Annotated in this window: 53 protein-coding genes, 2 tRNA genes and 1 pseudogene (1 of these 56 cut by a window edge); 33 read left to right on the top strand and 23 right to left on the bottom strand. The window is 53.2% G+C overall.

Annotated elements, in window-relative coordinates; genetic code table 11:
• Positions 1 to 397 precede the first annotated feature (397 nt).
• Positions 398 to 1,174 (top strand): enoyl-CoA hydratase, encoded by a 777-nt coding sequence (locus HY913_01605; protein ID MBI4961951.1) that lies wholly within the window; start codon positions 398 to 400, stop codon positions 1,172 to 1,174.
• Positions 1,175 to 1,214: 40 nt separating this feature from the next.
• On the opposite strand, the gene HY913_01610 is transcribed toward HY913_01605, so the two are convergent.
• Positions 1,215 to 1,529 (bottom strand): carboxymuconolactone decarboxylase family protein, encoded by a 315-nt coding sequence (locus tag HY913_01610; protein MBI4961952.1) that lies wholly within the window; start codon positions 1,527 to 1,529, stop codon positions 1,215 to 1,217.
• 553 nt (positions 1,530 to 2,082) lie between these two features.
• Here HY913_01610 and trpS point away from each other — a divergent pair.
• From trpS to HY913_01625, 3 genes are all read left to right on the top strand, one after another.
• Positions 2,083 to 3,048: a tryptophan--tRNA ligase gene (gene trpS, locus HY913_01615; GenBank protein MBI4961953.1), complete on the top strand. Its 966-nt coding sequence runs from the start codon at positions 2,083 to 2,085 to the stop codon at positions 3,046 to 3,048.
• Between the two features lie 95 nt (positions 3,049 to 3,143).
• Positions 3,144 to 3,719 (top strand): endonuclease III, encoded by a 576-nt coding sequence (locus HY913_01620; protein ID MBI4961954.1) that lies wholly within the window; start codon positions 3,144 to 3,146, stop codon positions 3,717 to 3,719.
• A 119-nt stretch (positions 3,720 to 3,838) separates the two neighbouring features.
• Positions 3,839 to 4,174 carry a cytochrome c gene (locus HY913_01625; GenBank protein MBI4961955.1) on the top strand — a complete coding sequence of 112 codons (336 nt, stop codon included), beginning with the start codon at positions 3,839 to 3,841 and terminating at the stop codon, positions 4,172 to 4,174.
• A 44-nt stretch (positions 4,175 to 4,218) separates the two neighbouring features.
• Here HY913_01625 and HY913_01630 read toward each other — a convergent pair whose 3' ends face one another.
• Positions 4,219 to 4,824, bottom strand: a complete 606-nt coding sequence (locus HY913_01630) for a DUF2062 domain-containing protein (protein MBI4961956.1) — start codon at positions 4,822 to 4,824, stop codon at positions 4,219 to 4,221.
• Positions 4,825 to 5,035: 211 nt separating this feature from the next.
• Between HY913_01630 and HY913_01635 the strand changes: the two genes are divergently transcribed.
• The gene (locus HY913_01635; protein ID MBI4961957.1) at positions 5,036 to 5,755 is read left to right on the top strand and encodes a thymidylate synthase; all 720 of its coding nucleotides are present in this window, start codon (positions 5,036 to 5,038) and stop codon (positions 5,753 to 5,755) included.
• Between the two features lie 408 nt (positions 5,756 to 6,163).
• On the opposite strand, the gene HY913_01640 is transcribed toward HY913_01635, so the two are convergent.
• The 7 genes from HY913_01640 to HY913_01670 form a co-directional block, all read right to left on the bottom strand.
• A tRNA-Leu gene (locus HY913_01640) sits at positions 6,164 to 6,250 on the bottom strand.
• A 371-nt stretch (positions 6,251 to 6,621) separates the two neighbouring features.
• Positions 6,622 to 7,620, bottom strand: coding sequence for a P1 family peptidase (locus tag HY913_01645; protein MBI4961958.1), 999 nt, complete (start codon positions 7,618 to 7,620; stop codon positions 6,622 to 6,624).
• A 957-nt stretch (positions 7,621 to 8,577) separates the two neighbouring features.
• The gene (locus HY913_01650) at positions 8,578 to 8,853 is read right to left on the bottom strand and encodes a type II toxin-antitoxin system Phd/YefM family antitoxin (GenBank protein MBI4961959.1); all 276 of its coding nucleotides are present in this window, start codon (positions 8,851 to 8,853) and stop codon (positions 8,578 to 8,580) included.
• Positions 8,854 to 9,322: 469 nt separating this feature from the next.
• Positions 9,323 to 10,597 (bottom strand): acyl-CoA/acyl-ACP dehydrogenase, encoded by a 1,275-nt coding sequence (locus HY913_01655; GenBank protein ID MBI4961960.1) that lies wholly within the window; start codon positions 10,595 to 10,597, stop codon positions 9,323 to 9,325.
• 266 nt (positions 10,598 to 10,863) lie between these two features.
• Positions 10,864 to 11,358 (bottom strand): 4Fe-4S binding protein, encoded by a 495-nt coding sequence (locus HY913_01660; GenBank protein MBI4961961.1) that lies wholly within the window; start codon positions 11,356 to 11,358, stop codon positions 10,864 to 10,866.
• Positions 11,359 to 11,369: 11 nt separating this feature from the next.
• On the bottom strand, positions 11,370 to 13,517 hold the full coding sequence (locus HY913_01665; GenBank protein ID MBI4961962.1) for a molybdopterin-dependent oxidoreductase: 2,148 nt from the start codon (positions 13,515 to 13,517) through the stop codon (positions 11,370 to 11,372).
• A 2-nt stretch (positions 13,518 to 13,519) separates the two neighbouring features.
• Positions 13,520 to 14,356 carry an IclR family transcriptional regulator gene (locus HY913_01670; protein MBI4961963.1) on the bottom strand — a complete coding sequence of 279 codons (837 nt, stop codon included), beginning with the start codon at positions 14,354 to 14,356 and terminating at the stop codon, positions 13,520 to 13,522.
• Positions 14,357 to 14,900: 544 nt separating this feature from the next.
• Between HY913_01670 and HY913_01675 the strand changes: the two genes are divergently transcribed.
• From HY913_01675 to HY913_01700, 6 genes are all read left to right on the top strand, one after another.
• On the top strand, positions 14,901 to 15,944 hold the full coding sequence (locus HY913_01675; protein ID MBI4961964.1) for a hypothetical protein: 1,044 nt from the start codon (positions 14,901 to 14,903) through the stop codon (positions 15,942 to 15,944).
• A gap of 392 nt (positions 15,945 to 16,336) precedes the next feature.
• Positions 16,337 to 17,203, top strand: coding sequence for a hypothetical protein (locus HY913_01680; GenBank protein ID MBI4961965.1), 867 nt, complete (start codon positions 16,337 to 16,339; stop codon positions 17,201 to 17,203).
• 587 nt (positions 17,204 to 17,790) lie between these two features.
• A complete protein-coding gene (locus HY913_01685; GenBank protein MBI4961966.1) occupies positions 17,791 to 18,117 on the top strand; it encodes a hypothetical protein in 327 nt (108 codons plus the stop codon).
• A complete protein-coding gene (locus tag HY913_01690; GenBank protein ID MBI4961967.1) occupies positions 18,117 to 18,707 on the top strand; it encodes a hypothetical protein in 591 nt (196 codons plus the stop codon). The genes HY913_01685 and HY913_01690 overlap by 1 nt, the downstream gene beginning before the upstream one ends.
• Positions 18,708 to 18,990: 283 nt before the next feature.
• Positions 18,991 to 19,701, top strand: a complete 711-nt coding sequence (locus HY913_01695; protein ID MBI4961968.1) for a TlyA family RNA methyltransferase — start codon at positions 18,991 to 18,993, stop codon at positions 19,699 to 19,701.
• 126 nt (positions 19,702 to 19,827) lie between these two features.
• Positions 19,828 to 21,684, top strand: coding sequence for an amino acid permease (locus tag HY913_01700; protein MBI4961969.1), 1,857 nt, complete (start codon positions 19,828 to 19,830; stop codon positions 21,682 to 21,684).
• Between the two features lie 116 nt (positions 21,685 to 21,800).
• Here HY913_01700 and HY913_01705 read toward each other — a convergent pair whose 3' ends face one another.
• Positions 21,801 to 22,049, bottom strand: coding sequence for a hypothetical protein (locus HY913_01705; protein MBI4961970.1), 249 nt, complete (start codon positions 22,047 to 22,049; stop codon positions 21,801 to 21,803).
• A 428-nt stretch (positions 22,050 to 22,477) separates the two neighbouring features.
• Here HY913_01705 and HY913_01710 point away from each other — a divergent pair, with 428 nt between their 5' ends.
• The 3 genes from HY913_01710 (at position 22,478) to HY913_01720 (ending at position 25,779) form a co-directional block, all read left to right on the top strand.
• Positions 22,478 to 23,323, top strand: a complete 846-nt coding sequence (locus HY913_01710) for an RNA polymerase sigma factor (protein MBI4961971.1) — start codon at positions 22,478 to 22,480, stop codon at positions 23,321 to 23,323.
• Between the two features lie 87 nt (positions 23,324 to 23,410).
• Positions 23,411 to 23,842: a TIGR04076 family protein gene (locus HY913_01715; GenBank protein MBI4961972.1), complete on the top strand. Its 432-nt coding sequence runs from the start codon at positions 23,411 to 23,413 to the stop codon at positions 23,840 to 23,842.
• Positions 23,843 to 24,339: 497 nt separating this feature from the next.
• A complete protein-coding gene (locus tag HY913_01720) occupies positions 24,340 to 25,779 on the top strand; it encodes a metallophosphoesterase (protein MBI4961973.1) in 1,440 nt (479 codons plus the stop codon).
• Positions 25,780 to 25,800: 21 nt separating this feature from the next.
• Here the strand turns inward: HY913_01720 and HY913_01725 are convergent, their stop codons facing one another.
• The gene (locus HY913_01725) at positions 25,801 to 27,666 is read right to left on the bottom strand and encodes a sigma 54-interacting transcriptional regulator (GenBank protein ID MBI4961974.1); all 1,866 of its coding nucleotides are present in this window, start codon (positions 27,664 to 27,666) and stop codon (positions 25,801 to 25,803) included.
• A gap of 277 nt (positions 27,667 to 27,943) precedes the next feature.
• Between HY913_01725 and HY913_01730 the strand changes: the two genes are divergently transcribed.
• Positions 27,944 to 28,204 carry a hypothetical protein gene (locus tag HY913_01730; protein MBI4961975.1) on the top strand — a complete coding sequence of 87 codons (261 nt, stop codon included), beginning with the start codon at positions 27,944 to 27,946 and terminating at the stop codon, positions 28,202 to 28,204.
• A 343-nt stretch (positions 28,205 to 28,547) separates the two neighbouring features.
• Here HY913_01730 and HY913_01735 read toward each other — a convergent pair.
• A tRNA-Cys gene (locus HY913_01735) sits at positions 28,548 to 28,622 on the bottom strand.
• Positions 28,623 to 29,067: 445 nt separating this feature from the next.
• On the opposite strand from HY913_01735, the gene HY913_01740 reads away from it, so the two are divergent.
• From HY913_01740 to HY913_01765, 6 genes are all read left to right on the top strand, one after another.
• On the top strand, positions 29,068 to 30,096 hold the full coding sequence (locus HY913_01740) for a DctP family TRAP transporter solute-binding subunit (GenBank protein ID MBI4961976.1): 1,029 nt from the start codon (positions 29,068 to 29,070) through the stop codon (positions 30,094 to 30,096).
• 74 nt (positions 30,097 to 30,170) lie between these two features.
• A complete protein-coding gene (locus HY913_01745) occupies positions 30,171 to 30,680 on the top strand; it encodes a TRAP transporter small permease (protein MBI4961977.1) in 510 nt (169 codons plus the stop codon).
• Positions 30,677 to 31,954, top strand: a complete 1,278-nt coding sequence (locus HY913_01750; protein ID MBI4961978.1) for a TRAP transporter large permease subunit — start codon at positions 30,677 to 30,679, stop codon at positions 31,952 to 31,954. The genes HY913_01745 and HY913_01750 overlap by 4 nt, the downstream gene beginning before the upstream one ends.
• 238 nt (positions 31,955 to 32,192) lie before the next feature.
• Positions 32,193 to 34,823, top strand: a complete 2,631-nt coding sequence (locus HY913_01755; protein MBI4961979.1) for a PBP1A family penicillin-binding protein — start codon at positions 32,193 to 32,195, stop codon at positions 34,821 to 34,823.
• 500 nt (positions 34,824 to 35,323) lie between these two features.
• Positions 35,324 to 37,870, top strand: coding sequence for an endopeptidase La (gene lon / locus HY913_01760; protein MBI4961980.1), 2,547 nt, complete (start codon positions 35,324 to 35,326; stop codon positions 37,868 to 37,870).
• Between the two features lie 95 nt (positions 37,871 to 37,965).
• Positions 37,966 to 38,235, top strand: a complete 270-nt coding sequence (locus tag HY913_01765; GenBank protein ID MBI4961981.1) for a hypothetical protein — start codon at positions 37,966 to 37,968, stop codon at positions 38,233 to 38,235.
• 291 nt (positions 38,236 to 38,526) lie between these two features.
• On the opposite strand, the gene HY913_01770 is transcribed toward HY913_01765, so the two are convergent.
• From HY913_01770 to HY913_01780, 3 genes are all read right to left on the bottom strand, one after another.
• Entirely contained in the window at positions 38,527 to 39,231 is a 705-nt protein-coding gene (locus tag HY913_01770; protein ID MBI4961982.1) for a lysophospholipid acyltransferase family protein, read from the bottom strand.
• A 314-nt stretch (positions 39,232 to 39,545) separates the two neighbouring features.
• On the bottom strand, positions 39,546 to 40,544 hold the full coding sequence (locus HY913_01775; protein ID MBI4961983.1) for a thioredoxin family protein: 999 nt from the start codon (positions 40,542 to 40,544) through the stop codon (positions 39,546 to 39,548).
• Between the two features lie 167 nt (positions 40,545 to 40,711).
• Complete coding sequence (locus tag HY913_01780) at positions 40,712 to 41,053, bottom strand: hypothetical protein (protein ID MBI4961984.1); 342 nt, start codon at positions 41,051 to 41,053, stop codon at positions 40,712 to 40,714.
• A gap of 139 nt (positions 41,054 to 41,192) precedes the next feature.
• Between HY913_01780 and HY913_01785 the strand changes: the two genes are divergently transcribed.
• Together HY913_01785 and HY913_01790 are read left to right on the top strand one after the other, a co-directional pair.
• Positions 41,193 to 41,543 (top strand): hypothetical protein, encoded by a 351-nt coding sequence (locus tag HY913_01785; GenBank protein MBI4961985.1) that lies wholly within the window; start codon positions 41,193 to 41,195, stop codon positions 41,541 to 41,543.
• Between the two features lie 96 nt (positions 41,544 to 41,639).
• A complete protein-coding gene (locus HY913_01790) occupies positions 41,640 to 42,233 on the top strand; it encodes a lytic transglycosylase domain-containing protein (GenBank protein ID MBI4961986.1) in 594 nt (197 codons plus the stop codon).
• Between the two features lie 5 nt (positions 42,234 to 42,238).
• Here HY913_01790 and HY913_01795 read toward each other — a convergent pair whose 3' ends face one another.
• From HY913_01795 to HY913_01805, 3 genes are all read right to left on the bottom strand, one after another.
• Positions 42,239 to 42,478, bottom strand: a complete 240-nt coding sequence (locus HY913_01795) for a hypothetical protein (protein ID MBI4961987.1) — start codon at positions 42,476 to 42,478, stop codon at positions 42,239 to 42,241.
• Positions 42,479 to 42,865: 387 nt separating this feature from the next.
• Entirely contained in the window at positions 42,866 to 43,879 is a 1,014-nt protein-coding gene (locus tag HY913_01800; protein MBI4961988.1) for an FAD:protein FMN transferase, read from the bottom strand.
• Positions 43,876 to 44,811, bottom strand: coding sequence for a bile acid:sodium symporter (locus HY913_01805; GenBank protein ID MBI4961989.1), 936 nt, complete (start codon positions 44,809 to 44,811; stop codon positions 43,876 to 43,878). Before HY913_01805 ends, HY913_01800 begins: the two co-directional genes overlap by 4 nt.
• Before the next feature lie 286 nt (positions 44,812 to 45,097).
• Between HY913_01805 and HY913_01810 the strand changes: the two genes are divergently transcribed.
• On the top strand, positions 45,098 to 45,394 hold the full coding sequence (locus tag HY913_01810) for a hypothetical protein (GenBank protein MBI4961990.1): 297 nt from the start codon (positions 45,098 to 45,100) through the stop codon (positions 45,392 to 45,394).
• Between the two features lie 27 nt (positions 45,395 to 45,421).
• Here the strand turns inward: HY913_01810 and rsfS are convergent, their stop codons facing one another.
• Entirely contained in the window at positions 45,422 to 45,862 is a 441-nt protein-coding gene (gene rsfS / locus HY913_01815) for a ribosome silencing factor (protein MBI4961991.1), read from the bottom strand.
• The gene (gene nadD, locus HY913_01820; protein ID MBI4961992.1) at positions 45,862 to 46,509 is read right to left on the bottom strand and encodes a nicotinate (nicotinamide) nucleotide adenylyltransferase; all 648 of its coding nucleotides are present in this window, start codon (positions 46,507 to 46,509) and stop codon (positions 45,862 to 45,864) included. Before nadD ends, rsfS begins: the two co-directional genes overlap by 1 nt.
• Positions 46,510 to 46,640: 131 nt before the next feature.
• Here nadD and rseP point away from each other — a divergent pair, with 131 nt between their 5' ends.
• The gene (gene rseP, locus HY913_01825) at positions 46,641 to 47,747 is read left to right on the top strand and encodes an RIP metalloprotease RseP (protein ID MBI4961993.1); all 1,107 of its coding nucleotides are present in this window, start codon (positions 46,641 to 46,643) and stop codon (positions 47,745 to 47,747) included.
• A 253-nt stretch (positions 47,748 to 48,000) separates the two neighbouring features.
• Positions 48,001 to 48,750, top strand: coding sequence for a tRNA (adenosine(37)-N6)-threonylcarbamoyltransferase complex dimerization subunit type 1 TsaB (gene tsaB, locus HY913_01830; protein MBI4961994.1), 750 nt, complete (start codon positions 48,001 to 48,003; stop codon positions 48,748 to 48,750).
• Between the two features lie 16 nt (positions 48,751 to 48,766).
• On the opposite strand, the gene HY913_01835 is transcribed toward tsaB, so the two are convergent.
• Positions 48,767 to 49,576, bottom strand: a complete 810-nt coding sequence (locus HY913_01835) for a metallophosphoesterase (GenBank protein MBI4961995.1) — start codon at positions 49,574 to 49,576, stop codon at positions 48,767 to 48,769.
• A 326-nt stretch (positions 49,577 to 49,902) separates the two neighbouring features.
• Here HY913_01835 and HY913_01840 point away from each other — a divergent pair.
• Positions 49,903 to 50,157 (top strand): annotated as a pseudogene (locus HY913_01840) (FHA domain-containing protein).
• Between the two features lie 666 nt (positions 50,158 to 50,823).
• Here HY913_01840 and HY913_01845 read toward each other — a convergent pair.
• On the bottom strand, positions 50,824 to 51,036 hold the full coding sequence (locus HY913_01845; GenBank protein ID MBI4961996.1) for a hypothetical protein: 213 nt from the start codon (positions 51,034 to 51,036) through the stop codon (positions 50,824 to 50,826).
• Positions 51,037 to 51,707: 671 nt separating this feature from the next.
• On the opposite strand from HY913_01845, the gene HY913_01850 reads away from it, so the two are divergent.
• The 6 genes from HY913_01850 (at position 51,708) to thiS (ending at position 57,585) form a co-directional block, all read left to right on the top strand.
• Positions 51,708 to 52,904 (top strand): ABC transporter substrate-binding protein, encoded by a 1,197-nt coding sequence (locus tag HY913_01850; protein ID MBI4961997.1) that lies wholly within the window; start codon positions 51,708 to 51,710, stop codon positions 52,902 to 52,904.
• 252 nt (positions 52,905 to 53,156) lie between these two features.
• On the top strand, positions 53,157 to 54,230 hold the full coding sequence (locus HY913_01855) for a branched-chain amino acid ABC transporter permease (protein ID MBI4961998.1): 1,074 nt from the start codon (positions 53,157 to 53,159) through the stop codon (positions 54,228 to 54,230).
• A 79-nt stretch (positions 54,231 to 54,309) separates the two neighbouring features.
• Positions 54,310 to 55,353 carry a branched-chain amino acid ABC transporter permease gene (locus tag HY913_01860; protein MBI4961999.1) on the top strand — a complete coding sequence of 348 codons (1,044 nt, stop codon included), beginning with the start codon at positions 54,310 to 54,312 and terminating at the stop codon, positions 55,351 to 55,353.
• Positions 55,354 to 55,400: 47 nt separating this feature from the next.
• Positions 55,401 to 56,153, top strand: a complete 753-nt coding sequence (locus HY913_01865) for an ABC transporter ATP-binding protein (GenBank protein MBI4962000.1) — start codon at positions 55,401 to 55,403, stop codon at positions 56,151 to 56,153.
• 5 nt (positions 56,154 to 56,158) lie between these two features.
• Positions 56,159 to 56,884: an ABC transporter ATP-binding protein gene (locus HY913_01870; GenBank protein MBI4962001.1), complete on the top strand. Its 726-nt coding sequence runs from the start codon at positions 56,159 to 56,161 to the stop codon at positions 56,882 to 56,884.
• Positions 56,885 to 57,381: 497 nt separating this feature from the next.
• Positions 57,382 to 57,585, top strand: coding sequence for a sulfur carrier protein ThiS (gene thiS / locus HY913_01875; GenBank protein MBI4962002.1), 204 nt, complete (start codon positions 57,382 to 57,384; stop codon positions 57,583 to 57,585).
• 4 nt (positions 57,586 to 57,589) lie between these two features.
• Here the strand turns inward: thiS and HY913_01880 are convergent, their stop codons facing one another.
• On the bottom strand, positions 57,590 to 57,671 hold the 3' portion of the coding sequence (locus tag HY913_01880; protein ID MBI4962003.1) for a hypothetical protein. The gene runs 353 nt beyond the window's last position; 82 of the gene's 435 nt are visible here — the last part of the coding sequence; the start codon falls outside the window, past its right edge; it ends in the stop codon at positions 57,590 to 57,592.

The raw sequence follows: 57,671 nt of genomic DNA on the forward strand, positions 1-57,671 counted from the left end.
TATTCCTATCATTGGACCAGGAGGCAAAAAGCCATCTAATTCCGTTTTATTATTCGTAACCCTTGCCGACCTATCGGTTCCCTCATCGCGGCGTGACAAGAAGGCCTTCCCTCCGAGATGCCGGGAACTGAGGTCGTAAAAGGCCTGCAAAAGCTCAATGCACGAAACAGGCTGTTTTGTCAATCTCAGGCTGCCGGGCTCGTCATAGTGACCCACTGACAGATCGGTCCATTGTACCAAGGAATAGCGTAATAACTTGGCTAGACACCGGCGGGTCTGTGAGATAATATAAACGGCGACCCTCGTTCGATTCCCGGTCCAAAAGCCGGCCACCCCATCGCCAATCAAACGCGGTCCTCAATGAGGCCGCCAACAACTCTTTCCACGGAGACGCGCCATGGAGTACAACGACATTCTTGTTGATTCCCAGGGTGAAATCGGCCTGATTACACTGAATTCTCCCAAAACGATCAACGCCTTGTCAAAGAGCCTGATAGGGGAGCTTATTTCGGCGTTTGAGCACTTTGCAGCGGATTCGCAAAAAAAGGTGATCATCATTAAAGCCAATGGGAAACACTTTTGCTCGGGTCACTTCCTGCGAGAAATGGTCAACGGCGACAGGTCGGAGTACAAGTTCATATTCGAGCAGTGCAGCCGAATGATGAAACTCATTCATAAAATTCCTCAGATAGTAATTGCTCAAGTTCACGGAGTAGCCACCGCAGCCGGGTGCCAAATGGTGGCTACGTGCGATCTTGCGATAGCGGATGAGACGGCCAGGTTTGGAACACCAGGGGTGAGGATCGGACTGTTCTGCACAACCCCGATGGTCGCTCTCACGCGGGCGGTTGGCAGAAAGGCCGCGATGGAAATGCTTATGACCGGACGGCTGATCTCTGCCGAGGAGGCGCTGCAAATAGGCCTTGTGAACCGAGTGGTTCCTGAAGCCGAGCTGGAAAAGACAACCATGGACATGGCTTTGAACATCGCCGAGGCAAGCCCGCTGGTGCTTCGTATAGGCAAAGAGGCTTTCTACAATCAAATCGAACTGGACGAACCCCGCGCGTATGAATACGCCAACAATGTGATTACATTGAATGTGATGGCGCAAGACGCACAGGAAGGCATCACTGCTTTCCTCGACAAGCGTAAGCCGGTCTGGAAAGGCCAGTGATAGCTATAAGAGCCGCCGCAGCGCCCCCATGGGCGGGGGGCTAGCGGCCGGCAGCCAGCACCTCGTTCACCCATCCGTAAGAGGCTATCATCGCGGGGAAGCCCACCAGGGTCATAGAAAGAAGCACTACTTGGAGGACCTCCTTGTCGGTGGCGCCTGCGTCAAGGGCTCGCCGTGCATGTGATCTTACCGCGCCCTTGGAACATAGCCCGATTGCCGTTCCCAATTGGATGAGATGCTGGGTCTTCCTGTCGATGGGCCCGGCATCCGAAGCCAGATCCCCCACATTGCGGTATGCCTGTGCAATCTCCGGATGTTTGTCCAAAAATTCCTTAAAAATTTCCGGTAAATACATTCTTGCCTCCCAAACTTTATTGTATTCCTGCCATGAACAGCACCGAACCGGTTCGAAGCCGCGGCCAGTTCAGTCCGCAACTTCTTGTTACAGCCTTGTTCAGGAACTATCATTCCATCAACCCTGGCATTTTTCCATGATACTATATTTGGGAACCTTCGCTGACAGAATTCTGCACGCGCAAAGTTATGGTCCGGCGATGCAGAAGGAACCATTTGTATGGATGGGGGCTTCACATCGTGCCGACGTCAGGGAATTGTGGGGCAGTCCCGCGGCTCGCGGGACTGCCCCACAAAAACATTCCTGCCACTCGGGAAGGCTGAATGGTCACCTGCAAAACCGGTAAACTGTTGACCCCACGCGATAATTGATGCATCTTATAATGCTTTAACGCGAAAAACATTGGGGTTCTTTGAGGAGAGGCACAAGTTTTGGCAAAGAAGTTCCACTCATAAGCCTCTTAGTTGAAATTGCCTTGAAATCTGTCGGCCCGACGAGAAAAAAATTTTGCCGGGCCGGTTGCGCAAACAATCTCAAAGAAAGGAGATCGGCAGTGAGGGTACTGTCAGGCATCCAGCCGACCGGCGGCCTACATCTCGGCAATTACCTGGGAATGATGAGGCCGATGCTGTCGTATATGGACCGGTCGGAGCTTTTTGTTTTCATTGTAAACCTGCACGCGCTCACAAGCGTTTTCGATGGCGAGAAGCTTTCAAGAGGCACTTTGGAAGCGGCCGCGGATTTCATGGCCCTCGGCTTGGACCCGGATAGGTCCATTTTTTGGGTTCAGTCCGACGTCTCCGAAGTGGTGGAACTTAGCTGGATACTTACGTGTATCACGCCAATGGGCCTTCTGGAGCGTTGCCACTCGTACAAGGACAAGATCGCGAAGGGGATTTCCCCCAATCACGGGTTGTTTGCATATCCTGTGCTCATGGCCGCTGACATCCTCCTGTACCAGGCTAACTTGGTACCGGTTGGAAAAGACCAGAAGCAGCATATTGAGGTTACGCGGGATATCGCCATGAAATTCAATAGCACGTACGGTGAGACCTTCGTCGTCCCTGAAGGGGAAATCAGCGACGAAGTCGCGACCATTCCAGGAATCGACGGCCAGAAGATGTCTAAATCGTACGGCAACACCATCGAGATCTTCCTTGACGAGAAGACGCTGAAAAAGAAGGTCATGAGTATCCTTACCGATTCCACTCCGGTGGAACAGCCCAAAGATCCTGAAACATGTAACCTTTTCCAGATTTATCGTCATTTTGCGCCTCCCGACAGAGTGATTGAAGTGGAGCGCCTGTACAAAGAAGGCGGGGCAGCGTACGGGACCTTAAAAAAAGAACTCGTCGGGATTCTGTGGGATTGTTTTCGAGGCCAAAGGGAAAAAAGAGCCAGATTACTTGCCGATCCGGGGCACATACGAGACGTGCTGGCCTCCGGAGCTGCAAAAGCCAGAGCAATTGCTGTCAATACCATGGACGAAGTCACGCGGCGAGTGGGGATACGATATTGATATTGCCGCCGGAATCACGCAAACCGGATATTCGCAAAATCGTTCCGATTCTGAGGCAGGAGGTTCGGAGTTTCCAGGTTCCCATTGTCACGGAGATGTCCAGGAAAAGGCGTGACCCTTTCGATGTCCTCATCTCCACCATACTTTCCTTGCGAACCAAAGATGAGGTGACCAGACAGGCCGCGATTAGGCTGTTGGGAAAAGCTCGAAACCCGGAGCAGATCCTCGCGCTTCCTGAATCGGAAATCGCAGCCCTGATCTACCCCGTGGGATTCTACAAAACAAAGGCCCGAACGATCAGGGAAGTCTGTCACGAGCTTATTGAAAAATATCATGGCAAGGTGCCTGACGACCTGGACGAACTTCTGAAGCTCAAGGGGGTGGGACGAAAGACCGCCAATCTGGTGATTACTCTAGGTTACGGCAAGCCGGGAATTTGCGTGGACACTCACGTGCACAGAGTAAGCAACAGACTAGGATACGTGAAAACCAAGAACCCGGATGAGACCGAAAAAGCCCTCAGGGAAAAACTCCCCAGAGAATATTGGATAGAATACAACGACTTGCTGGTGACCTGGGGTCAGAATATTTGCAGGCCCATTTCTCCATTCTGCTCCAAGTGCGCAGTTATAGCCTGCTGCCGGCAGGTGGGCGTGTCCCAGCATAGGTAAATTGTATTGAACATTACTTTTTGCCTTTAACAATTGCTGTATTCGAATCAATTCTCGACCGAATCAATCATAATTCTCAGGCGTCTGCAAATTGTATGGTCCGGATAGGAGGAATGAATATGCCTGAGGTGAACTGGCCGAGAATTAAAGAAATTCTGGATAATTCGCTAATCAAATGGAAGCAGGATCATGGCCGGGAACCTAAGATGAACGTGGTGCATGAGGGTCACATCGGCTGGGAGACAAAAGAAGAATTAGCTCAAAGTAATCCTTACGGCAAAGTGCTTATCGAACCTGACAAGGTGGGGAACGGCCGCGGAGCCGAGACCAATCTGGTCAGAATATTGACTACTTTTATCGGGGGCTACAGAAGGATGCCCTCTGGGGGGCCTTATCTTGCGAAGGAGGAGATTGACGAAATAAAACAATGGATTGATGACGGCATGCCCGACTAGGGCTGCCGAGAATTTCGGGCGCTGCGAGAGGTTGGAATGTCTGCTCAGCCCTTCTTTTCGAGTGACTTCTCCAGGTCTGCCACCAGCTTCTCGTAAGATATACCCAGCCTGCGGGCCCTCCGAGTACAGCGTCGAGTTTGAACTAAATATCCCATCACGTAACCCAATGTCCCGGAAACAACCGCGACAATTAACGCTGCCGTAGCCCAACGCAACACGATGTCACCGCCCAGGCGCCCGAAAGCCCCCAGCGACTGCCAGAAATAGCCGGCCTGAGTAATAGGGTGCATCAGTTGATGAAATCCTTCCAGGGTCATGACTTCCGATCTGCCGAGAATCAGCGAGCCTAGATAATAGTATCCGTAATACATCGGGATTAGCGTAAAGGGATTGTTCACCCAGGTGAATGCAAAGGCTACCAGTGTATTGAACCTAATCAAAAGCCTCACGATGCCGAGACATACCATTTGCGCGCCGACAGGAACGCCGAATCCTATTGCCAGCCCGAAAGCGATTCCGCGTGCATCGAACCATGGCGGATTCCGGGAACTGACCAGGGGCTCGACAAAACGGCTGCGAAAAAACCCGGCCGACTTGCGTTCGGATTTTCGCGAAATCGCCGAGCCTGCCCTATCACTGCCAATGTTCAATTCGTCACCTTCGATCCGACGTTTTTCATTCCTTGGCCGGTTTACCGCCTGATTCTCGCAAGGCCTCTCGTGTTTCCATGAAAAAAACCAATATTACGCCACGTTAATAACGTTTTGCGAAGGATTTGACAAGCTGAAGGCGTCGCTATATGTTTCCTCCGGGTTCCCCCGCGCACTTTCAGGAACGAGGTCGTCAACGAGGAGGCATACCATGAAGCCCATATTTATAGAAGCCACTACCATACCAGATGCCTGGTTCCAATGTCTGTACACCCTCATAGAGGAATCGCGCAAGTCTGACGGCGCGGCCCGCAGATACACGGTTGATACGGGCTCCAACCCAGGCGCGGACCGCATAGAATTTGACATGGTCATGGTTCACATAAGACAGCCCGGCGTTCGCCCATTGCTCCCTCAGATCCCCGAGCATCTGAATCTGCCGCCGGTCGCTGACGAGAAGTATCTGGCGGAATACATGCCCTATCTGCTTTCTTCAGCCAAGGCTCCAGGCGAGCATTACACATACGGAGAACGGCTTCAGACCTCCTGGCAATTCGTAATTGACTATTACAAGAAGCATGGCGGCCGCACGAACCGCATGTGCATGGAAATAGGCCGTCCCGAAGATATCTTCTTTTACGAACATGAAGACGGCTCCACTCCGTGTCTCAGGCTCGTCGATACCCGTGTAATGGATAACAAGCTCAACTGGATAGTCTACTTCAGGTCATGGAACCTCTGGTCCGGTTTTCCGGTGAATTTGGCGGGCCTGCAACAGGCAAAGGAAATCATGGCTATGGAGATCGGGGTGGAAGACGGTGAGATCGTGGCAGTGTCCAAAGGCCTGAACATCCGTGACTACAACATAGAGGTGGCCCTGATGAGGCTCCAGAAGGACACAGGCATCCAACTGGGAGCCAGGAGAGAGTAAATCAGTTGTGGAGAGGCCCTTTTTGAAAAAACTGCTCCGCGCAGGGCGATAACCAGTCTTTATGCCGCCGAGGCTTTCACGAATCGAGGTGCAAATCGAAGATAGATATGGCCCCACGCCGAGTGGCCCCACACCCCTCCCCAAAAACTTCTATATGCTTGACGGCTTGGTGGCTTCCGCCTGCAAGCGGAAACCACCAAGCCGTCAAGATAGGGAGTCTCTGTGCAAAAGAGATGCATGTTCTGCGCCGCTATCCAGGAGCGGTGTCAAGTAGCTACCGTGCATGAGGGAGCCCTCTCTCCGTAGCGCCGGCGTCTCGCCGGTAGCAGGAGCTACCCATTGCATGAGGTAACCCCTCCCAACAAAAAAACCCGGCTTTTTATTCCGGGTTTGCTCGATCACAAGTTATGGTGCCGAAGAGGAGACTCGAACTCCTACAGGCTTACGCCCACCAGACCCTGAACCTGGCGCGTCTACCAGTTCCGCCACTTCGGCACGATCTAAAGATTATCCAGATATTAGGGAGAAGTGTCAAGGAGGAAAAGTTTCCCTTCACCGCAGAGAACGCACAGGGCGCGGAGAAGAGGAAAAACGATCATCCTCCGCGTTCTACAACTGGTTGCAAAACCTAGATAACACGTGCACCGGTTTCCGGGCTTGGTAGGGGCGGTTCGGGAACCGCCCGAAATCAGGGCGCTTCTCGAAGCGCCCCTACTGTAACTCTGCCGGCCTGCAAGGTTTTGCAACCACTTGTAGGCGTTCTCTGCGGTGACAGATCTTTTGCTTTCCCCGACGCGCCACCACCACATGTGCGAGTGGTTGCTTCGTGCTTGGCCCGCGTTTCGCCTGCGAAGAAAAGCTTCAGCTCAGGTTTCCAGTTCCACGCCAAGATCTTTCCAGGCCGGCAACAGACCCAGGCCGTCGGCTTCGCGGATTGCTTTCATCGCGGCCCGCTGTAAAGCTTCTTGAGCGAGCAACGCTATGCGGTTGTGATCCGCGTGTCTGTCTCCCACGCTCAATACAACTGTCAGGTCCCCGTCAATGTGGCTGTGAAACGGCCTTATCACTCGACCCAGGCCTATAGTTGCCTGAGCTGCAATTCTGGACCCGCTGATTTTGTCCACACGCGCGTTAACAGCCACCACCGACAAGGTGGTGTTCTCCGCAGAGACCTTCCTTGATTGGGCCTTGCCGTCTTTGAGTAGGGCTGCCGAGTCCGCGAATTCCAGGGACGAGGGAGAGGTTCGAGCCCCTGCCATGATGCTGCCGTCCAAGTTGGTGATGTCTCCATAAGCATTCACCACAACCAGGGCCCCTACCACGAGATCGTCCGAGAATACTGACGCGGAACCGACACCGCCTTTCATGGCGTGTCCTACGCCGAAGAGCTTTCCCACGCTTGCACCGGTGCCGACACCCACGCTCCCCAGCGCGATCGGTCCGGAGGAGGCCAGGGCGCATGCCTGACGGCCCATGGAGCTATCCGGTCGAACAGTCCCGTCGCCGACATTCAGGTCGAAGATCGCGGCTGCGGGTACTATCGGTATGGTCCGGTCAACCACGCGCAAGCCAACGCCGGCCGCTTCCAACTCCGACAAAACCCCTCCCGAGGCATCCAGCCCGAATGCGCTCCCACCGCACAAACAGATAGCGTGGACCCGGTCTACCACGTGCAGAGGCCGCAAAGAATCGAACTGCCGCGTCGAAGGTGCATTGCCGCCTACATGAAAGCCGGCAGCCGCTCCTTCCGGCGGAGTCAGAATTACGGTGACTCCTGTCGCAGCTTCTATATTCTGGGCATGTCCCACTCGGATGCCCGGCACATCGGTTATATCGTCGTGGAGAGTACTAGGAGAATTTCCCATGGCAGCCTCTTTTTGAAGTGACCAAAGATGTATCATCGGAGAGAAGTCGGATCAACAAATCTTCTGGGCATTGGCCATTTCTCCTCATCTCAGGCGAATTTGTTGATTGACATGCTCTCAACCTTTCCCATAATGAACCTGAATTCTTGTAGAAAGTGATTCACCGGAGAGGCCGCGGAGAACGCAGAGACGTAGGGGCACGGCGTGCCGTGCCAGACTCTGCAACGACGGAGATGCTCTATGAAAACTCGACGCATTCGCTTGATCACAAAGTGTTGGGTGGCTGTTGTCCTGGTTTTGGCGGGGCGTTGGAGTGACGAGAGTCGGACCAAGCGGTCAGGCTATTCTATTAACCGGCCACAAAGAGGGAGGTGCGCATGTATTGGTGGAACGTGAGAGGGCTAGCAGAGGACCTTATTGCGCAACGAGTAACGTCAAAGGAAGAATATATGTATCTGTTGTGGTGGGTCATCGGAGTATGTCCGGCATTCCTGTTCATAGCACCACGAGATCAATTTTCTTTTGGTCTCATACCACTGCTGCGATCGTTGGCGAGCGTATTAATTATTCTAGGCGGTATGGGTGCTTGCCGGGACGCTAACACCAGAGGCGATGCGCAGGATTTCGTTCGACGTGTCATTTGCCTTGGATGGCCGATAGGCGTGAGGCTCTTCTTGACTGTGCTTCTGCCAGGAAAGGTATTACTCATAAGTCTTGAAAAGAATTGGGGATATTCTTTGGGTATGTATTTCGAACCGATTGTCCAGGCGGTCTATTTCTGGCGGTTGTGTCATTGGGTGCGTGCCGTATCAACCAGAAAACTAGAGTAGTTCTCGAAAGTTCTTTCCGAATGGGATCGCACTGCTAGACAAGCCAGCAGTGGCACCCTGGCGGATTGCTTCAAGATCCTGCACCGCGGAAACAGCAAAGGTGATTCTATATTTCCGGGGCATCCGGTCAGCTCAATCCGAGATGCTTCTTTGCCTCAGCGAGACTCATTTCGCGCCCCTCTTCCAGGTCCACCAGCCCTTGGACAACACCACGCAGAAAAGCCAGTTCTTCGGTCTGAGTTTCGTAATCTCTGAGTGATTGAACGACAGCTACGCCACGTCCCCTGTTGGTCAGAAGAACCGGCCTGCGGGTCTTGTCAACCTGCCTCAAGACTCTGCCCGGATTAACTTTCATGTCGCTTAGCGGGACTATGTCCTCCGAGAATTTAGTATGCTCGGGCATGGGGCCTCCTCTGTTCTTCTCGTAATAGTACTAACAATAGCACCCATTAAATGACCAGGCAAGCTCCCCCTGAGAAGTCGTTGTCCAGAGGAACATCCCGATAGAAGCACGGCGATTTATAGTCGGTAGGGGCGGGCCCCCCGCTCCCGCCCTGGGCAGGCACGGGGGCCTGCCCCCACATTCCATTCGCCAGTCGGCCAAAACTTTAGGAGACTGCTATAGAAACTGCCTCCGTATTCATCGGCGCCTGAAAACCGTGCCACGCCGAGTGGCCCGAAGATGTCGATTTCTAAGGGAGATGGAAAATCAAAATAGGATGGCGGGCACGGCCCGCCCTACGGGAAAAGAGCGTCTCCTCATAATGTAGGGCGGGCCGTGCCCGCCGTCTATAGACGCCGACAACAGCTCCCATTTGACATCTTATCGAACGTTTCTTTCCCTGTTCTGGCGCCTTATACGTCGCTCGGCATCACGTGGAAGGCCCTCGATCATGGACTTCCCACATATCCTCGTCGGTGTAGCAGCGTTCGCTCTCGTCAGGTTTCATGGCATCCATTTCCATCTTGCGGCGATCATAGGCCGGATCCAAAATCTCACTGTAATATTCGTGCTGGATTAGCAGGTTCATGATCTGCGTCGTGCCTGTCCATATCATGGCGAGCCTCATGTCTCTGAGCGCGCGCTCCACCGGATACACATCGGTGTAGCCGATTCCTCCCATGATCTGCATGGCATTGTTCACGACGCTCCACGCGGCTTCAGTAGCAAACCGCTTGGCTTCGCTGACAAGGCGGCGAGCGTAGGGATAGTTCTCGTCCACGGCCCGGGCCGCCATGTAGGTTAATCCCCTGGCTGCATCCAGTTGCGTGATGGAATCCGCGACCATGAAACTTACACCCTGAAATTCACGAATTTTCTGACCGAATGCCCTCCGATTGTTTGAATACCGCACAGCCAAGTCGAGAGCACCCCAGATCCCCAGAGAAGCAGCAGCCGAGGTGAGGCGTTCCGGAATCATCATTTGGTTGAAACAAAGTGCCCCGCTGTGGAGTTCGCCGATTAGATTGCTTTTTGGCACCTTTACGTCTCTGAAGACCAGCCTTCCGGTACCGCCGCCTTTGCACCCCAACAAACCGTAGAGGTACTCAGTTTTCACGCCGGGTCCCTTGTCAACGATCAACAGGCTCAGGCGCTGATATTTGTGCGCGGTCGGTTCAAAATTCGTTCGGCAATAGACCAGGAAAAAGTCCGCTCCTTCTGCTCCGACCACAAAACGTTTCTGGCCATTAAGGATGAAGTGGTCGCCATCGAGAACCGCTTTGGTGGTGGCCCCGAAAAAATCAGATCCTCCTCTCGGCTCTGTCAGGGCTTCCGCGGCAACAAGCTTTCCTTCCAGGTATGGCCTGAGGTACCTTTCCTTTTGGTCCTCCGTGCCGAACATGTTCAAGGCTTCCCCGATGATGGACGGCATCACAAAAGCGCAACCGAGAGCCATGCCCAGGCAACCGATCTCCTCGCTTGCCGCGACATCAGCCACCCAGGTCATTTCCCGGCCTCCGTATTTCTTGGGGAATCGGATTCCTCGGAAATTGCGTTCGGCCAGCTTTTCCACAAACCCACGCGGATACGTGATTTCGTCCTTGTCCATCTTTCTAAGGAAATCGCTGGTGATTTGCGTACGTACGAATTCCCTCACTTCTTGCTTCAGGGTCTGTTCCTCGGGTGACAACAAGAAATCGTACACGTTCCCCTCCTTTTCTCGTGGCTGATTAATAACAGTCCGGTATTGTTTTTAGTAGCACACGTGACGTGATCTGTCATTGCGAGGAGCGAATGGTGGGGCAGGCGTCCTACCGGTCAATCTGAATGACCGGCAAGATGCCGGTCCCACTGGCAATCTCTGCATTTAAACGCTGAGATTGCTTCGCTACGCTCGCAATGACCACGTTTGGTCGCTGGTTGACTGAATAGTTGCTGTAGAAGGTTAGAAATTATGGCAAATGGTATAGGCTATCTCGTCTGCCGTTTTTGTCTCTTTGCGTTTATCGCCTTCTCGATTGAAGAAGAGTCCCCGAAATATATGCAATGCGCCAGGCACACATTGTCCGCGCACGCGGGAATGAGCCCCTGGTCCACTCTGTGATGACACAGATTGCACTTCAGGGCTGTTTGATTTTGTTCGTCAAATTCTATGGCATCGTACGTGCACGCTTCCATGCAGCTTTGACAACCCGTACACTTGTCGGAATCCAATACTACAATCCCGTCATCTCTTTTGGAAATGGCTTGTTCAGGGCATGCTTCCGCGCACGGAGGCTCGTCGCAGTGCCGGCACACTGTCGGGCGGTGGAGATATTCCCATTTATCCCCATTCATCCGCGGACCGTCCTCGCGGACGTGAATAAACTTCACTTCGTGATTGTACTCCTGTTTGCAAGCAACCTCACAGGTCTTGCATCCCCAGCAGGATTGATAATCTATCTCGAGAACATGCTTGTCCGCCAACGCTGCCTCCCTTAAGCCTTCTCAGGGTAAATTCTGCACAGGAGCGTTCTTACCGACGACGCGCCCATGGCCGGGTCACAGGATTTGTATGAGTTGTCGGTGAGAATATTGATATTCGAGTCTTCCCAGCCGTGTCCGGGGTCCTTCTTCTCAGGGAACCACCAGGCGTGCTGTGCAGCCACCACGCGCGGGTCGAGGCCCGGGAAGAGCTTTGCCCGGTGTCGGACCTTTCCCCGAGGCGATTCGATGACCACCCAATCGCCGTCGTTTATGCCCTCCTTTGCGGCTGTCTCAGGATGAATACTGACAATGGGGTCTTTGTGAAGTTCCCTGAGGCTTGGGACCTGGCGGTTCTCAGTATGGAAAAAGCCGGGGGTCCTTTTGCCGGTAATCAATATGTAAGGGAACTCTTTATGCAATTCCGGCGTGCTGTGCGGGCTTTCCGTGGGTTCTCGGTATTGAGGCAGAGGATCGTATCCCATTTTCTCAAGCGCGGTTGAATAGAGTTCGAATTTTCCGGTGGGAGTCGAGAAACCGTCACGCCTGTACTTTTCATAGGCTACATCACCTCTTATGTAGTCCATTTTCTTGAAATCTTGCCATGTGATTCCCATGGGTTCCAGTATCCAATCCAGAGCTTGCTCAAAATCGTCCCAGAAGTACTCCCCGATTCCCACCTTGTGGGCGAGGTCATTGAGCATTTCATGGTCGGACCGGCATTCCCCTATCTGCACAACCTTGCGCCTCGGCAGGATATAACCGTGCCGCTTCCAGAAATCAGCGATATAGTCCATTTCCAGCCATGTGGCCGCAGGTAGGACTATGTCCGCAAGTTCCGCCGTGGGGGTGATGAAGAAATCAGCCACCGCCAAGAATTCCACCTGCTCCAAAGCACGGTATACTTCCCTGGAGTTCTCGCGCGACACCACAGGATTGGAGCTGATCAAGAAAAGCATCTTTACGGGATAAGGCTTTTCTTCGAGGATCGCGTCCCACACGCATTTCGGGTTTATGATCCCGAAGCGTCCGCCGAGGCGGAACCGGTCACCTCCCAGCCGTTTGTCCCGTTGCTCTTTGGGAAGCATGCCGTGGGCTCCGAATTGACCTACATTCCTTATGTTCGGCGTTGAGAATAGTACTTGGCCCCCTTTTCTGTCTATATTGCCGGTGATCCCCATCAAGGCCATTAGAATGCGGTCATTGTCCGCACAGTTGATCTGTTGTTCAATGGCAACGCCCCATTGAATTCCTCCGGGCTTGGTGGTGGCAAAAAGTCTCGCGGCCTCCCGGATCTTTTCTTGGGGGGCCCACGTAATTTGCTCCACTCGATCCAACGGGTATTCGTTGACCCTTTGCACAAAAGGCTCCCAGCCGTGGACGTAGTTTTCGACGAATTCCCGGTCATAGAGTCCTTCGTTGACGATCACGTTGCACATTCCGAGCGCAAGCGCGGTGTCGGTTCCGGGTCTGAGTTGGAGCCACACGTTTGCCCGCGCTGCCGCGCGTGTGAGTCTCGGATCGACCACGATAAGCTTCGCCCCTTCATCCAGGGCCACCGAGAACGGCTCACCTTTGTAACAATCGGGATTGCTGATGACCACGTTGTTGCCCCACACCATGATGCACTTGGGGTGGTTTTCGTAGTCCACTATGGGATTGGAACCGCACGTGATAATGCTCGTAGCGATTCTCGGACCATAACAGAAATGTCCGGCCGTCAGGACGCTGGGACTCCCGAACAGATTGGCGAAACGATAAATCACAGCTTCGTTTTCCCGACCCGTCCCGTACCCGAGAACCACGGACTCAGCGCCGTTGTTTTCTTTATAACGCATCATCCGTTCAGCGATGGTGTCCAGTGCCTCATCCCAGCTGATACGCTCCCATTTGCCACTTGCCTTGGGGCCTATGCGCTTTACGGGATAGGTAAGACGGTCGGGGTGATAAACCAGTTGAGGAGAGGCAATGCCCTTGGTACACAGTGTCCCGTGATTGATCGGGCAGTCGGGGTCGCCCGCGATCTTCCTGATCCTGCCGTCTTTCACGTACACCAGCACTCCGCACCCGCCGTGGCACATCCGGCAATGGCTCTTGACTACTGAATCGTAGCCGTAGACCTCCATTTCGCGGCCCACATTGGAATATTTGAAGTCCGCCACGGCTAGTCTTCCTCCTCTGCGTGACTGTTTTGCTGCAAAGTTGGTGGGACAGTCCCGCCGATCTGCTTGGAGAACTTGGCCGCAGCACCCGAAACCTCGGATCCGAACCTGCCAGCGGATTCCTTGGGAAAGGTGCCCAGGATCACCAGGGCGCCTATCAATTTTTCGACCGGCCCGAATACCGGAGCAGCCACCGCATTAACTCCACTTGTCATTTCGCCAAGGTCCATCGAGAACCCCGTTCTCCGGCAATTGGCCATTTCTTGCTCAAAGCGATCCGGATCAAACTTCGATTTGGTTCCATGTAAATATAGCTTTGATCCCGCGATGAGCTTCTCGCGCTCGGCATCGGAAAGGAAGGCCAAGATTGCCTTTCCGTGAGCGCCCCAGGCAAGGGGAAATCTGTGTCCCAGTCTGATGGTCAGCCCGATATGTTGGGTTCCCTCGTCCTTTGCCACCACAAAAACATGCTTGTCGGAAATGAGGCCGAGAAACGCCGTACTGTCGGTCTTAAAGGAAAGCTCCTGAAGGACGGGCGCAACAGCTTTCCGCAAGTCCAATTTATTCAAGACCTTGTTGGACAGAAAGAGGAGACCCGGACCGAGTGAATAGGTCTTGCTGCCAGGGGACTTCTGCACGAAAGCAAAATGCTGCAAAGTGTTCAGGATTGAATAACCCTTGCTCTTGTGAATGCCCACGACCTTGCAGATCTCTGTGAGACTCATTTTTCCGGTTGCGTCCTGAGCAAGGGTGAGGAGAACTCGTGAAGCCTGTTCCACAGCGGGGACAAGTGACGAGTAATCCGCCTTGGTTCGAGTTGGGTCTTTTAAGGATGCCATAGGAATGCCGTCGCCACTGGTTCGTCAGACAGAATTAGGTTTTCTATGGAAAACATACCGGCGGGATGCCGCCCTGTCAAGAGAAAGCTTAGCATGAAAGTACGCATTCGGTCAGCCCTGGGAATTGTTGGCTTTCTTTCATCGGGAGGAGCGAAATCCCGCGTTCTGCGGGAAAGTTGTCCCAAGGCTTAAAGGCAGAAATTGCTTTGCTGCACGCGCACCGACAGTTTCTTTCCCCTCGTAACTGTATGCCTACAAAATAAGAGATATATTTGTAATAAAAAATAGGCTCTAAGCCCCTTTTTCCTTGACACTCGATGGCTTGAGATAATAGAGTTACCGACATTCCTTCATCTCTATATTGTGGGTTAAGGGGCGTTGTTTAACAATGAAGCGTTTGCTTTTGGCGTTGGTTGTAGTGTTGTGGGGGGCTGGATCATCAGTTGCTCAGAACTGGCCCTTCCCATTTTCTGGTTGGGGGACGAATCTTAGCTCCCTCCCTGGTCTCTCCGGTCTCAATTCCGATTTCTTGTCTCGGGTTTCATTGGGGGACCTTCGCGCTGGAATATCTTACGGCGGGGGCTCGTTCAACATCAGTCATAACGTCAACCAAGGGGAACGAGGTACCCTGGTATACGTGGATTTTGAGTTTTTTAACCATACCAAGAAGACCGACCTCAAGGATGGATATTTCAATTTTGGCGGCTCTCTGAAGTGTGACCAATTTGACTTTTTAACCGTGGACGTGCAGACCAACTTTGGTCGAACGAACCGATTCAACCAATTTACGGAAGCCGTGAGCGGCTACATTCCCCCCGGAAGCGCGTCGGTGTACGGACGCTACGCCCTGGGAGTCCTCTGGTTGGGGGACGGGTCTGAGGGGGACATTTATTTGGATTCTCGTAACAGGTTCTGGAAGGGAGAGTTGGTGGGCCATATACCTCTCCTGACCGGTTGGGAGTTTCTTTTCGCGTACAAGTGGACCAGGGTCAAGACCGATATCCAACCTGCGTCCCAGAATTACGCTCCTGGGGAATGGGGAGGTTTTCAAGGCTACGCAATCCGAGGCTGGGAGAACGGATGGACGGATTTGGTTTTCAATTCCAACACCTCGTTCACAATGAGCCAACTGGTGCTCTGGCATGGGCCTTACATCGGAATCGGTTTGGCAAACAACGCGGATTCCCTATCGACAAAGTATTATTTTTCCATAATGGCGTCACCCTGCCTTTTCGGCAAGTACGACTTTGATTGGAAAGCTCTGTACACCGACGGCCAAGGTATGTATATCGCGGGTTCTCAGTTGACGAACGTCACAGGATGGCGGAGATTCGGGGTTGACCTGCGCGGAGGGTTCGACATGAATCTCAGCCAGGCCCTCGTCCTTGGCGCAAACGCTTCTTATTCGTACGCCTACATGAACGGGTCCAACCCGGAAGTTCAGGAATTATCCAATAACGGATATATTGTCGATCCGGGAAATTTCTTTTATTGGCTCGCGGGTAACTATACTCAGTTGACAAACGGAACGGTGACCTTGCGGCAGCATTTTTGGACTGTTGGGACAAATCTGGCTCTGACCTTTTGAGTGAGTCCCACCGGTTTCCGGGATTTCTTTGGACCGGCGTGCGCCATGGTCGCCCCCAGGCGCATATGAAGTGGTACAGCCGGCTCTAGGCCATACCGCGGCCGAACGGCCCCTTGACCTTAAATTCCTGTGCTTCAGAGAAGCCTTACTGTCCGTTGTAACCATTCAGTCTTGCGGGGGTAGAAAAGATTCTGAGCCCTGAACGGGCGTACCAACAGTAGTCCCGCGTCCCGCGGGACTACTGTTGGTACGCCCGTTCAGGGCATGGGAGGCGCTCCCGCACGTAACTGAATGGTTACTCTCCGTTGCAGTTTTTCATTTCCTTTTACCCACCGGTGTGCTTATAATACGCAGTCTTTTTTATCTTTGTTTTATTCGGGGGATGGATCTTTATGCATGGTCGGCTCAAAACGGTGCTGCTGGTGCTGGTGCTCACTTGCTTGGCAACTCCGCTTCAAGCTCAGGTGCTGCCTTGGAACATAGGGTTGGACTCGTGGTTCGGGATCGACTTTCTCGCCGCGCGGCAAGACGCTCTGTATCAGCATCGTCTTATCGCCCGCGAGCATAGTGCAGAATGGAACCCCCGTGTCCCGGCCCTTTCAGGCATGATCGAAGTTTCGCCTTTTCCGTTTGCCTCTGCTAGACTTGCCGGTTCGGTGAGCGTGGGCACTAGCAACGTGGAGGTCATACGTGCCACCGCGGCCGCTCCAGGGCCTTTCAGATGGGACCTGAAAACGGATTTCAGGGAATGGGAAGCCGCGGGGCTGTGGCACCTCTGGAACGGAGGCGGATACAGATTCAGCGTAACCGGTGGGTACCGGCGAGAATTGTGGCTTTACCGGGGGGACCCGAGAGGGACCCAGCCGGCTGGTTCGTCACTGCGTGAGGAATTTAGATCGGATATTCCGTTTGTGGGTCTGCAAACGGCCATGTTTTTTCCTTTCTGGAGGGCCAGATTCGAAATTCAGGGCTCCTGGTTTATGACCAAGAAGGTGGAACAAACCGTTTCACGTATCGATGCCATTGAAACAGTCGAATCTACGGGAGACAAGGGAGGCATAATCGCGCTCCGCATGGAAGGCGAGACCAATATCACACCTAATGTTACCGCCGGGCTGCACGTGCGGTACAGCCACCAGGAATTTACTGGAAGTTCCATTCTAACAAGCACTGTTTCGGGCTCCGAAGTTGCCCCGTACAGATTTGACTTCAACGAGAACGTCTTCTCGTTTGGCGTTCACGCGGGCGTGGTCTTCTGATCCCGGCCAATTGATTGGCGCGGCGCAAGGCATGTACTAAAAGAGCAAAGTCCTCCAATTGAGACCCGGGATCAATGTGCACTTGCAGGCGCTTTCTCAAGGCCCTGGCTCACCCGGAACGCTCGCCCTCACTCTCCGATTGAAATGCGCTTTCTCAATCTACCGCAAGATCTTTGACCGGGGGGCCTGGAATTCGCCTCATGACCTTCAAGTCCTGTTGGATCAACCTCTCCGGAGGTTTCGACAGGACGTCCGGCACCAAGGGAAACCGGTGTCGCTCTAGAGGACTTTTCATCGTCAAGAATCGCCCCTCATAGGAAATGCGCTGTCAAACAATAAATAGTTCGTTGTGTCAGACACGGCCCCGGCAAAGCCCAGGTCCATGGCACCCCTGGGCCGATATTGACCGGCTGTTGGGTGCCACTGACCTGGGCACCGGGTCAGTGTTGCCTTTGTCGCGAAGTCATCTTCACGGTTTGAAAGCGCGGTGGTGTCACGACATGAAGTGGAAGGGATTGAAGGAAAACCGGTTTTATGCCATCATCATTGACGAATGAATTGATGCGCACTCTCGGAGGATGACCGCCATGGACAAGATAGAGAACATCCTTTACAGCATTATTCCCTTAGTGCTTATTATCGTTTTTTCTTGGCTGTTCAGCTTACTGGGGTCCAAAATGCGCAAGCAAGGGCAGGAGGCCGAGCCCGCGGGTGAAAAAGAACGAGGTTTCCAGCTTTTCGATATGTTTCCACAGGGTAAGGAGGGAGAAAGCCCTAACGCCGCTTCTTCTCCGGGAATGCCGCGTCAACCTGAAATGATGCAGCCGGATCTTCGCACCGGGATGCCACAGACCGTGACGGGAGCCCCGCCGGCAACGCCAAAGCCCATTGAGCCCAAATGGTGGGGAGCTTGATGCCCGCACGAATGCACCCTGAAACCCTGTTGTACGGCATAGTCGAGAGCAGGATCGTATGGGCTGCTTTGGCGGTCTGTCTCGTCCTGATGGCTACGCCGTTGATCGGCCGGTCCTGGGCGCAACAGTCGGCCGTAAGCCGATCCAGTGCCGATGAAGCAGCGGAAAAAGGTGGTGAACCGAAAGACGCAGCGGATAAAGAGAGTAGCGGAGGACTCTCCTGGGAGATGCCGGGAAGGGTTTCGATCTACGACCTTCAGTTCGGACCCGCGGTGCTCAAGGGTAACGACTGGAAGTTTCTCGGGAGCAGCCGCACCTTCAATGCCGGCTCGTTCGGGGACCGACTGACTTTGATGGTTCGTTTCTCGTATACTGCATCCAGAGCGGAAATTCCTTTGAAGTTCGTGATCAGACTTCCCGGTTCAAGGCAGTACGAAGAAACAGTCCGCCTGGCCAGCCCTAAGGGACAATACAGTTACCATTTTACGATTCATCGCCCCGATGACTTTCTTGGCAGTGGCTCAGTCTATTTGTATTACGGCTTTAGCATAGTTGACGTGCTGGATTTCACCATTATGCCGGGTTCATGATCTTCGGCAAAATTTTAATGCGGATTCGCGACCGAACGTGGAACATGCGGAGAAGGGACCACGGGCCTTTCTGCGCAGCTTAGTGTCCCCCAAAGCGGTGAGGTATTAAAGCGGTTGGGGTGAGCTGGTTCCCAGACCGTGCAGGAAGGGGCACTAATCCAGTCTAATATTTTTGAAAGCCCATCCGCATAACACATTGATATGACGGACACAGTCCCTTGACAAGAATTTGAGCGAGCATCCTGTGAGTCAAAAGACAGGGAAATGTCGCGTGGACGCCCTGATGGTCGAAAAGGGCCTCGCATCGTCGCGTGAGCGGGCGAGGGCCTTGATCATGGAGGGCAAGGTCACCGTGAATGGGGCTGCGGTCGAAAAGCCCGGCAAAGAGGTTTCCACAGACGCCAGCCTGTTTGTAAAGGAGGACCTGCCGTACGTAAGCCGTGGCGGACTGAAACTCGAGGCCGCACTGGATCGGTTCGGGATAGATCCTTCCGGATTGGGAATCCTGGACGCGGGAGCTTCAACAGGAGGATTTTCCGACTGCTTGTTGCAGAGAGGCGCGGCTCACATCATCGCTGTAGACGTAGGGTACGGGCAGTTCCATTGGAAGCTGCGTAACGACCCCAGAGTCACGGTCATAGAACGCAAGAACATCCGATTCCTGGAGATAGGGTCTCTACCTAATCCTGTGGACGCGGCTGTTGCCGATCTGTCCTTTATTTCCCTAAAATTGGTACTGCCTAAACTCAAAGAGTTCCTTCCTGTTGGTGGATGGCTTGTCCCTCTGGTAAAACCGCAATTCGAGGCGGGACGGACTGACGTGGGAAAAGGCGGGGTGGTGAGAGATCCCGGCAAGATCAGGGCAGCGGTGGAAAGCGTCAAGACCTTTGCGAAGGGTTGCGGATTCCAAGTCCTGGCAGAAATGGAAAGCCCGATAAAAGGACCGAAAGGGAATCGGGAGTTCTTTCTACATTTGAAACGCACAGTTGACTGAGTAGCTTCACAGGTATATGCTCCGCCCGCAAGTATTGTTTCAGGCCTCTTGCTGGACTGGTTTCCACGACAATCACCACATGGGCAATTGCTGACCATTTCATGGGTCTGGGGCGAAGCCGGCTAAATGAAAACCATAATTCTTGTGATCCTCAATCTGGGCATTGCGTCCTTCTTCATTTTTTTGCTTCGTAAGCCTGGATTGCTCAGCAGCTACTCGCAGGGCCGTTTCTGGCTTACCTGGCTCGGGTTGGGCGTCATATGCCTGATGGATGAGCTGACCTCGGTCTTTTACGCACCGGCCGAAGCCTATCGTTTCATCGGGCCGGCGGCCATATTCTTTATAGCCCTGACCTCCCTGCTGATTCGCTACTTCAGCTCCCGGCTGGTAGAGATTGCCAAAATCCTGGAACATCACAAGCTGTTCGGAGGCGGGGTATATTCTTTTTCTTATCTGGTACTGGGGCCCGTAGTATCCTTTGTAGCAGTGTCCTCCATAATGGTGGATTTTGTCCTTACAGCCTGTATTTCAGCCATAAGCGCAGTGGAAAACGTCTCTTCCTTTTTCGGCATGCCACAATACTGGAAGATGATAGCCGGTATGGCTATTGTTTGGTCCATAGCCGGTTTGAACATTCTAGGCATCCGCGAGAATGTTCGTTTCACCTTCGGCATCTTCATTATGGCAGCATTTGTTTTCCTGAACTTGATTGTCTCCGGCATTCTCGGTCTGGATCAGGATTCGATCGCCCGTCTGCACAATTCAGTTGCAGCGGGAGCCGATAGCCTGCGGACAGAATCTTTGTTGAACACCTACGGAATTTTTGTCGCTTCCGTGGCTAGTTGCGTACTCGCTTACTCCGGCGTGGAATCGGTTCTTCAGACTGCGGGTTACGTACGCTCATCCAGAGACATCGCAAGAGCGTACATTTTCCTCGCCCTGACGGTCGGGATTGTCACCCCCACTGTTGCCGCCTTGGCCTTGTCCGCGCCTATTGATTTCGCGAAACACGAGGGTGATCTGATCACTCACTATGCCACCGTGTTGAATGGTCTCCCGTTTGGCGTTGCAGTGGCGGGACTGGCCAGTTTCACCCTCATCATGGCGGTAAATACGGCCTTTGTGGCGTCAAGCGAGCTTATGGAACGTGTGGCGGATCGGTACGGATTTTCGTGGCTCATTGCTACGAATCGAGAGCAGTCCTTGTATCGCATACATATAATTAATGCTCTTTTCTTCTCCGGCATCATTATTTTCACTGGTGGAAGCCAAATGATCCTGGCGGACATGTACGCCATCGGACTGCTTGCATGCTTCTCCATCAACCTGGGGTCGCTAATAATATATCGTTACTTTATGGGGACCAAAGAGGTGATCCACTACCTCGGCGGCCGCACCGGCACGGTAATATTATTCGTGATTTTCTTGAGTTGCTTTGGTTTCCTTGCTTGGCACAAGCCTCATGGCACCGAACTGTGGGCAATTGTGACGGGCATTGTGCTGGTGAGCGGTCTGATCGTTGCCCGAACTAGAGCGCCGGAAATCAGGGCTGTACAAGCCACTGACACTCACATGGACCTGGTGCTGTTTCTTGCTGAATCACCGGAAAAAGAGATCCAGCTCATCTTCCGCAGACCCAGAGAAGAGGCCCTGACGTCAATGAAGCACAACGAGGCATACATCAGCTTTTACAATCCTCGGCAGGGCGCTCCGGCCAAGTTGGCGCCAAATCACTTCCGATTTGCCTTGATCAAGGGAAGTCTTTACCAGGACATGGTGGCGCTTCTGAAAGTAGTAGAATACGAGTTGCCGCACCGGAAGGTAGTGATCCATTTCGGCTGGCCGTTATCTTCTTGGCTGGATCGTATGGCCATCGGCGTTATGGTGTTTAATATCATGCGTATGCCCAGACGGTTCCCTAACTTTGACTTCCACATCGACTATTCAAGCGAGTCGTTTCGGAAGCCCAACACCCCAAAATAAACGCCCGAACTGCGGTTCCGCCGTACCTCCAACAGTTTGGGTATGGCGCGCCTATACGGGCACGCTGCCGGAAGCCCTTTCTCTGCAAACAGTTCCGCGGCCTGTTGGAACCACGCCTAGGCCTGTCTTCTGAACTGGAAGTACGTGCCCAGAGTAGGTATAAACGTCAGCCCCGCGAGTATTACCGCGTAGGCCAGATCCGTGTACAATTCCAGTTCTATGTAGGACGCGGCAGTAAGAGGACTGCTGAACAGCCCGCTCAGGATTCTCAACAATACCAGCGCCAGCGGGATACCAAAGAAAAATGAACATAACACGCCGACCGCCTCAAACATATGCCACGCATTTTGTGCATCCTCGCTCATGAATTTCACCCCTTCCCATCTTGCTCTGTTAAGAAACTAATGCCTGAGAATAGCGTTGTCCAGGTCACTGTCACGAGCAGGACGTGGACTCTTCTTTGGCTGTTCCGCGTGGAAAATGCCCAGTCGGAATCGGTCGACGGAAAAAAAAAAGACAAGGCCTGTCACACCACCCTATGGCAGAATGTCTAAAGTAACGTAACCGTTCACCGGGACGGTCTTAAGGCCTTAGAATCACGATGGGGGAGGCTTGGAGGGGGAGATGGTCTCCCCCTCCATCCCCACCGGGCGCAGAGCCGCCTCAAGCCCGGTGAACGATTACAAAGTAACGAATGCCGGCTGCTCCTTTTCACAGCATTCGTGCAAGCAAATACATCAAGCAGTCTGGTAGTAGCTCTGCAAGCCTAAAACGAGACGAGGATTTGAACTCAATGGAACCATCTACCGAAATTTTAATTCAGCAGGCGATACAAGGGGACAAGACCTCTCTTGAAGCGCTTGTTCGACAAATTCAGGACAGAATCTACGGACTGGCCATGCGAATGCTCGGACGCCCTGTGGACGCTGAGGATGCAACTCAGGAGATCCTCGTAAAGATCGTCACTCATCTTGGGAGTTTCCGGCAAGACAGCAGCTTCTCCACATGGTGTTTTCGGATTGCCGCCAATCACCTGCTCACCACTCGCAAGCGCTGGGCCGAGCGTATCGAACTCACCTTCGAGAAATGTGAGGAAGAGATCGATAGAGGATTAGCTCATGCCTGGACAGAATGTGCCCCCCAAGCTGAACAAGGCCTCATGGTGGAGGACGTGATGCTAAGTTGCATGCAGGGGTTTCTGCTGTGTCTCGAAAGGGACCTTCGCATCACCTACATTCTGGGAGAGATTTTTGAGGTCAACAGCAGCGAAGGTGCACAGATCCTGAGTATCACTGCGGCAGCGTTCCGCAAACGTCTCTCCAGGGCCCGCTCGCTGCTGAGGGATTTTATGCAAGCTAATTGTGGCTTGATTAAAGAATCGAATCCTTGCCGATGTGAGCGCCAAATCCCTTATGCTGTCAAGGCCGGGTTTCTGAATCCTAAGAAGCCTCTCTTCGCGGCTCATCCGCGTCGTAACAATCACCATCGCTCGATCTTGGAAGGTCTCGAGGAAATAGCCGAGTTGCAGCGGGTCGCGGTTCTATTCCGCCGGCACCCCGAATACTCTGCCCCCGACTCATTCGTCGAGAGCGTCCGCCGGCTCATCGATTCCGAGCATTTCAAAATCTTGCAGGTTTAGAAGTAACCAATACGGGATTGTCCAACCATCCTACATGGTTGTGCTGAATCAAGTTCTGTTTCAAAAAACTCGCAAAGGAGAGACATCATGAAAGTTGATGAAAGTGTATGGACTTATTTTCAAAAACACCTTGGCTACTCTGACGAGGAGATGGTCAGGTTCAAAGAAGATCCCAGGAATCAGGAGGCCATTGTCAAGGGCGCGGAACTGATGAACAAGACCATTGTGGCCGAAGTGGTCCAATCACATGGATGCAACAGCCGGCACAAGGTCGGGGACAAGTTCTATCTGGACGGAGTAGGAAATCTTATTTCCAAGCTCTGCCCCGAACGAATGTGTTTGTACGCGGTCAGCGCTTTGAAGCCGATTGTGTTCGCTGCAAACGAACTGCTCTACGCAGGCCAGGACCCTGGACAGATTCGATTCAAACGGTGGGGCTGCGGCGATGTCGGATTAGAGTGCGGTGGATGGGGGAAAATCGTGATGGAAGTCAAAGTAGTGGATCGCGAGGCACAGTAGATAGGATGCAGGGAGAACATCTATACGAAAATGTTCTCCCTCAGTTTTGACGTTGATGACGATTGACGCAACCTGAAGCAAGGCCTGATACCAACACGCTTTCAAACTGTGAAGATGACCTCCCAGCAAAAGCAGCACTGACCTGGTCCCCAGGTCAGTGGCACCCAACAGCCCGTCAATATCGGCCCAGGGGTGCCATGGATGTCGGAAGCTCATACGTGGCACCAAATCTGCCCGGCATTTTCATTGTTCGTTGTGGGGATTTTCGGCATGACGGTTGGTATGGACCGGAACTCCGCGGCATCTGCAATACCCGACAAATTAACAAAACAGTCCGTTGCGCCAAAAGACTCCCTCGGATATTGTCTTGGGAACCCATCCGTGTTAGCTTTTTTTCAAGCACAAAACCCCACCGGACCGAGAACAAAAAAGGACGAAACAAGCTGGTGACAAGGCTGACCTTTTGACCTTTTTGTGAAGCAACGGATGAAGCCGGAATGCTCAGAATCATTATCGTCCTCCTGGTTCACGGAATCATTCTTCTTCCAATGCAGTGGTATGCAATCCGGGCAATCAGGAAGGATGTCATTCAGACCAGAGGCGCCTTCTCCCGGAGGGGCCTGGTTTATATCATCCTTATTTTGGTAGCCGCCAATTATGCCGTTCTTTGTCTAACGCTCTTTGGTACTCCTTTTAACCCGCACGACTTTCTCGGCCGACAATTTTTGGCCATAGCGTACTTCAGTTACCTGTTGCTGGTTGCCGGATTTTGCATTTCCTTCGTGGGCCTTAAGGCCCTCGGCCGCGCCATGAGGTTACTGAGGCGGTTCTTCCGAAAGCCCAAGCCGGTCCGCGACACGGGTAGACTCCGCGAGAGCCCACGCCCAATTGATGAAAAGGTTTTTGCGGAGAAGGAACGTGGGGTCATTTCAGAGAAACCCGAAGCCGTTCCGCAGGGCTCAGACACTTATCCTTCGGTTCATGAGGCCAAACAACTGCCGCAGATCCATTTACACGACATATCGAGACGTTCGTTTCTCAGATGGGCTGGAGCCGCAGGCATGGCAGCATCGGCCGGCGCGATGGGCTACGGTTTGAGCGAGGCCTATCAAAGCCCTGTGATTAACGAGTTCGAGTTGTCTCATCCGTCGTTGTACGGTTTGCAGAAGCGCGTCTCCTTCATTCAGGTAACCGATCTCCATTTTAGCTGGTTTTTCGGTCCAACCGAGCTGGAAAGACTGGTAGAGCGGCTTAATTCCATTGAAGGTCACGCCGTAGTCTTTACAGGCGATGTTTTCCATTCTCGGTACACTCCGGTGGAAAGCTCCGAGCCGATACTGAGAAAACTCGTTCCGAGGCAGTACGGCAACTACGTTATCATGGGCAACCACGAGCGCTACGTCCGCACCGAGCGTTCCCTCGCGAGCTTCCGCAGAAGTAATCTTACTCATCTTGGGGACAAGTGGATTTCTTTCGAGGATCAAGGGGCCGCAATCCATTTGGGCGGTCTGGACGATGTCCTGGCGGACTGGGTGCCTACCCCTGAATCCCAAATATTCCGCACACTAATGGATGGATCTCCTTCCGGTCCGGGCATGCGCATATTACTTTGCCACCGCCCCTCCATTCTGCCTCTCGCTGCTTACGGCAGGATAGACCTTGTGTTGGCAGGCCATACTCATGGCGGCCAGATGATCATTCCTTGGCCTGAGCGCCCCAGAGGCCTGACTGCTGCCGGCCTTCTGTCACCCTATACTCACGGCTGGTACAAGAAGTTTGGATGCAGGATGTATCTGAATAGAGGAGCGGGGCTGGTGTTCTTCCCGTGGCGAATCAATTGCCCGCCGGAAATCGGTGTCTTCCATTTGGTAGCCCCTTCTCATAAGAAGGGCGAAGAGCGTGTTTCTACGGTGCGAAGAATCGGCGGGTCCTCGTAAGCACGGCCTTTACCTTCCACTTCAGCCTGTTTTGTCGTCATCGTCACTGAACTGGACGGTTTCGTTGAGACCGAACTTCTTCATGTACCTGTAGAGTGAATCGCGAGATATGCCAAGCATGCGGGCAGCGGCGGTTCTGGAACCGGCTGATTGGAGGGCCTTTTGGCACAAGAGCTTCGTGACCTCGCTGGAGACGTCCTCAAGGGTGCGATGAGGTCCCAGCGCAAGCGGGTATAAGCAGTCTCCTTCCGTTGTGGGGTCAGAAGGGAGCCTTATGCTAAGGCAATCACCTTCCGAGACCATCAGAGACCTTTCCAGCACGTTTCTCAGCTCTCTCACGTTTCCCGGCCAGTGATATCTTGACAGGGATTTCAGCGTTATCTCGTCCACCACCGGCAGGGCGGTAAGTTGAAGTTCCGCGGCCAATCGCGCAACCAGTTGGTCGACCAGGATTGGGATGTCGTCCAGACGGTTGCGCAAAGGCGGAACGTTAATCGGGAACACGTTTAGTCGATAGAATAGAGGTCCGAGAAAGCGTTTGTCTTCAACCGCGGAGGCAAGGTCTCTGTGAGTTGCCGCCATCAGGCGCACGTTGCAGTGTACGCTCTTTTCTCCTCCCACACGGAGGAATGACCTGGTGTCCAAAAAAGAGAGCAACTTGGCCTGTAACGAGAGCGGAAGCTCCCCGATTTCGTTGAGAAGAAGCGTGCCTCCCTCGGCCAGTTCCAACATTCCTCTTTTTCGGCCACGAGCCCCTGTAAAAGCTCCCGCTTCATGGCCGAACAGCTCCGATTCGGCCAGTTCCTTGGATATGGCCGCACAATTCAGTGACAGATAAGGCCCGGCGGACCTGTTGGAATGATCGTGAATCCAGCGGGCCAGATAATCCTTGCCGGTCCCGCTCTCACCAAGGAGGAGCACCATGCTGTCGGTTGCCGCTGCCCTGCGAGCCACCTGGAGGCATCGCGTCATGGCATCGGATTTGTAGACTTCAGGATCGACGCGATAACTTTTCAAAGCCTCTTTGCGTTCCGAGATGTTTCGAGAAATACCGCAGATGCCGACAATGCTTCCTTCACTGTCCCTGAGAGGGACCCTGATTTCGTGAAAGGTGATCAAGACCTGATTCACCGGGAGAGTTCTTTCCTCCTCGATGGATTCTCCTGCCAGGACACGGAGGTCGGCTTCCTTGATATGACCTGCGTGTTGCTCGCCAAAAAGATCCTCGGCGCGCATTCCCACAATCCGATCCGCCGGAAGGTTGAAGAGCTTGGCGAGAGCGGGATTTGCGTGGGTGTACCTCAAATCTCGGTCTTTCAGGAATATGCAGTCCGTGGCGCCCTCGAAAATGGCTCGCAGGCGTTCCTCACTTCGCCGCAAAGCTTCCTCGGCTCGCTTTTGCTCGGTAATGTTGCGGGAGACCGAAACGGTTACCATGCCCCAATTAGGGTCCTCCATGACCACTGCATCAAGAAGCACGTCAATAATCGTGCCGTCCTTTTTCACGTACTGGTACGAGCAGTCCGCAACCTCCCGGTTCTCCCAGAATTTGGGCAGATTCCGGCGCAAGGCTTTTGCAGATTCCGGTGTCATCACCTCCTCAAGCTTGCGCCCGATCACCTCTTCCCTAGAGTAGCCCGTCTCCGCGATCCACTTGCGGTTCAGATTCCTGATCACCCCGTTCTTATCAATGGAATGCATCATGACCGGAGCTTTGTTGTAGATCTGACGAAACCGTGAGTCTGTGTCATACGTTTGACCGCGCGCAGGATCTTTAAACGCGGCTCGCAGGTGAGGGTTTTCAGTCCCATCGAAATCGGCGCGAGGCTGGGGTGGCTCTATCGTCTGGTTTGGGGGCTGTTCACTGCTGTTCCCTCGTTCGCTCATGTCCGTGTCCCTTGCCAAGGCAGGTGCACAATTAATAGTAACGTAGGGTAGCAACAAGGTGCGGGATACGATGATTCTAGCCGACGCGGGTCCATTTGTCAAAAAAGACTGAGCCGACTTCTCGTCCGAAAAAAAAGCGTATTACAATCTACTGAACCGATGATTGATACGCATTAAGAGTTCAAAAGGGTAAATTAAGAAGATGGCTACTTACACAGAAGAGCTATCCCTTAATTAATCTGTTTGGTCGCAAAATCAGATGAAATGGGGGTTACTCATGGCAAAGTTTTCGATTATGGCGTTGGTTGTGGCCCTGCTGATCGTGTGTCTGCCCAATGCCGGTGTCACGGATTTCGATCGGTACAACTGTTACCGGAAATGCGCGAGGCAGCCCGTTCCTTTGGGATTGCTCGGCGGGGAGGCGAGTTCTCATTATTTGACACAGGGTTCGTACGATACTTGTATGCAAGAGTGCGAACGGCAGTTCTGGAAAGACTTCGACGAAAAGGCCAAAGACGACAAGGAAAAGGAAAAGTAGAAGGCGCGGGGTCAACAAAGAGGAGGAACATGTTGTCAGACTTGTGCGGGCGACCTTTTTCCCAAATGCGCCATACCGATGCGCGGTCAAACAACGAATAATCCGTGGCACTTCTGGCACGATATAGATTGCCTGTTGGGTGCCACTGACCTGGGCACCAGGTCAGTGCTGCTTGCGCTGCTAAGTCGTCCTCACAGTTTGAAGGCGCCGTGGTAGTAGGCCCGGTGTTCGTCCAACCTTTCCGGCAGCGATAATCGAGAAGAAGCTACGTCTATCGGCTGCCAATAAGCAAAGAAGGCCCGCGATCATCCGTTGCGAACCTTCAAGGTGTTCAACTCGTTTCTGGAGGCGGCTGGCGGATTTGAACCGCCGTATAACGGTTTTGCAGACCGTCGCCTTACCACTTGGCTAAGCCGCCCCACGTTCGTTGGACATTCTAGTACAGTCCAAGATCTCGTGTCAAGCCACCAAGGATTCATATCGACTCTAAAGCTAAGAACCGGAAACGAAATATACCAATCTGTGTTACCTTGCCTGTGGGTCCCGTAGCGGTGAGTGCCGATCTGACGGGCCGCTCCAGGTTTTTTTGATCCTCGGACGTATTGCGATGGCAATTCTTCGGCTACGTGTGATAAAGAAATTGATTGGCTAAATGACCAGGCTCCCTGTAGTCATAAGAGATTGCCGGAAACAATGCAGGTAATTGGGATGAACCGGTGGGGCGTTCTGTCTTCTCCACGTGGAGCAGAGACAGAACTGTCGGCAACCGGCGTAAGCCGGGTAGACCGGTTGCGCGTATCCGTTAACATCACTGGGGCAACAGACAAGGTCTTTGAAGCCCCGCGTTCATGTGGAGGGGTAGGATGAAAAAACTCATAGTCGTTTTCTTGTGTGCGGTTTTCGTCGGAGCGGTCGCGATTCCATCGGTTCAAGGAGCACCACTGACAATCAAGTTCGGGCATATTGCGCCTCCATTCCATGGCCAGTCAAAGGGGATTGACGCGTTTGCCGACTACGTCAAGGAGAAGACCAACGGGCAGATCGAGATCAAAACTTTCCCATTCGGTCAACTGGGCAGTGAGACCTCTTTGGCCGAGCAAGTCCAGGCCGGCACGCTGGAAATCGCCTCAGTCACATGCGCGGTGCTCCAGAATTCGGCCCCTCAAGTCGCGGTAGTGGATCTCCCGTTTGTCTTTCCCGACCGGAAGACCGCTTACGGTGTGCTGGACGATCCCGAAGTACAGGCCAAGATCTTCAGCTATTTGCCTGCAAAAGGGTTCGTCGGTATCGGATGGACGGAGAACGAGTTCCGAGACATCACGAATACCAAAAGAGACATACGCAAGCCCGATGACCTCAAGGGCCTCAAAATCAGGGTGATGAACAGCCCGATTTACATAGACACGTTCAAACAACTAGGGGCCTCACCCACGGATCTCCCGTTCCCTGAAATCTACAGTGCGCTTCAGAATGGGACTATTGACGCGCAGGAAAACCCCCTGCTCACCTCCATCCTGATAAAAGCCACGGAAATAACCAAGTTCGTGACCAAGACTGGGCACATCTTGACGGAATGCATCATCATAGTTACGCCGGACTTTTGGAAAAAGCTGACCCCGGAACAGCAAAATATTTTCCGGGAGGCTGCCAAAGTCTGCATAAAGCTCAACCGGGAAATTAACGTAGAGCTGGAAAAAAAGCTGCCTCAGTCGGGCCTTTCCGTGGAAGAGTACTGCGCGAAAAACAACGTCAAGGTGATCAACCTGACACCTGAGGAACGCGAGACCTTTAAGACTGCCATGCAGCAGGTCTGGACCAAATATCGGGACAAGATTGGTCCGGAACTGTTCGATTTTTTTCAGGCCAAGGTTAAGGCCCATTCGGGCAAGTAAACCGGCTGCGAAGCTCTGAAAATTTCATGAGGGGATGTGCCGTTGCTGCGGTACGTCCCCGGATCTCCCATGTCATGCAACGAATAATACGAGCGCTCAACAGTGTCGAGGAATGGACGCTGGTTCTGGTTCTGCTGGGGCTGGCGTTCCTTTCCTTTGTGCAGGTTTTTTGCAGATACGTGCTGCAGTTCAGCTTCACATGGATGGAGGAACTGGGCAGGTACCTCGGGGTGTTCATTGCTTTTCTGGGCGCATCTCTGGGCGTCAAGTACGGCAGCCACTTTTCCATGGATTTGATTTACGAAAAAGTCTCGAGCGATCGCTTTCGCCATGGGCTGAAGGTAATAATAAACATAGCGTCCGGACTGATGTTTTTCGTTATTGCCTATTATGGGTGGGAACAGGCAATGAAGCTCCGCCGCTTTGGGGTCCTCACTTCGGCGCTGGAAGTTCCCAAGTATTGGGCGTACCTGCCAATCCCGTTCTTTTCCACCATAATGGGTATCCGCTTCATCAATTTGGGAATAAGGCATCTGGTCCGGCTCGTCCGCCGCGAACCTTTCAGAATGGGGCCGGAACAGTGATTGCGACCGTCTTGATTTCATTCTTTGTGCTTCTCTTACTTGGGATGCCGATCGCCGTTCTATTGGTTGTCACCACTACGGTCTCAATCGTTTCGCATACCTCCGGTTCTCTGATGGTGCTCCCCCAGCAACTGTTCAACGCGCTGGACAATTCGGTGCTGCTTTCTATTCCCTTTTTCATCATAGCAGGAAGCGTCATGACCGAAGGGGCCATGGCGAGGCGCCTGATCGCGGTCGTCAACTCTGTGGTGGGCTGCTATCCAGGTGGTTTGGCCATAGCCACCACCCTGGCCTGCCTTTTCTTTGCCGCGCTCTCGGGGTCGAGTCCTGCCACGGTTGTGGCCATCGGTTCGGTGATGATACCTGCCCTGATCAAAGCCGGGTACGGCGAGCACTTCTCGATAGGGCTGGTTACGTCCGCGGGGTCGCTGGGTATCGTGATTCCGCCGTCGATACCGATGATCCTTTACTGCATGGTCATGAACGCATCGGTTGCGGAGCTTTTCATGGCCGGTTTCATGCCCGGATTTCTCATCGGCGGCGTTTTTATCGCCTACACCGTTTGGATGGCTTACAGAAAGGGATGGCGCGAGACTGAAAAGGAGACCTGGGCGCAAACTTTCAAGACCCTGCGCGAAGGCATCTGGGGCCTGATGCTGCCGGTTGTTGTTCTGGGCGGCATCTATTCAGGCATGTTCACTCCCACCGAAGCCGCTGCTATAAGCGTGGTGTATTCTCTTTTTGTCGAGGTAGTGATCCACCGGGAAATTGATATCATGGATGTGCCCAGAGTATGCAAGCAGGCGGCAGTCCTTTCCGGCTGCCTACTCTTCATCCTCGCTTGCGCCATGACCCTGATCTGGTTGCTCACCGCGGAAAGACTGCCGCATCAGGTGGCGGACGTCATTACAGCTCATGTTCACAGCGGGTGGGTGTTCCTCATCCTGGTTAACATCCTGTTTCTCTTGCTGGGAACGGTCATGGACAACGTCTCCGCCATGCTGATCCTTTCCCCGCTTTTTGCGGAGACCCTGAAAAGATTCGATATAGACCTGATTCATTACGGAATAATTATGGTGTTGGTAATTGAATACGGCTTCCTGACGCCTCCGTTCGGCCTGAACCTATTCGTGGCCATGGGTCTGACGAGAAAGAGTCTCGTGGAAGTGTCCAAGGGTGTATGGCCCTTCCTGATTCTCCTGCTTTTCTGCCTGATGCTGGTGACTTTCATCCCCGAAATATCACTCTTTCTGCCGAAGACGTTTCTGAGGTGACGACTCTTCCCAAGACTAACAGACATTAGCGCCCCGCCCTACAGCGGGCACATTACCCCCACCGGCCAGCCCATGCCAGCCAACTGTGGTTGCTGCACAACATTAAGAGAACTTAATAATAACCTTTAAGCATGGCGTTAATTATGTTGAAATTTAGAGTATATTTAGCTATAGGCATGGACAGGGCGGTTGTTCCATGATAAAGTCTACCTAACCGTAGCCTGAGAGAGGAGATAGATTGGACCCGCGGCGCAAAGGAAGTGAAAACCCCAGGAACCCGTTCCGCGATATGTACAGTCGCGCGGAAATCAGGAAACGAAGGGGGTCTTTTTTCGGCGGGATTGCCCGTTTCGTTCTCCTCGTGGGGATAGGATGCATCGCAGGCGGCGCCGGCCTTGCAGTGCAAGGCTATTTTTTCTTCACACACGGCTTACCGAGCATTGAAAAACTGAAGAACTATGCCCCGCCCACAGTTACGCACGTCTACGCAGACAAAGGCGAACTCATAGGTGAGTTCGCGACTGAGAGGCGCTTCGTAACTCCGATAGACCAGATCCCCAAGATGCTCCAAAACGCTTTTGTGGCCGCTGAAGATAAGAATTTCTGGCAGCATACCGGTGTTGATAAAGAGGCCATTGTACGAGCAATCAAAAACAGGCTCCAACGCACCGGATGGGATCAGGGAGCCAGCACCATAACCCAGCAGGACGCCAAGACGTTCTTCTTGACGCCTGAAAAGAAATTTATCCGTAAAATCAAGGAACAGATACTTGCTACCAGGATGGAGCAGTCCCTGAGCAAAGAGTACATCCTGTACCTGTATCTCAACCAGATTTATCTGGGAAGTTCAGCCTATGGAGTGGAGGCGGCTGCCCATGCCTATTTCGACAAGAGTGTAAAAGACCTAACAATTGCTGAATGCGCCATGCTGGCTGGTTTGCCACAAGCGCCGTCTAAGGTCAACCCCAAGAAAAACTTGAAAGCATCTCTTGAGAGAAGGGGTTACGTGCTCAGAAGGATGCTGGAAGACGGGTACATCACTGAAGCTGAGTACGAACAGGCCAACAACGAGGAGCCGGTGATCGCCAGCCGGACGAACCCGTATGTGAACGCGGCCCCTGACTTTGTCGAGCATGTCCGCAAATACGTGGAGAGAAAATACGGAGCCGATGCTCTCAATAAAGAAGGCCTCAAAATCTATACTACGGCGAACCTGGACATGACAGCCGCGGGCCAGAGTGCGATGGATAGAGGGCTGCGAGATCTGGACAAACGGCAGGGCTACCGGGGTCCGATGCGGACCAATGTCAAAGATGTGCCCGAACTGGAGAGCCCGCTCAGGTTCGGTCAGGTTGCCAATGGCGTTGTTACGCACGTGGACGGCGAAAACATTTACGTGCGCCTGGGTACGTACACCAAGAACGGGAAGAAGAAGGAATATCTCGGTCAGATGAAGATCGACCCGAATCCGAAGTGGTGGGTTCGTACGCCTTTTATAAGGCAGGAACTGCGTACCCGCACCTTCGCTCAAGGGGATTTACCCTTCCAGGTGGGTGACCTGATCCAGGTCAGGGTCCTGGACCCCAATGCCAAGCGGCGGGAGCTTTACATGAAGAAATTCGGTAAGGCCGACCCGGACATGAAGAATTATAAGGAATACTCGGAGGAAATGCTGCCGTATTTTCCTGTCGAGCCGGAACAGCAGCCCATTGTGCAGTCAGCTTTGATGTTCCGGGAGAATCGGTCAGGGCACGTCAAGGCAATGCTGGGCGGGTACAGTTTGTCCGTATCTCAGTACAACCGGGCTGTCCAGGCTAAGAGGCAGGCGGGGTCATCGTTCAAACCGGTGATTTATGCTGCCGCTCTCAACAAGGGCTTTACATGTGCCGACATCATACTGGATTCTCCTATGGCCCTGACCGTCCCGGGCACAGGGGAAGTCTGGAGACCCAAAAACTATCGCGGAGGCTTCCAAGGACCCATGACGTTCAGAGACGCGATAGTGAAATCGAGAAATATTCCGACCATCAAAATTCTCCAGCAGATTGGCATCGAGCATGCCAAGGTCTATGCAAGGAGGCTCGGTTACACCTCTCCCTTGGTGGAAAACCTAACCATGGCGCTTGGGTCCACCGGAGTATCACTGGAGGAGCAAGTCAACGCATATGCGGTATTCCCCAACAAAGGGTACTATATCCCGCCCATCTATGTGACCAAGATCGTGGACCGGAACGGGAAAGTACTGGAAGAACACGATCCGCCGGTGCTGCTTGACGACCCGACACGCGGGGATCTACCCCAGGTTCAAAAGGTTTCCCATAATCCTTCTCAGACATCCTCTTATGGTGACAGCGAAATCCCGGACAAAGGCGCGGCCCTTGCTCGCAGAAGAATAGATGAAGCCACTGCCTACATAATGTCAACTCTGCTTCAGGGAGTCGTGCAAGACGGGACAGCCACCATACTGAAGAAGATCGTCGGGCGGCCCGAAATAGCCGGCAAAACAGGCACCACCAATGACAATATAGACGCTTGGTTCGTAGGGTTTTCTCCGGACTACAGTTGCGGCGTGTGGGTCGGTTTTGACGACGAATTTTCCATAGGAGACCAGGAAACGGGCGGCCATGCAGCCGCACCTATCTGGGGTTACTTCATGAAAGAAGTATTGAAGGACAAGCCTGTCAAGGAATACACGCCCCCTCAATCCATAGAGCATCGCCGGATCGACCCGCGAACCGGCCTGGTCACCGCGTCTCCCGATGGCCTTCAAGAGGTTTTCAAGGCCGGCAGCGGTCCTGTCCAATCGGAGCCGAAGCTCATCAAGGGGTCCCGATGGGACTATCCCGGCTCTGACCTTGATCAGTTCTAGTCAGACGAAAGATCAAAGAGTCCAGCACATCCATAATGTCGCATCAGGTGGGGGGCGGTCTCTGTGCCTCGCAGCGGTGCCACGCGCCGAGGGTCCGTCGTACCAATGCGCGAACAATAATTAATCCGTTGAGTCAGACAGGGACCTGGCAAAACCCAGGCCCGTGCTGCCTTTGCTGCGAAGTCACCGTCACGGCTTGGGAGCCAATTGGTGTCAGAGCGCTTTCTCTATGATCGAACGTTGCTATGACCACACGAAACCGTAAGGCCTTCCGATTTGTCTAACGAATGATTACAGAGCATCTTCCTTTTTCTGCAAATTTACCCTGTTTTGATGCGGAAATGGGAAGAATGAAGCTTGACACGGGCAATTTCTCGCATATATGTTAACTTTAGAAGGGGTTTTCAGGACAATGTGAGGGGAAGAAATTCCTGGAAATTGTCTTTTTTTCTGATTACAGGGCAATAATCAATATTTTATGGCGCTAAAGGACATGACCTATGGCTGACGAAATCGAAAAAAAGGACGACTTCGACGATGACGAAGGAGCGAAGGTGCAGCAGGTAAGCCTGGCCGACATCCCTGACGTGCTCCCTTTGCTCCCTGTTCGCGACGTAGTCATTTACTCCTACATGATACTTCCGCTGATGGTTGGCCGGGAAAGATCAATCAGGGCTGTGGAAAGCGCTGTTGCCAAGGACCGCTTGATATTCCTGGCTACGCAGAAGTTTGCTACCGAAGAGGACCCGCAACCTGAGGACATTTTTAACGTGGGCACCGTGGCGATGATCGTCAAGATGCTCAAACTGCCCGACGGCCGCGTCAAGGTGCTGGTTCAGGGGCTGGTAAAGGGCAAGATCACCTCGTTCGTGCCGTCCGACGAATACTTCACGGTTCAGATCGAGAAAATGCCTGAACCCGCAGCTACTACCATCACTCTCGAAATAGAGGCCTTGATGAGATCGGTGAAAGAGAACTCGGAGAAGATCCTGCAACTCCGGGGCATAATTTCACCGGACGCTGTGGCCATTCTCGATTCGATCGAAGATCCGGGACGGCTGGCAGACCTTGTGGCGTCCAACCTCAAGCTTCGGGTGGAAGAATCCCAGGCCATTTTGGAGGTTATCCACCCCTTGGACAGGTTGAGAAAGGTCAACGAGCTGCTCTCAAAAGAGCTTGAGCTTTCGGCCATGCAGGCAAAAATCCAAACTCAAGCTAAGGAGGAGATGGGAAAGACTCATCGGGAGTACTTCTTGAGAGAACAGCTCAAGGCCATCCAGAGCGAGCTTGGCGAAATAGACGAGAAAACCAAGGAGATCGACGAATTTCGCGACAAGATAGCCAAGGCGAAAATCCCCAAGGAAGTCGAGAAGGAAGCCGATAAGCAGCTCAATCGATTGAGCCAAATGCATCCCGACGCGGCTGAAGCATCAATCATTCGGACTTACCTGGACTGGATTGTAGAGTTGCCGTGGTCCAAGTCAACGAGAGACAAGCTCGACATCAAGAATGCCAAGCAGATACTCGATGAAGATCACTACGATCTGGAAAAGGTCAAGGACAGGATCTTGGAGTACCTGGGAGTGCGTAAGCTCAACAAGCAGATGAAGGGCCCCATACTCTGCTTTGTTGGTCCTCCTGGAGTGGGCAAGACTTCTCTGGGGCGTTCAATTGCGCGAGCCTTGGGACGCAAGTTCACCCGAATATCTCTGGGAGGCGTACGGGATGAAGCCGAAATCCGCGGCCATCGCCGGACGTACATAGGCGCGCTGCCTGGACGCATCATTCAGGGATTGAAAAACGCCGGTTCCAACAACCCGGTCTTTATGCTGGATGAAATAGACAAGGTCGGCGCGGACTTCAGAGGCGACCCTTCCGCGGCGTTGCTGGAAGTGCTGGACCCGGAACAGAACCACGCTTTCTCGGATCATTATTTGAACGTCCCGTTCGATCTGTCCAAAGTAATGTTTATTACCACGGCCAACTTGGCAGATCCGATTATTCCGGCCCTAAAAGACAGGATGGAACTAATAGAGCTGTCGGGATATATAGACGAAGAAAAGCTGAAAATAGCCCGCCAGTTCCTTATTCCTCGGCAAATCAAAGAGAACGGCATCAGGCCTGACGATTTCATCATAACGGACGAGGCCATACTGGGTATAATCAACCAGTACACGCGAGAAGCGGGTCTGCGTAACCTGGAACGTGAGATCGCGAACCTTTGCAGGAAGATAGCTCGAAAAATAGCCGAGGGCGAAAAGAAGGTCCCGCGGATCACTGCCAAAAGCCTCCACAAGTTCCTGGGCGTGCCCAGATTCCTTCCCGATGAGGAGCAACGAAAGGATGAGGTAGGAGTTGCCACCGGGCTCGCTTGGACGCCTTACGGTGGGGACGTGCTTCACATCGAGGCCACCCCGATGGAGGGGAAAGGAAACCTGCTCCTCACCGGCCAACTTGGAGACGTCATGAAAGAATCGGGGCAGGCTGCGATGTCTTATTTTAGGTCTCGCGCTGCACGGTTCGGACTGAAGTCGAACTTCTATTTCGCCAAGGACATACATGTCCACGTACCCGCCGGAGCAATCCCCAAGGACGGCCCATCAGCGGGAGTGACTATGGCGACCGCGCTTGTGAGTGCCTTGACGGGCATTCCCGTTAAGGCGGATGTTGCCATGACCGGTGAGATAACCTTGCGGGGTAGGGTGCTCCCCATAGGAGGACTCAGGGAAAAATCTTTGGCCGCTCTTCGGGCCAAAATCTATACAGTGGTCGCGCCTGAGCAGAATGAAAAAGACCTGGACGAAATCCCCAAGCATATTCGACGACAGCTCAATTTCAGGTTTGTCAAACACATGGATGAGGTCTTGAAGATCGCCCTCAAGGAAGACCCGGAGAAGGGTGCTGCTAAAACGGGCAAGGGTAAGATCGAGGCCGTGAAAGACACTCATAAACCAGGCAAAGGCCAGGCTGAGATTGCTGCAAAACGAGGCAAGGGAAAGAGCGGCCGCTCACGAAAAACAGGAACTCCCGCTAGGACGGCAGTATAGTGCTACCTTGTCTCCGGACGGACAACTTTCGGGGGAAACTCTTGTGTAAAAGGTTTCCCCCGTTCAATTCCTAGATCCCGCCGAAGGGCTTTTGAATGGACCCGGTCACAGCCGTTTATTTAGCCGTAATGGCCGCAGGGGTTTTGTGGATAATCTGGAGGATAGTCATCTACTTCCGAATCCAGTCACAAAGGGATTTCTTATGGGATAACCTCGTTTACGACGAGCAGTTCATGAATTTCCTGGAAGGCATCAAGTCACAAGAAGGGAGCAAAAGCCCTATTGAAGTGAATGAAGTGCCAGAGGCTGACACGGAGGCCGGAGCAGATTTGAGCAAATCAGAGGGGGAATCGGAGAAGGTCTAGCGCTAGCTTGCCGAGGCCACCACCGCCGGAAGTAGGATGAACCATTCTGGCCGGCAGGTCGTTGTGAGAAAGAATGGCGGCCACCGGCGGCCCCGCGGGATCTTCCCAACCGAAGGGAAAATTCCCGGCCTGTCAAGGAGCCACTTTCAGTCCTTGCCTCCAAAGAGGCAAGGACTGAAAATTATAGGAGTTTTTGGGGTGGGGACCGGGGAGGCCCTTTTTGCAAAAAGGACCTCCCCGGTCACTCTCCCAAGAATTCGTAGGCTTTTCAGCCATTCCTAATGCCGCAAGCTATCCGCGCTTTTTCAAACTGGCTACTTTGTCTTCTGCCTGCTTTGAGGCGAGCAGCATATTCTCTTCGATTTCTTGTCTGAATCTTTCGTAGTCGTCGTTCGATAGACCGGGAGGAACCTCGGTCGGTTTTCCGAAAGCCATTACTATGGTGCTAAAGGGCAGAGGCAATATCATGCTGTCCCAGGATCGGAATTGTATTTGGCGGGTCGCCCAACTCACGAGGGGCACGACAGGATTGCCGGTTTCTTTGCCGACGATCACTATCCCCATTTTTGCTTGTCGGGAAGGGCCGCGTGGCGCATCGACCGCGAGGCCTGAGCAATAGTGTTTTTCCTTAATCATATCTATCATCTCGGCCAAGGCTTCTTTCCCACCCCGCGACGAAGACCCTCGTGTCGTGTCGTAGCCCATTCTCTTAAGGCACCTGTCGATCAGCTCGCCGTCCCAGGAACGGCTAACCATGATCACACCGTCGTATCGGCGGCAATGCCATATAGGGAAAAGCATAGTTCCATGAAAACAGGCACAATTGAAAGGCTGTTTACGGCAAACCTGCTCCTCTATCTCCCGGTTGAGCCAAATCCTTTTGGAAGTGAGGTCTACCAGCCTGAAGTACATCATCACGAGACGCGGCACCAGGAATAGCGCCAGCCTGAACCATAATTGGTCGCCTTTTTCTCTCTTTTTTTCAGATTCCTTCAATGGGAGACCCTTCGCGCGAAACCAGTCTTTGCCACCGGTATATATAACGGTCGGCAAAATTTTTGTAGTTTTTCATTTGTCCCCGAAAGAGTACGGAGGGTCGCTTGGGTGCCACTGCCGGCTTGTCCAGCAGTGCGACTCCATTCGGAAAAGACTTTTTTGGGGATCAATGTATAAGCTGCCTCTCTTTCAAGAGCAGGGTATTTCCATAGGAATTCGCGATCAGAAAGGTTGGTTTGCTAAAGACCGCCTGCGACGCCGGCCGCTACTGAGAAATTGGCCGGCCCACCAATGGCAATATGGTCCGGTGTCTCTCACATTAAACTGGATTCGAGGATCTCCAGGGCTTCCTGCGCGGCTTCGGCAACATCGGGGTCCGGGTCTTTTACGGCCTTTCGCAGGGCGGGAATAGCACCCGGATTGCCTATCTTGCCCAGAAGCTCGGCTGTGTCGCCCCTCAAACCGACCTCCTCCTGGAAGAGTAGGGGTGTAAGGTCCTCCACGATGTCGTCCAGTATTCTGGGATTTATTTGAAGGGCTTCTTCCATGGTTACCAATGCGCCCATTCGCGTGGAGAATTCTTTCGACAAATAGATTGGAACAATTGCTTGTGGCTGTTTCTCCCGACAAAACAGCACGGCAGCGTCCTCGGCCCTCCCAGACTTGATCATGGAATCCAACACGGACGTAAGAGACTCATCTCCCATTGCGCTTATGAGTCGAGACGCAAGCTGCTCCACTCCGATCTGGCCCACTATGGTCATACCGTCGTTTATAATAGTCGTGGGGGTTGATTTCACTTTGTATCGTTCGGAAATATCGGAAAAACTAACAGCGTCCACAATTGAAACGGTTATCAACGGTTGAACTATCGCCAGGGCGAGCGCGGCTCGAACAACTTGAGGGCAGTGAGGGCAGGCCGCTGCAATCAAAACCAATATGTCCACGGGCTTGGAGAGGTCTTGCAGCGAAGTTAGGCTTTCAGAGCCGGAAATTTCCTTGCCCCTGCCCAACCAGCCCAAAGCGTCCAGAAACGGCCCCAGCTCACTACCCTCGGGAGCGGCAAGATAATGTATGTTTCTCCGGTTGCCCACGGCCAAGGTCAAGGAAGGTTTTTCAGGAAATGGTGACGGGCCGGGTTCATCTACCATTTCCACGCGATTCATGGAAACGCCGGCGATCTGACGTGCAATATTAACCAGGTTGGTCTCGAAAGCGTCTCCGGTGCCAGGCTTGTTAGTTAGGATGGTCACTGTGTCGGACATCACGGAGGCAACTTTCTGAACATCCATAAGGTCTTGATCGGACAGCAATTAGGACCCCTTTCCGTACAAACATAAGCGGCCACAGACCTTGGCCGCAAACAAGAAGCATTCCTTACATTCCCACCGGTTGTCGAAGTCGAGGGGAGTTAAACCCGCGCGAATCGAGAGTTGAGAACAGCTACTAAAAATGAGCCCAATCACAGCGGCATTGTGCGTCAACGGGTGCCGGGAGTGAAATTGGTGATTACCTGTCCTGACCCCGGTGGGGGAGTGAACAAGGGGTCCGCCCCTCTCACAGGTGCAGGCATGTAACCCCAGAAGTATTCCCCAGCCTGATAGAGTCCCGAAGCCGCCCTGGGAATGAATCCGCCTGCCCCGGGTTGAGGCGGTGCCTGCTGGTAAGGTCGCTGCTGCGGGGGAAAGTCGAACACGGGCTGGCCGTATATATTCATCGGTCCGGTGTACCTCGTGTCGTACATCTGCGACTGCTGGCAAACAGCGGCGCTGGAGCAGACCATCACCATCACGATCGTGATTACGAGAACAATCGCTTTCATGAGTGAACCTCAAGCATAAATTACTTCAGCATATAACAATAGCACAAACCAGTAGAAAAATAAAGGACTTAATGTCTTGACAAAACTCGCAGAAATATGCGATAATTACACGCTTTGATTTAAACTGGAGGTTCACGCAATGAACAAAATGGCAAAGATCACTATCTGCGGCCTTTTGATTGTCGCATTGGCGATCCCTGCCTTTGCCGGAGGCGCCCCGGATAAGCGGTCCGCGGTCTCCAAGGTTTCCGGCAAGATATACAAAGGCGGAGCGGACGTGTTGGACCGAACCGAGCGACTCTTTTCGGGCTGCCTGAAGAACTGCTTCGGCTTTTTCAACCCTTGCCTCGACGTGGTCAAAGGCTGCACGAATGTGGTGCTCTCACCCGTTGAGAAGCCTTTTGCATATGTGGAAGACGCCTGGGCCAAAAGAGGGAAAAAGGTAGCGCCGAAGAGTTCGGCGCCGAAGAAGACCGAAACTCCTAAATAGTTTTTCACTCGATTACATGGGGATAGGCGGGGAGTATGCTCAGGAATCTCGGGAGGGCTCCTGAACTGTTAGACTCCCCGCCGACGCGGAGGGTGTATGATCCGGCTGATAATGCCGCTTCTCGTACTTTTATTGGTTTGCCCGATTGCTACAGATGTGGTGGGAGCGGAGAGGGTCCATCCGCATGCGATGACCATCTGCGCCATTATCATTAATGAGATGACGGAAGGCAAGATCAGCCAGGACAAGGCCAAACAGATTTCTCTGGCAATCGCTCACGCGGGAAACAGACATTTCGGCCGCGTAACTTGCGGTGATATGTGGCTGTATATGGCGATGGTCTACATTGAAAGCGGCTTCAAAAACAACATAGTAAACGAATTAAACTGCCGGGGGATGTTTCAGGTTCATGCTCCGTCCTGGGCCAGGAAGTTCGGACTGACCTACGGCGACCTCCTGGACCTCCATACCAATGCTGACAGCGGCATACGGGTGTTCAAGTACTACCTGGAATTGTACAAGAAGACCGTGCCGGCCTTGAGCGCCTACAACAGTGACGATCCGCGTGCCGCCACGGGATACGCCAGGGCCGTCTTGAACACTCGCCTGAAAATCAAGAAGCGATATACGGAGCTTTATAGGGCTCTCCATGACGAACAGGTAGTGGCTTTCAATCCGAACGGTCGGTGAAGGTTTTAGCGAGGCGGGCCGTACAAGAACGGAGCAACGACGCTTCGAACAGTATCCCAGGGATTGAGCATGCCGGGGTTGTGGTCCATAGGAATGTACGGATCGTGGCCTGTGGGATAGCAAGCCGAAACAGGCCCATCCGGCGGCGCTGTATATTGAGGAATGCAACTCACGCACCCGCCTGCAGCCAGTATGGCCGTAAGCGCCAAGCCCAGAATCAGGCTTTTCAAGAGACTTTTAATCATACACCTCACCACAGGCAATAAGTGCGGCCATTTTATCGCGTTCTATCCCTGCAATCAAGGTAAAAAACAAATAGCGTAACTATTCAGACTTGCGAGGAAGACGATGGAGCGAAACATGTCATTGCGAGCGCAGCGAAGCAATCTCTGCCTTTAGGCGTTGAGATTGCTTCGTCGCTTTACTCCTCGCAATGACAGGGATTCGACAATTCCCGCGGTTTAACGAAGAAAACCAATGATGGCAGGCTGGAGGGCCTGCCCCACAAAAAAGAGCCTGCCCGCAAAAGGCTAAATGGTCATAGTCATGCCTCACTAGACAAGAAAGGGATAGCCTCCGGAAAGCATTTGCACCATAACCTTCAGCACACAAAGACTTATCGGGGCAAGGCGTCATCGCTTAAGCTCAAACAGAGACCGAGCGCCCGGCGTCATATGAATCTGACCCTGAGGGTCGATGACCAAGGCCTCCACATCGGGAAGTGAATGAATGTATTTCAGCCCCTTGTCCACGCCGAGAACGAATATTGTTGCCCCAAGCGGCTCCGCGACCAGACCGCTTGCCGCCACAATAGTCACCGACTGCGCTCCTTCGGCCGGATATCCGGTCGCAGGATTCAGAATGTGGTGAAACCTCTTGCCGTCTTTGACAAAGAACCTCTCGTAATCGCCTGAGGTCATTACCACTCGATCCTTCGGGGCAGCCACGGCCACTACCTCTCTCGGATTGCGGGGGTCCTGAACACCTATGCGCCACGGCTTCCCGGGCTCCTTTTCGCCGACTACCAGCACGTCGCCGCCTATGTTCACCAAGGCTGAGGAAATGCCATGTTTCCTCAGGGCCTCAGCCACGCGGTCCAAAGCATAACCCTTTGTAATTCCGCCGAGATCCAGCGCCATGCCCGTCTCCGGCAAGAAAACGGTGCCTTCGGAGTTGTCCAGCTTCACACGGCCCCATCCGACTTTCTTCACGGCCTCCACAATTTCGGACGAGTCCGGGAGTCGTGGCTCGCCGCCGCTGAAGCTCCACAATCGGCACAGGACCCCGACGGTAGGGTCAAATGCTCCTTTGGTGGCCTTGGCCGTCTGAAGAGCGGTTCCAATAATCTCCAACAATTCCCTGTCCGGATTGATTGGCCCGCGGCCGGCGGAATCATTCAAGCTCGTCAGCCCCGATGGTTTGTGGAAGGAAGTCAGGTCCTCAACGCGTTTGATCTCATCAAATACCGCTTCGGACGCTCCATTGGCCTTGTCCCGCGGACTTGACACGGTGACCTCTACGAGGGTCCCCATCAGCAATCTACTGTAGCGGTGGATGTCAACCGAGTCTTTTCCAGAACACGATACGATGAATAAGGCGACCAAACAGCCTAGAGGCCGCAAGAAGCCTGAAATAACCTTGTTCATGAGTTGCTTGTTTCTCCGGGTGAAGTTGCGGCCCTGCGGCCGGCAAGAATCTTAATAGGCACTATCATAGTGAAAAAGGGGAACATATACATCGCGGCGAGGGTGGGTGAAAGCGGACCAAAAAACTCGGACGAGAATACTATCACGAGAACGTTGTTCATAAGCGCCAAACTGATACCTGCCGCCAGCCTTTCCGGGATCTTCCGCCTCGGCGTGATCAGGAAGCCGACCATATAATAGATGACTGAAAGTGCGTAAGCAACCGCGGTTGAAACGAGCAGTTGCTTGGGATGCTGAAACAGAAAGTTGGAATACTTGGAAAAGACCCCGAGATTTATCAAAGCGAACAATATAAGTGAAAACGGAAATCGGCGCGATGCAATGCCTTCGATAACTCCCGGAAGGAGCCTCCTGAAGAACAGAACTGCGACCATCGGGACAAGGATCACCACAGCGAGCAACTGAATCATTGTTTGCAACGGTATGGCTATTTCCGAGCCCTCGAGGAGTTTCACCAGGCAGGGTAAAGAAAAGGGCACCAACAATGAGGTCACAATGACCATTCGCAGCACCGGCGCAACGTCGGCTCCCAGCAGCGTGGCTATGAAAGGCGCAACCACTCCTGTGGAAATGCCTGAAAGGAGCAAAACCGGAATCGCATAGTCGGGGATGATGACAAGGGCCAGTCCGTAGAGCGCGACTGGCAGCACTATCAGCTTCACCGCCGCCATCATGGCCAGCACACGTAGCACTGAAGGAGATATGTTCACCAGTGAGTGGAAATCTATTCTCAAAAAACTCAAGAACATTAGAAGCATCATGAAGACGAGAAGGTACGGCTGGAAAACCTTCCCTGCGTCTGGGAAAACTACCGCCGCGGCCACAGATACGAAGATCACGGCAAATAGTATGAGATCATCCAATCTAGGCATCCCGCTCCTCGCGTCTTGGCGGAAACTAGAGCACTCGCCAAAACTCTTGCTCGAATTTGGATAACATCTACAGCGATGACACTTTCCGCCAAGGCTCCTCTTCAGGCGCCATGTTCTGTTCAGGCGAACGGCGGTTTGGGCAATCGTCAGAACTCGGTCACACTTACCGGGAGGCCCAATCTATCCCCAAAGGTGCTCCGGGCAATCGGCTCGTTTGTCGTCCCAATGGCCGTTGTGTTAAAATACAACATATCCTGGACGCGAGAAATCAGGCAAGGGGTTGCTCATGAAACGAGGATTCTGCCATCACTGCGGCCGATCTCTGGAATTCGATGAAAAGGTTTTTCGTAACGACACCTGTCCCGATTGCGGCTCGGACGTTCATTGCTGTCTTAACTGCGTGAATTATGATGAGTCTGCCCCCAACCAATGCAGGGAACCGGAGGCGGAGAAAGTCTGGGTGAAGGATCGCAGGAACTTCTGCGACTATTTTACTCTGCTGGAAGGAAAGCGATCAGGCGGGGGCGCTGATAAAGCGGCTGAGGCTCGCCGCAAACTGGAAGCTCTTTTCAAGAAGCAGTAGTCGTGAATCATTATCGCAGAAGACGATCTAGAACTCTTCTTCTTCCAGGTCTTCGTCCGTTTCCACCGCTGCCTCTATTTCAGCGAGTAGGGCAGGAGGAAAAGTCTCTCTCGGGGCGTCCGACCATAGTCCCTCCAAATCGTAGAACTCGCGGGTCGGTTTTTGAAAGATGTGAACCACCACGTCCCCATAGTCCAGCAGCGCCCAGTTTCCCTGATTCACCCCTTCCGAAGAATAGCGCGGGAACTTGCGGTGGCGGGCTTCTGTGAGGATCGCTTCTGCCACGGCCTTGACCTGCTTGGCTGACCGGGCGGAAACAATGAGGAAATAGTCTGTCAGAGAAGTCAGACCCGCCAGGCGGATGAGCACCGGGTTGAGCGCTTTCTTGGAAAGTGCGGCTCGCAGGAGAGTTTCAGCCTTTTCCTTGGACGCTGTCTGTGATTGGGAATTCAGCGAGGGCCGTCTCATCAGGCTCCATTCCTATATAGATTATGTTGGATGATATAAGAGCGTACCGGTTCCGTCACGAGGTATTTGATACTCCGACCCTCTTTGCAGAGGGCACGTATCATTGTCGCGGAGATATCCAACCCCGTAACTTTCGAGGGTATTAGGAGGCTTGAGCTTGAGTGCACGAGATGGCCTGCTTCTTCTTTAAATTCGCTCCGGACCTCCGCCGGAACCCCCTGCCAGGCAGCGTCAAACAAGGTGCCCGGCCTTCTCACCACGATAAAATTGGACAGCGCAAACAGCTTCTCATAGTCCCTCCAAGCGCGGATCTCGCCCAGAGAATCGGTGCCGATAATGAAGAAGATGTCGAGCACCGGGTCTTCTCGCTTGAAAAACTCGAGAGTATTCACGGTGTAAGAAGGCCCGTTGTCCGCGGCGATCTCCAGGTCGGATACCTCGAAGAGGGGGTTGTCGTCACAGGCCCTGCGAGTCATCTCAAAGCGGTGAGCTGAGGGGGCGATATGGTCCCCTCGCTTGTGTGGTGGGACGGAACTTGGAATAAAAATGATCCTGGAAAGGCCATGCGTAAAAGCAACTTCCTCAGCCAGGCGAAGATGGCCTATATGCGGCGGATTGAACGTTCCACCTAAAATTCCGACCTTCAATTTGCTCCCGTTTTTACACAAAGGGCTTGTTTTCACCGGGAGAGATTCTATATTTAATCAGAACGATTTGAAAGAGGAATTGTCTCAAGCTCCATATCAGATCTTCGAATTCTCCGCTGGAGGCCAATGTATTGGAAAATTTCGTGAGTTACCTGACCTGGTTGGGTCCATATGTGGTAGGCTTTCTGCTCCTTTTGGGTGTGTTGATTCTCATTCATGAGTTTGGCCACTTCATAACCGCCAAGATGGTTGGCGTAAAGGTTCTCAAGTTTTCGTTGGGCTTCCCCCCAGTACTTCTGAAGCGCAAATGGGGCGAAACCGAATACATGGTAGGCGCGCTTCCTTTCGGTGGATACGTCAAGCTCCTCGGAGAGGACCCGGAGTCCGACGAAGAGATCCCGCCCGAAGAACTCCCCAGGGCTTTTACCAGCAAGCCTCTCTGGGCTCGCATGGCGATCATAGTCGCCGGCCCTCTATCCAATTACCTTCTTGCGGTAGTACTGATATGCGCAGGCCACCTGGCAGGGTGGCCCGTGCTTGCCAGCGAAGTAGGCAAAGTGATGGACGGGTCGCCAGCTATGGAAGCCGGCGTCAAGCCACACGACGCAATAGTTGCAATAGACGGTGAACCGGTCTCGCGATGGGATGACATGCGGGCCATAATTGAGAAGAGTCCGGGCCGAAAACTCAATGTAACCGTACAAAGAGACGGTGAAAAAATAGATCTGGCCGTTACACCTGTTCTCAGCGATCAAAAAGACGTGTTCGGTGAGCCGACAGGACGGATCGGCGTAACCCCCTCCGGAAAAAACATTGAACTCGGAGTCGGAGGGTCTGTCTCCGAAGGTATTTATTTCACGGGCCATTTGACCAAGTTGGTGGTTGTTTCGTTGGTCAAGCTCGTGCGAGGCGAACTCGGCGCCAAATCATTGAGTGGGCCAATCACCATCGCTCAGGCATCCGGTGAGAGCTTAAAAGCGGGGACGTTGAATTTCATCGGCCTGATGAGCTTTATCAGCATCAATCTCGCAATTATCAACCTTCTGCCCATACCGATATTGGACGGCGGGCACTTGATGTTCTTTCTGATCGAAGCGGTAATTCGGCGGCCGGTCACCGGTAAAGTTAGAGAGGTGGCCGTGCAGTTCGGCCTCCTGTTTATCGTATTCCTGATCGCTCTGGTTTTTTACAACGACATTACCAGGATTGTCACCAAGGGCTGGTCTCTGACCCCCTGATTGAACGAGAAATTCAGGGATTGAGTTGATATAACCGTTGCCGGAAGAAATGTCTGAAAACCTAGACGGTTCGATGCTGTTGAAAACAACAGGAGTCGGCGGGCACGGCCCGCCCTACAATTCGGCGAGACGCTTCCTGTAGGGCGGGCCGTGCCCGCCGTATCATGGGGGTTAGGGTCCTCGTTTCCAGACGGAACCTGGGAACGAGACAGCGTCGGCCTCAAAGCCGTTTCCGGGCTAAGACAATAATGCATTGCGTAAATTGGTGTTCACTGCCATTTCCCTTCTTCCTTCGATCACCACAAGCCGATCGGGCCGGCACATGATGATCCTTGCGGTTCATACCACGACGCCTCGCCTGAGCGTTGCGATCGCGCTCGATGGAAGAGTCATTCACGAGAAGGCCCTGTCTCCAGGCCGAGAGCACTTGGAGAATCTGGCCCCGGTCGTCCGCGACGTTATCGGTCACACCAAAATCAGACTGGAAGACGTACATGGATTTGGGGTTGCCATAGGGCCCGGCTCTTTCTCCGGCATTCGTGTCGGCCTGGCGACCGTAAAAGGCATTGCACTGGCCCTGGGCAAACCTGTGGTCGGAGTATCCAGCCTGGAGATTTTGGCCTGGCAGGGATTAGGCGAAGGGGAGGTGGGTGCTTCAGTCATCGATGCGCGGAGGGGCGAGGTCTTTGCCGGTATTTATCGCAAGAGCGAGAACAAAGCGGTCCTGATGCAAGGCCCTCTTCTGATCAAGGCGGACCTGTTCCGAGGGCTCCTGGAACAGATCAATCACGATAGCCCTGCAATTTGCTCGGAACGGGCAATTGACAGCCTGTCCGCCAACCTTTGGGACAGCCACGAAACTCGAATCGTCATCCCGTCGGCCAGCGCTTGCGCCATACTCGCGGAGGAAAGATTCAAAGGGGGAGTGGTGGAGGATGTGCACTCCCTGGCTCCTCTATATATCCGGCGCTCCGACGCGGAAGAAAAATGCAAGATTCTTTGATGTCCCCCCGGATTGGTCATTTGTTCGGGCCAAGGGGTGGCGCCCCATCCAACGGAAACTCATAAATTCCCGTCTCACTGAAAGAACCTTCCGAAAACCTTCTCGGGGAGATCACAATTGACGAGGTGCATATCTCGATCATGTGGTACACCGGGTCCCATCTCGACATCAGTGGTGCGCCGCTGGAGGAAACCACTATCTTCGCGTCTCTTTCGGGGAATTTTATCTCCATGACGCTGGAACGATGTTTGTGGCCTTGCAGGATCAGTTGGATCCCCGTCTGGGTGCAAATGTTGAGCAATTCGCCTGCGTCGGACAAATTGTGCGCCCAGAAGGATGAACTACGAATGACGGGAAGGACCGGATGATGGAGAAATAGTACCTTAACATAATCCGGAGATTTTGGGGCTTGGGCTTTGAGCCAGTATCTGGCATCCCTCGAAATGGAGCCCGGCCACGAAGGGAATGGATGGACCGAGTTAAGGCCGAAAAAGAGTACACGGGATTCTTGGCAAGCATGAACAACTTTGTCTATCTTTCCGAAAAAATTGCCATAACGCCTCATGGCAAACCACGGCAGCAGCCACTCCCATACCGCCAGGACGCCCACTTCCCTGTTTCCGGGCACACTTATGAAAGGTATATTCAAGGATCGCAGAAAGTCTCGGGCCCAGCGGAATTGAGAAATCGTCCCGCGATCGGTAATGTCACCGGTAAGTATAAGGAGATCCGGTCCCTGGGAAGCCAGGTCCATCCCTAACGCCTCGAGTTTGTTGCGTTCAACGGTTCGGCCGAAGTGAAGGTCTGAGAGGTGAGCTGATCGCATGCGAGCAAACATAAACTGAGAGCGGCCTCAAGTCAATGAACGCGGCCAATTTTAAAAAAGTAGCTTGATTTTTTTTGCTGAATTCTTTAGAATTTCAGAACAAATCTTTGTGCCTTTTATTATTAGCGTTTCCCTGATCTTGGTAAGGCCTCGGAAGGGAACAAAGGAGTCGTCGTATGAAAGGGTTGGTAAGTCTAGTGGCCACGGGGCTGATCATCATAGGCATCAGCGGACCCGCGTATTGCCAAGATTACTATGGAATGTCTTCCGGCCAGGGGGGCGATTTCAACTCGTACCTCCAAGACTATGCTCAACCCGGGGCTTACGCCTACGGCCAGCAGGGCTACGGCCAACAAGGATATGGCCAGCAGGGCTACGGCCAACAATATGCCTATCCCCAAGCGGGTTACGGTCAGCAATACGATTACGGCCAGCAGGGTTACGGTCAGCAGGGCTATGGCCAGCAGTACGGTGCGTCTCGGCAGGGGACAGCAGGCTCTCAAAGTTACCCCGGTTACGGCGGGTACCAGGGTTACGAAGGGTACGGGTACGATCAGGCGGGACAGTATTACGGCTACGGCAATTCCGGCTCTGCTTATCCACAGCAGAGAACTGCCAACCCTTACCAACAGCAGCCGCAGGCTCGTCCTGCAGCGACTCGCGGCGCAGCAGCCAGGCAGGCCGCTCCTCAGCCGTCGTACACCACGTCCCGACCTTCAGCCTCGGCTTCGAGAGAGCGAACCCGCTCGAACCCCAGTGAGATTTATTGGAATGGCAGGAACTCCGATGAAGAAGATGCAGGGCAGTCATCGGTCGGGGCTCCCGCAAGACCGACAGCCCCGCCTCCCCAGCGGGCGGTGAGACAAGCCAGGACCGCTCCCAGTTCATCGGCTGTTCAGACGCCTCGCCAGAGCCGGCGCAGCACCGTAAAACAGGCCACACCCACTCCGGCTCCGCCCGAACGCCAGAATATCAAGTGGGGAAAAGAGGATAAACCGGACACAAAACGCGCCATGCAATGGGGAAAGCAAGACAAGCCGGCCAGCGTGGGCGCTGAACCGGGTTCGTCTCAAGGGGGCGCGGTAACTTCTCAGGCGGCCTCCAGTCCTCAGTTGCAGAGTCAGTCCCAAGATTCCGGAAGGAAGTTTCAGTGGGGCAAAACTCAATAGCGTCCTAACGGATTGTCTGGGGGCCTCCCCAACGAAGGCCCCCGGGCAGACTCTCCTCGATCTCCTGTAAAGTTTCTTCTATTCACTCTTTTTCGATTCCAGCATTTCACTGATTTTTTGGGTGTTTGCCAGCAGGTCTGTCAGGATGGGTTTGAGCACCAAAACCCACTCGGGATACTCCGAAATCTTGATATTTCCCGTCTCCAATACCTTGGTGATCACAAACATTTTTGTGCGTGCGTCGTAAATCTCTTTATGAATTCTTTCCACACTCCATTTTTCTTCAGCCATTGGTACCTCCGGTTCTGTGGGCTGTATCAGCACAGGGCCGGGTTCCAGCGGCTCTAACATTGTTGCCATTGGAAGCGCGGGACGGCACTGACGTTTCACCATACCAAGACCCTGCCTTTTGCGCACTCGCTTTTATTAGGAGGTCGCCCTTAATGAACAGGGGGGCCGGAGTCGCGTAGCCCAAGGCGTCATAGAACCGCCCACTTGGCAGGCGCTTATGCCAAAACGCGGAGAAGTAGCCAAGCCATGTTGGCTGCCACAGAGTTCACTATAGCGAACAATGTCCCGTGATGTGTGGGCCGCGATCAATTTGGTATTCTCCGGCAACTGGAGCGGACCAGGACAGGAATCGCTCGACCTATCCCGACCAGGAATATAGGAATAAGACACAATGCCCCGATAAGTTGCTTGACAGCCCGTATTCTAAATTCTATCATTGGCCGAAGCTTAGTCATTAACAGGGGCATGTCCCCAGGCCACCAACGCAAGAATGTCTCACCCACGCGTGTTTTTTAACGTTGCATAATAAGGTTGAAAAGTCTCCGCCGGTACTTGGGTTGTCAGCTCCATCGGGCTGAACGTTGTTATGGGGAATCCGTCTTCGCTGCGTTCTTAACGATGGATTGTTAAAGTCTGTCTCGCGTTGAAACAACAAGAGAAAGGAGAGGGAGATGAAGGGACGATTAATTCTTGCGGTTCTAATGGCAATGATTTTTGCCTTTGCCACCGTGCTTGGAGCCTCTGCAGCAGACAAGAAGCCGCTTAAAATAGGGGCAATCTTCTCTGTGACGGGAAAAGCTTCGTGGCTGGGGGACCCTGAGAAAAAGACCACCATGATGATCGTGGAGGAGATCAACAAAGCCGGTGGCGTGAACGGTTTCCCTCTGGAAGCGATCATCGAAGACGATGAAGGCCTGGAGCCGAAAGCCGTCAACGCTGCCGAGAAATTGATTAACAAAGACACTGTGCTTGCGATTATCGGTCCTTCGGTAAGTGGCTGCAGCTTGGCCATCAAACCAATTTGCGACAACGCCAAGATCCCTAACGTCTCGTGCGCTGCCGCGGAAGCAATCGTTACGCCTGTCGAAAAATCAAAGTTCGTGTTCAAGACGCCTCAGCTCGATTCACATGTTGCCATCCGGATCATCGAGCAGATCAAAAAGATGGGCATTAAGAAGATCGGGCTTCTCACCGACACTCTCGCCTTCGGTCAACAGGGGCGCAAACAGCTTCAAACTCACGCCAAAGACATGGGGATTGAAGTGGTGGCGGACGAGACCTTCGGCCCCGGCGACACAGACATGACGGCCCAGCTGAAAAAGATCGAATCCAGCGGAGCCGGAGCTGTGGTGGGTTGGACGATTGTCCCGGCGCAGTCGATTATTCCCAAGAACATGAAGCAGCTTGGAATGAAGACGCCTTTGTTCCTGAGCCACGGGTTCGGCAATCCCAAGTACATAGAGGCGGCAGGCGACGCTGCGGAGGGGATCATTTTCCCCGCGGGCAGACTGCTCGTTGTAGATGTTCTTCCAAACGACCACTTCCAGAAGAAGGTCCTTGCCACTTACAAGGCCGAATACGAGAAGAAGCACGGACCTCCTGTCAGCACTTTTGGCGGCCATGCTTATGATGCCCTCTGGGTTGTCGTCAACGCCATGAAGGAGAAAAAGATTACTCCGGATATGGATGTGGCAAAAGCCAGAAGCCTGATTAGAGACGGCATCGAAGAAACCAAGAAATGGGTCGGAACTGCCGGTATATTCAACATGAGCGCCCAGGATCATACGGGACTTGACAAAGACGGATCTTTGGAGTTGCTTTACGTTGAAAAGGGCGGGAAGATCATTCCTCTTTCCCAAAAGAAGTAGGTTGCCATTCACCGGGACTGGAAAGATGCACCGCGTACGGGTGAGGTATGCCTCGCTCTCGGGCGACACATTTGTGGCGTTGTCCACAAGCAACCGGGCGATCCTTGAAGATCGCAGGTTTCTGGGCCATTTTCCCGGTGAGTGGTTACAGGAGTAGTTCAACGGCCTGTGAATAACCAACAGGAGCTTTGAAGCCGAGACGGTCACCAGTTGAGAGGCCGTCTCGGTTCTTTCTAGCCAGGAGCCGCAATCATGGTTTCTTTTGCGGACATTCTACAGTACGTGTTTTCCGGCGTTACTATCGGGGCCATCTACGCCATGGTGGGCCTCGGCTTCACGATGGTGTACAATTCCACCAGCATCATCAATTTAGCCCAGGGTGAATTCGTAATGCTGGGCGGCCTGTTCGGGGCCACATTTGTGGCCGTCGCTAAAAGCATGGGGCTGCCCCCTCACTTGGCCATTCTGACAGGTTTTCTTCTTGCCGTGATCTGCACTACTATTGTCGGTCTTCTAATGGAGAAGATCGCTATCGAGCCAACCGATCATTTGACCGTATTTCATTACGGGGGAATGGCGGCCATTATTTTCTGGATAACCCGACTGGTGGCGGAACTATCGCTTCCCCTTTCGGTGATTATCACAGTGGCAGGAGTGTCCGGCGCTTACCTGTTGCTCAGGAAAGTGAAAATAAAGTCTATGGAGAGCCCTACGGTCCTCCAATTGATCATCATAACAATTGCGCTGTCAATTATCGTTCGGGGGATCGCCATGTTCACGTTCGGCAAGAACCCGTACTTTATGAACCATTTTGTTTCGGAAAAGGCTATCACTGTTTTCGGAGCGACCGTCTTACCCCAAACAGTGCTCGTTGTGGCTGTGATAATCATGGTTGTGATCTTAGTGGGGTTGTTTTACAGCCTTACGCTAACCGGCAAAGCAATGCAGGCCTGCGCGTTCAACCGCAGCATTGCGAGACTGATGGGTATCAACGATCAGTGGATGATATTGTTGTCTTTCGGCATGTCTTCGCTCGTTGGGGCCGTGGCCGGATATATGGTCACCCCGATTACTCTTATGGACTATGATCGAGGGCCCATGCTGGCCTTGAAAGGGTTTGGAGCCGCTGTTCTTGGCGGGCTGGGCAACGGATACGGAGCCGTGGCAGCAGGCTTCATCCTCGGAATCCTTGAGGCGCTGGGAGCAGGACTGATCTCTTCGGCATACAAGGATGCGGTTTCGCTGGTTATCTTGTTGCTGGTTCTTTTCTATAAGCCCAGCGGTTTGTTCGGTAGCGCTGAGGCCGCAAAATTCAAGGAATTCTGAACCGCACGCGGGCGGCTAATAGGGTTGCAACATGTGCGGTTCAACGAGCCACAGTATCTAACGCCTGGAGAAGTGGAATATGGGGCGCGGTAATCTTATCACGCTAATCATTTTTGGCGTCATTATAGCGATTTTCCCTTTGGTACTGCCCAGCCCCTATTATTTGAGGGTGATAAACTTTGCCGGCATTTTTAGTCTTGTCTGCATCGGGCTGTCGCTGTTGGTGGGTTACACCGGGCAAATCTCCATAGGCCAGGCCGGATTTTTCGCCATCGGCGCGTATTCCTCAGGAATCTTAACCGCTCAGTTCGGTTATAGCCCCTGGATAGGAATCCTTGTGGGCATCGCTCTCAACGCGCTCGTGGCATTCATCGTCGGCATTCCGACCCTCAAGTTGAGGGGACATTACTTGGCAATGGCAACCCTGGGCATCGGGGAAGTCATACACATAGTTGCCCTTGCCGATACCGAGGACTTCACCGACCTGCTCCGGTGGATCGGAATAAAGATAGGGTACGCTCCGGCCGCGCTTGCCAAGGCGCTGGCCCCTTATCGCTCTATGACTGGAGGCCCTTCAGGGTTCGGACAAATACCCGCGTTGGGGGTGGGGTCTTGGGAACTGGGCTCTCCTGTCCAGTGGTTCTATTTTATCTGGTTTACAGTCTTCCTCCTGATGATCCTGTCCCTGAATCTCATCCATTCGAGGGTCGGCCGGGCTCTGCGCGCCATTCACGGGAATGAGGAAGCGGCCAAGGCAATGGGGCTGAACACGGCCAGATTGAAGCTCGGTATCTTCGTTACGTCAGCCGGGATGGCTTCCCTGGCTGGATCTTTCTACGCCCACTACGTGACGTTTATCTCACCGGTCACCTTTTCCATTAACGAGTCCATTCTTTTCCTGGTCATGGTGGCTGTGGGGGGGATGATGAACGTCTGGGGCGCGCTGGTGGGAACTATTATCATGACCATCTTGCCGGAGAGCCTCAGGTTTCTGCACGACTACGATATTCTTGTTTACGGCTTGATATTGCTGATCATTATGATGTTTATGCCGAACGGCATTGTGGGTTTATTTCAGAGCCTTTTCAGCTTTCAGAAAACGGAAAAGGCGGGTGAAAAGTGAACCAAATTCTAGGAGTCGAAAAAATATTCGTGAAGTTCGGCGGAATAATGGCCCTCGGAAATGTTTCCTGTTCGATGGACCAGGGCAGCATAACGGCAATTATCGGACCCAACGGAGCGGGCAAGACCACTTTAATAAATGTGATTTCCCAAGCCGTTCCGCAGACCCAAGGGAAGGTTTTTTTCAAGGGAAGCGATATTTCAGGATTGCCTCAGCATAAAATTGCACGTATGGGCATTGCCCGCACCTTTCAAAACCTTCGACTGTTTCGTCACATGACCACCCTGGAAAACGTGATGGTTGCTCGCCACATAAAGACTTCTTCGGGCTTTCTATCCTGCGCTCTGAAGTTGCCCACCTCTCGCAGAGACGAAAAGGTCATTCGCAGTAACGCGATGGAATATGTAGAATTTGTCGGCCTCGGTGCCAAGGCTGATGTGGATGCCCTCTCCATGCCTTTCGGCCTCCAGAGGCACCTGGAGATTGCCCGGGCCATGGCGCTCGAGCCCGAGGTGATTCTGCTTGACGAGCCTGCCGGAGGACTGAATCCCGGTGAAACAGAGGCGCTGGCGGAGCTCATTTACAAAATAAGGGAAAGAGGTGTTACGGTCGTCCTGATCGAACACGACATGAACCTGATCATGAATATTTCCGACCGGATAATGGTTTTGAACTATGGCCAGAAAATAGCTGAAGGAACCCCCAAGGAAATCCAAGAAAACGATGCAGTAATCGAGGCCTATCTGGGCAAGGAAGCCGCTCCGCAGCCTCAGGGTCCCGGTTCTGCATCGGTGGGATAGAACCGATGCTGGAAGTGACAAATCTCCACGTCTACTATGACAAGGTCCATGTTCTCAAGGGAATCTCTCTGACCATTAGGGATGGTGAATGCGTGACGTTGCTGGGCGCCAACGGTGCGGGCAAGTCCACCCTGATCAACACCATTTGCGGGTTGGTGTCGACAGCTGCCGGCTCGATCAAACTGGACGGGACCGATATCAGTAGCGTCCCGGCCCACGACATAGTGCGCCTGGGCATTTCCCAGGTGCCGGAAGGCCGCCAGATTTTTGCCAATATGTCGGTGACGGACAATCTCAGATTGGGGGCTTATACCAGAACCTCCGGGGCAACCAAGGGACAGATCGCTGAAGACATGGATCGCATCTTTGATATGTTTCCAAGACTGAATGAGCGTCGGACCCAGCTTTCGGGGACGCTCTCCGGCGGGGAACAGCAGATGCTGGCAATCGGCCGAGCCCTGATGAGCAGACCCAAGGTGTTGCTGCTGGATGAGCCGTCATTGGGACTAGCTCCGCTGGTGGTTCAATTCATTTTCCAGACAATAAGCCGATTGCGAGAAGAGGGCCGTTTGTCGGTAATGATGGTGGAGCAAAACGCGCGTGCCGCGCTGCAAATCGCGGAAAGGGCATACATTCTGGAAACGGGAAAAATCATCATGGAGGATGTGTCCTCCGCCCTTATCAATAATCCGGAGGTCCAGAAAGCCTTCCTCGGCGGCGGCATGAGGTAGGAAAAAAGAAATTGGGGAGACCCTTTTTGTAAAAAGGGTCTCCCCAAGCCCCTCTCCAAAAACTTCTATATTACTGGCAGTCTAATGGCTTCCGCTGACAGCGCAAGCCATTAGACTGCCAGGCTATGGAACTTCTTGACGAGGGAACAGGGCGAACTTACTTACATGAACGATTCGCCCGCAGCCTCTGTGTTTGGACGAATATTCGCGTCATGCCGGATAGCGCTCAAACAGCGATTGCTCTGCCAGATGAAACATGGACCGGGGCCAACACGCCTACCTGGCACCCCGAGGCCGACTTTGATTGGCTGTTGGGTGCCACTGACCTGGTCACCAGGTCAGTGATGGTTTTTCACGGAAGCCATCTTCATCATTTGAAAATGGTCCGTATCAAACATTGCGACCACCTGCCCGAGTTGGCATAATACAATTGAACTCTCCCTTTCTCGCCAGGAGAGCCGAACCACCGTGAGCGCAGTTATTTTAGAGGTCGGAAATTGAAGATAGTGTTCAACGGCTTTCCCGAAGAAATGGAAGGGTGCGAGCTGACCGTTCAGGAACTATTGGATCGGTTCAACGAAGACGACCCCGCTGTAATAGTCGAGGTCAACGGTCGTTTCGTGTATCGGAAAGAATTCAAGATTTTCAGGATCAACGACGGTGATCGCGTCGAATTCATCCACCCTTCCTTCGGGGGGTGATTTTTTATCCGCCCTCGCGGAGCAGTATCATTTTGATGGTGGAGAACATGGACACAGCCTCCATGTCCGTCCTCCATTGAGACCAC

Origin of the sequence: Desulfomonile tiedjei (assembly GCA_016212925.1) — a bacterium.
Taxonomy (GTDB): Bacteria; Desulfobacterota; Desulfomonilia; order Desulfomonilales; family Desulfomonilaceae; genus JACRDF01.

What these genes read in the sequence shown, in the direction of transcription:
- HY913_01605 (MBI4961951.1), top strand. Translation starts at nt 398, where the DNA reads ATGGAGTACAACGACATTCTTGTTGATTCCCAGGGTGAAATCGGCCTG.
- HY913_01610 (MBI4961952.1), bottom strand. Translation starts at nt 1,529, where the DNA reads ATGTATTTACCGGAAATTTTTAAGGAATTTTTGGACAAACATCCGGAG.
- HY913_01620 (MBI4961954.1), top strand. Translation starts at nt 3,144, where the DNA reads ATGTCCAGGAAAAGGCGTGACCCTTTCGATGTCCTCATCTCCACCATA.
- HY913_01625 (MBI4961955.1), top strand. Translation starts at nt 3,839, where the DNA reads ATGCCTGAGGTGAACTGGCCGAGAATTAAAGAAATTCTGGATAATTCG.
- HY913_01635 (MBI4961957.1), top strand. Translation starts at nt 5,036, where the DNA reads ATGAAGCCCATATTTATAGAAGCCACTACCATACCAGATGCCTGGTTC.
- HY913_01645 (MBI4961958.1), bottom strand. Translation starts at nt 7,620, where the DNA reads ATGGGAAATTCTCCTAGTACTCTCCACGACGATATAACCGATGTGCCG.
- HY913_01650 (MBI4961959.1), bottom strand. Translation starts at nt 8,853, where the DNA reads ATGCCCGAGCATACTAAATTCTCGGAGGACATAGTCCCGCTAAGCGAC.
- HY913_01670 (MBI4961963.1), bottom strand. Translation starts at nt 14,356, where the DNA reads ATGGCATCCTTAAAAGACCCAACTCGAACCAAGGCGGATTACTCGTCA.
- HY913_01680 (MBI4961965.1), top strand. Translation starts at nt 16,337, where the DNA reads ATGCATGGTCGGCTCAAAACGGTGCTGCTGGTGCTGGTGCTCACTTGC.
- HY913_01685 (MBI4961966.1), top strand. Translation starts at nt 17,791, where the DNA reads ATGGACAAGATAGAGAACATCCTTTACAGCATTATTCCCTTAGTGCTT.
- HY913_01690 (MBI4961967.1), top strand. Translation starts at nt 18,117, where the DNA reads ATGCCCGCACGAATGCACCCTGAAACCCTGTTGTACGGCATAGTCGAG.
- HY913_01695 (MBI4961968.1), top strand. Translation starts at nt 18,991, where the DNA reads ATGGTCGAAAAGGGCCTCGCATCGTCGCGTGAGCGGGCGAGGGCCTTG.
- HY913_01700 (MBI4961969.1), top strand. Translation starts at nt 19,828, where the DNA reads ATGAAAACCATAATTCTTGTGATCCTCAATCTGGGCATTGCGTCCTTC.
- HY913_01705 (MBI4961970.1), bottom strand. Translation starts at nt 22,049, where the DNA reads ATGAGCGAGGATGCACAAAATGCGTGGCATATGTTTGAGGCGGTCGGC.
- HY913_01710 (MBI4961971.1), top strand. Translation starts at nt 22,478, where the DNA reads ATGGAACCATCTACCGAAATTTTAATTCAGCAGGCGATACAAGGGGAC.
- HY913_01715 (MBI4961972.1), top strand. Translation starts at nt 23,411, where the DNA reads ATGAAAGTTGATGAAAGTGTATGGACTTATTTTCAAAAACACCTTGGC.
- HY913_01720 (MBI4961973.1), top strand. Translation starts at nt 24,340, where the DNA reads ATGCTCAGAATCATTATCGTCCTCCTGGTTCACGGAATCATTCTTCTT.
- HY913_01725 (MBI4961974.1), bottom strand. Translation starts at nt 27,666, where the DNA reads ATGAGCGAACGAGGGAACAGCAGTGAACAGCCCCCAAACCAGACGATA.
- HY913_01730 (MBI4961975.1), top strand. Translation starts at nt 27,944, where the DNA reads ATGGCAAAGTTTTCGATTATGGCGTTGGTTGTGGCCCTGCTGATCGTG.
- HY913_01740 (MBI4961976.1), top strand. Translation starts at nt 29,068, where the DNA reads ATGAAAAAACTCATAGTCGTTTTCTTGTGTGCGGTTTTCGTCGGAGCG.
- HY913_01745 (MBI4961977.1), top strand. Translation starts at nt 30,171, where the DNA reads ATGCAACGAATAATACGAGCGCTCAACAGTGTCGAGGAATGGACGCTG.
- lon (MBI4961980.1), top strand. Translation starts at nt 35,324, where the DNA reads ATGGCTGACGAAATCGAAAAAAAGGACGACTTCGACGATGACGAAGGA.
- HY913_01765 (MBI4961981.1), top strand. Translation starts at nt 37,966, where the DNA reads ATGGACCCGGTCACAGCCGTTTATTTAGCCGTAATGGCCGCAGGGGTT.
- HY913_01780 (MBI4961984.1), bottom strand. Translation starts at nt 41,053, where the DNA reads ATGAAAGCGATTGTTCTCGTAATCACGATCGTGATGGTGATGGTCTGC.
- HY913_01785 (MBI4961985.1), top strand. Translation starts at nt 41,193, where the DNA reads ATGAACAAAATGGCAAAGATCACTATCTGCGGCCTTTTGATTGTCGCA.
- HY913_01790 (MBI4961986.1), top strand. Translation starts at nt 41,640, where the DNA reads ATGATCCGGCTGATAATGCCGCTTCTCGTACTTTTATTGGTTTGCCCG.
- HY913_01795 (MBI4961987.1), bottom strand. Translation starts at nt 42,478, where the DNA reads ATGATTAAAAGTCTCTTGAAAAGCCTGATTCTGGGCTTGGCGCTTACG.
- HY913_01800 (MBI4961988.1), bottom strand. Translation starts at nt 43,879, where the DNA reads ATGAACAAGGTTATTTCAGGCTTCTTGCGGCCTCTAGGCTGTTTGGTC.
- HY913_01805 (MBI4961989.1), bottom strand. Translation starts at nt 44,811, where the DNA reads ATGCCTAGATTGGATGATCTCATACTATTTGCCGTGATCTTCGTATCT.
- HY913_01810 (MBI4961990.1), top strand. Translation starts at nt 45,098, where the DNA reads ATGAAACGAGGATTCTGCCATCACTGCGGCCGATCTCTGGAATTCGAT.
- rsfS (MBI4961991.1), bottom strand. Translation starts at nt 45,862, where the DNA reads ATGAGACGGCCCTCGCTGAATTCCCAATCACAGACAGCGTCCAAGGAA.
- HY913_01835 (MBI4961995.1), bottom strand. Translation starts at nt 49,576, where the DNA reads ATGCGATCAGCTCACCTCTCAGACCTTCACTTCGGCCGAACCGTTGAA.
- HY913_01845 (MBI4961996.1), bottom strand. Translation starts at nt 51,036, where the DNA reads ATGGCTGAAGAAAAATGGAGTGTGGAAAGAATTCATAAAGAGATTTAC.
- HY913_01850 (MBI4961997.1), top strand. Translation starts at nt 51,708, where the DNA reads ATGAAGGGACGATTAATTCTTGCGGTTCTAATGGCAATGATTTTTGCC.
- HY913_01855 (MBI4961998.1), top strand. Translation starts at nt 53,157, where the DNA reads ATGGTTTCTTTTGCGGACATTCTACAGTACGTGTTTTCCGGCGTTACT.
- HY913_01860 (MBI4961999.1), top strand. Translation starts at nt 54,310, where the DNA reads ATGGGGCGCGGTAATCTTATCACGCTAATCATTTTTGGCGTCATTATA.
- HY913_01865 (MBI4962000.1), top strand. Translation starts at nt 55,401, where the DNA reads ATGGCCCTCGGAAATGTTTCCTGTTCGATGGACCAGGGCAGCATAACG.
- HY913_01870 (MBI4962001.1), top strand. Translation starts at nt 56,159, where the DNA reads ATGCTGGAAGTGACAAATCTCCACGTCTACTATGACAAGGTCCATGTT.